Below are 47,074 nucleotides of genomic sequence, written 5' to 3' on the forward strand. Positions count from 1 at the left end.
CAGTGCATCCTCGCCATACTGCGTGAAAGCCGATGTATCCACCGAATCCGCAATCACGCGCACGCTGTCCGCTACGATCGATTCCGCCACGTGACGGCTCTTCTCAAAGCGCGTCACCATTTCGCGGTGAACCTCGTCCACGCTGCAGCCGCAGATGCTGTCATGCGGATGATTCTGCATCAGCGTCTTCCAGGCATACGTGAACAGGTGGTGCGGGTACTCCAGGCCGAGCAGGCTTGCATGGGATGCAAGCGGCTCCGCAACCTTCTCAAGCAAAGTCTGCCCTCGCTGGTTCATCTGCTTCAGGTAGACGCGCGCCGAGGCAGTGTTGACCAGGGTGCCCCAGCCGTCCGTCCGCTGGCTGCGCAGCTCGCCCTTCACGGAGGACAAATCCTCAGGCAGCTTGTCCCGCAATGCCTTCAAATAATCGTCGAAGTTCGAATGGATGAACTCCGTGTCCGGATACAGCTTTCTTGCCGTGCGGATCGCTTCCGCAAGATCGCGCTGGATCGGCTGATGGTCGCACCCGTTCATGTATAGCAGCTCCGGCGTCGATGCATATTTCTCGGCATCTGCCAGCTTGCGGTCCCAGAATTTGCGGGCTTCCTCTTCATCCACGGGAACCTCGTTTCCGTTGCTGTACCAGTTCGCGAACAGAATGCCCAGCACCTTGGAGCCGTCCGGGCTCTCCCACATTAATTCGGAGAACGACGACTCATAGCCGCCGTCGGAGACGGTGTTATTGAAGCCCGTCGGCTTCACGCCGCGTCCGAAAAAGGCATTGTCGATCCCGGATTGACGCATCAGCTGCGGGATTTGTCCCGTCAGCCCGAACGTATCCGGGAAGTAACCGATTTTCGCCACGGAGCCGTAGCGTGCCGCATCCTGGTGCCCGATCTGCATGTTCCGCACGTTGGCTTCGCTGCTTGTCAGGAACGCATCCTGCAGAATATACCACGGGCCGATGATGATGCGGCCGTCCGCGATCAGCTTCAGCAGCTGCTCCTTCTTCTCGGGTCTAACCTGCAGATAGTCCTCGATGATGATGGTCTGGCCGTCAAGGAAGAAGCTGCGGTACTCGGAATCCTTCTCCATCGTCTCCAGCAGGCTGTCCATCAGCTGAATCAGCCGGACGTGATGCTTCTCATACGGCAGATACCACTCTCGATCCCAGTGCGTATGTGAAATGATATGTGCTTTTCTCGATTGTTCCATCTCTCGCGTCCCCCTTGTTACCGCTAGGATACGGTAATTTCAACTTCACGTTCCCGATAGACTGCCAGCAGCGCGCCGGCTGCATCGACCGCGAACAATACCGAACGATCCGCCTCAAGCGTAAACGAATAGCTGCGTCCCGTCGCCGGATCCATCACTTCAACCGGAGCGTCCCACGACTGCTCCGACCCGAATACGAAGAGCGCACCTTTATCAAACGATAGCTTCCGGCCATAAACGCCGGACCACTCGCCGCCCTGCTTCCATACCAGTCCCGTATCCGGACCGGACAGCTCCAGCGCATATCGGTACAGCGCAACGAGCGTATCGGTTCGGTCATTCAGTTCTACCGGCAGCGGACACCAGAGGAGTTGTCCCTGTCCGAGCTTCACTTCCTGCACCGGATATCCGGCAGCCGAACCTGAAGCGCTGCCCGCAATGCCTGCGGCCGGCACTTCCTTCGCCAGCTCGGCAATCTTTCGGTGGCCGTAGGATACGGCCATCAGCCGATCGCCGATGCGGACGCTTTCCTCGCGGCGGACGTTAGCCAGCTCACGTACACCGAGCTCGTCGGCTAGACGGTTCACGGGATGCCAATATGCGTCCAGCCCGATCGGACCGGTTACCAGAAGCGTTGCACCCGTACTTTTAACGATGTCGATCAGCTCGTCGAAAGCCTGGTCCTCCACATTATGGGCGCTTGGCAGAATGATCAGCTTCACCGGCTGATCCCGCAGGGAGCTAAGATCGTATTCGCCGACGGCGCGGAACGGCGCGTTCAGCTCATAAGCCAGTGCCCGCGTCGCCTTGGTCGTTGCCTCGAAGGCCAGCTTGCGGTTCGAGAAATCGTTCGAGTACGGGAATACCACGGCGGTCTCCTCCAGCTTCCGGCCGGTAAACAGATCCCGGATTCCGGCCATGAACGCTCCGAAGTCATAGGAGACGTCCGCCTCCGGCTTCTCCGTGCCGTCAGCGCGCAGCGCCCCGATATGGGATTCATTCGCATTATCCATATAGAAGTTCGTATTCCAGATCCAGTGGATCGCCCCCGCACCTCCCGTGGAGAATGCGTATGCGTATTTACGCTCAAGCAGGTTCCGCAGCTCGGCTTCGCTCCGCTTCGCCCGGCCGTCAGGGGTTTCCACATACATAATGCCCGTTTCCTGAATCAGATTGGGCTTATCCGGCGTTTTGGCAAAAATGCCGTCCCAAATCAAATAATCGTTCAGCCACCAGGAATGCACCGTGGTGTAATCCACCGCTTCCGCATAGAAGAACGGGGACGGCCGCTGCGCGCCGAGGGCCTCGTCCTGCCCCACGGTCACCATATGGTTCGGGCATACATCCTTGATCGTCAAATACAGCTCCTTGGCCCAGCGATTGTGCATCTCCATGGAGAACAGCACATAATCGAGCCAGCGCGTGCCCTTCTTGCCTTGGTGCATATCCTGCACATCGAAGTTGATCTCCTCGGGCTCCGGCACAGCCGCCGCTTCGAATGAAGGAAGCTGCTCAGGCGTCATATTCCAACGCTCCTGAAGCCGATTGATCGAGCCGTGACGCGCCTTCAACCATTCGGCAAAGGCCTGCCGCTCATAGGAATCCCGCGCGGAACGCGGCCCATCCGAGAAGATGCGCGGAGGATCGAACATGGACGGCTCGTTGATCAAGTCCCAATCCACGTTCTTCGTATTCTTGTGTCTTGACACAATCGAGCGGATAAACCGTTTCTGCGCTTCAACGCTGCGCGGATCCAAATAAGGATTCTTGCCTTCCCATGTCTCCGGCGTAAAGGAGAAGAAGGTGAAGGTCACCTGCAAATCATGCTTTTTCGCCGTCATCAAAAATGCGTCGATCGAGCGCAGCACCTCTTCGGATGCATGTCCGTCGACCTGCATCACGTTCCGGTAGGCCGTCCAGATGCCCGTGCGAATCCAGTTAATGCCGGCCTTGCTCATCTGCGCCATATCCCGGTCCCAGACGTCGGTATTCGGTAGGAACAGGAATTTCCGCGCCACATCGGAGGTCATGTAGGTCATGCCCACCACAGGCAGCGGACGTCCGTCCTTGATAAAATAATCCCGGTTGCAGCTGACCGGCGTTCCTGCCTGAAGCAGCTCCGCATCCGCTCCCCAGAAGCCCTGTTTCAGCCTGCGAACCTCACCGTCCGGACCTTGGGCTTCACATACGACGCGATAAGCGCCCGGCTTGATATCAAGCGGAACCGAAATCCGCTCCACATGGAACTGACCGTTAACGCCTGCTTGATGATCCCGGGTCCAGCGCAATGCTTCATCCTGCTCATGGGTCACCGTAATGCGGAATGTCCAATCCTGCGGCTCGGCGATAGGCAGAGCGCGTCCCAGTCTCTGCGTCTGCAGTGTAAGGACGGCGCGCTCGCCGGCTTCATACGAAGCGTAGTTCGGTTTGATCCACAGCTCCGTCACGCCGGCAGCCGTGAATGCAGCCCACCGACGTACCTCCTCTCCCCCGCCCTCTTCCCAGAAGCGAGGGGAGAGGGGCTGGTTCACCAGAAGCCAGCGGCCGCCGGCGTACGGGCCGCCTACATGCTCCCACAGCACCGCAGGAGCGGCGACATCGCGGCCCTCGGCCGTCATTCCCTTAAGCAGCGCATAAATGCGGGTGTCCATCGGGCCTGCCGAACCCATTTGATGCGGAAGGTCGCTGCTCTTGGTTACGTGCGGAACCAGGTTCCATGTATCCGCTACCTGCAGCAGCTCCCGGCTGTTCTCCATCAAGGGAATCTCGTCGCTGGCTTCCAAACGGTCCACGCGCCCGCAATCGACCGGCAGCGCTTCATGGATATGCAGCTGCTGATGATAGGCCGTCTGCTCATGCTCGATTATCCAGCGGCCGTCCTCGAAACGTACCGGGCGCTTGAAAGGCGCGCCCCCGATGCTTACGAGACCGTCTCCGTTCCGAAGGAAATCCAGGATGGAGCGCCATGCGGATTTCGGAAAATACGGAGCGTGCAGGTTGACCAGGCTTGCCCCCGGTCCCGCTGCAGACAACGCTTCCGCAAGCTCATCGGCACGGCACACGAGGCCGAACGATTCCAGAACTGCGGCAGAAGCCGGCAGCCCGGCGGCTTCCGCCGCCGGAAATGCCGGATCATACAATACGATCAGACGCCCGCTCATAGAATCCCCGCCTTCATCGCCTGATAGACCAACTGCGAGAAGAGGCTGTTGGACCAGGCGAACCATGATCTGGTGAATTCGGACGGATTATCGGCATGGAAGCCTTCGTGCATGAAGCCCGTATCGGCATCCGTCGCTTCAAGAAGCGCGATCATCTCCAGCTTCTCTTCGGCGGTCTGTGCCGTCAGCCCCTGCATCGATAATGCCATATGCCAGATGTAGCCCGGCGGCGTATGCGGACTGCCGATGCCTTTGGCCGCGGTGCCCTCGTAATAGAACGGGTTTTCTTTGCTAAGCGCGAACCGGCGGGTGTTCTGATAGATCGGATCATCCGCCGTAACGTATCCAAGATACGGAATCGACATCAAGCCCGGCGTTCCCGCATCGTCCATGAGGCAGTAATTGCCGAATCCGTCGGTTTCGTAGGCGTAGATCGGCCCAAACTCCGGATGACGGTAAATCCCGTACAGCTGAATACCGTGGTCAACGTCGGCTTCAAGGCGCTTCAGCTCGTCCAGGAGCGCCATATCCCGGAACACCCACTCGGCGAACTCCTGCATTTGGCGCAGGGCAACGACCGCGAACATATTGCCCGGAATATTGTAGTGGAAATCGCATGCGTCATCGCTGGAGCGGAAGCCGGACCAGATCATGCCCGTATAATTGACCGGCATGCCGAGGCCATCATTGCGAAGAGAATCCGTCGGGATGCCGTTGTTGCGGGTAAACCGGTACGGCGACTTTTCGAAATGGCGCTGCTCGGTTTTGAACAGCTCCACGATTTTCAGCATTGCGGATTTAAAGTTCGCGTCGAACACGTCCGTAAGTCCCGTTTCTTTCCAATACAGATAGGCCAGGCGGACGGAGAAGCAAAGCGAGTCGATCTCGAATTTCCGTTCCCACACCCATGGCGACATGTCGGTTACGTCCGTCGTGTTCCAATGCCAGTCGTTGGCCGACTCATTAAAAGCATTCGCGTAAGGATCGATATGAATATATTGAAAATGACGTTTGATCAACCCGCTCAATATACGCTGGAGCTGCGGATCTTCCTTCGCAAACGGGATATAGTGGACGACCTGCTCCACCGAATCGCGCAGCCACATCGCAGGGATATCGCCAGTGATGACGAAGGTCGTGCCGTCGTCCATCAGCTTCGTGGTCGTCTCCAGCGTGTTCGGAAAGCAGTTCTTGAAGAGACGCAGCAGCTTCGGACGGTGCGCCAGCTTCTCCTCGGCTTCCTCTAGCACGGCCTGGATTGATGCCGGCAGCTCGAGTGCAGGCATCGGGATTTTGGGGAGTCTGAATTGTTCCATGTTGTTCTGGCTCCTTCTTGTTCAGTAATGTGTCGTTCCTAGTTCATAGTTCTAAATTTGATCGTTCGGATCTCGTACGGCTTAAATTCAAGCTTCAAGCTGCCGGCTTCGCAAACGATCGGTTCAAGCTCCTCTTCAAGCGCATTGGAAAGGTACGCCGCTTCATAAGCGTGAGGCCATTCAAGCCTCACTTCCTCCCGGCCTCCGGCTGATTCGTAGAGACGCAGAATATAACCGCTGCCGTCCTCTGCCGGCTTAACCGTATCCAGCACGACATGCACGCTTTCCAGCTCGATCCATGAATGAACCGGCGCAAGGGTGCCTTTCTTCGGACTCGTCTTCAAGCAAGGGAGCTCGTGATTCAGTTCGGCAGCCTTGCGTACAACTCCTGCTTGTCTCCAGTCTCCTTCATGCGGATAGAGCGAATAAGTGAATACATGCTCGCCCAGATCGGCCGTCTGATCCGGCCATTTCGGTGCTCTTAGGAGCGACAGCCGAATGGTGCTGTCCTGGATGTCATAGCCGTACTTGCAGTCATTGATCAAGCTGACGCCGTATCCATGCTCGGATACGTCCGCAAACCGGTGGCCGCACACCTCATATTGAGCCTGTTCCCAGCTCGTATTCCGGTGGGTCGGGCGTTCGATCGTGCCGAACGGGATTTCATAGGTCGCCTTGTCGGCCACGACGTCGATCGGAAAGCCGACCTTCAGCAGCTTGTGCGATTCGTTCCAGCTGACATGCGTCTGAAAATCGATTCGCTTGTCATGGTGATACAGGATCATGTCCTGCGTGATGACAGATTCATGGATGCGCCAGCTAAAGCGCAGCACGTCCTGAACGTCACCTTGATGTGCCAGCTGCTTTCCGATCAGTTCGGCGTCGCCGGCCGGCTGATCTTCATAGCGGGTATCGATATCCCACGCATCCCACAGCGTCGGACGGTCATGGAAGAAATGGAAGCGGTTCGCCGACTCGCCCGGCTTCACGATTTCACGCTGCGCTTCCTTGTCCCACAGACTCGTAATTTCGCCGCGGTGATTGAACCGGATCCGGTAATATTTCGTCTCCCAAACGTCGCCAAGCTGAATCTGCGCTATTGCAAGCGCCGAACCCGCATCTCCACCATCCGGTCCATCGTTCGGCTTGTCGTTCCGATCATCGTTCCGTCCATTGATCAAGTCATCATTCGAGCCTTCGCCGGATCCGCTAGCGCCGGTAGCCTTGAGCCAAATCGTTGTGTATCCAAAGCCCGGAATGGCGGGAACGTAAACATGCATGCTCTTCGGTTCTGCATCCGACTCCCCGGGGATCATATCGTACAGAAGCGGCGTTCCGTCCGCATCATGCGGCGCAAATCCGGCAAGCCCCTGATCCTCCGTCAAGGATATGACGGCATTCCGGGTCCATCCGAGTCCGTTAAATACAACGTAAGGGATTCCTTCCCCTTCGGTATTGATCTGTTCCGCTACCGCCTTCACAGCTGTATGAAGGCTTGTCTGTCCGAGCTTGAATACCTCTTTGTATTCCTTCTCCGACGTGACATATGATTCCGTTATCGCCGACCCCGGAATAATATCGTGGAACTGGTTAAGCAGAATCAGCTTCCAGCCTTCATGCAGCGCGCGGATCATGCCCTTGCGCTCGCCTGAATTCAGTGCAGGGAATGCCATGGTGCCCCACAGCTCCGCCTCCCGGTACAGGATTTCGGCTTTGCGGTTATGCCGCTTGTTGCGGGCATGCGTCGTGTACGTACCGCGATGGAGCTCAAGATACAGATCTCCCCGCCATTTCGGGAGCTTCGGCTGCCGCTCTTCGATACCATTGAAAAATTCCGCTGCCGTGCTGTACTTGCTGGCAGGCTGCCCGACCATCAGGTCGGCTCGCTGAATGTTCTCCAGCATCTCGCGGGTTACGCCGCCTCCGCCGTCGCCATGCCCGTAGAGCAGCATCTGCTCGGGATGAACGGCCTTCTGCCGGTAGGACTGCCAATGATCGTGCACGTCCTTCGGCAGCGTGTTCTCGTTCACGCCGTGATTCAGATAGGACAGCATCGGCGTTCCGTCAATGCCGACCCAGTGGAACAGGTCATACGGGAAAACGTTCGTATCATTCCAGCCGAGCTTCGTTGTCATGAAGTAACGGATGCCGCCATGCTTCAAAATCTGAGGCAAGGAGGCGCAGTAACCGAACGTGTCCGGGAGCCATTCGATATGCGAGCGTCTGCCGAACTCCTCCTGGTAAAAGAGCTGGCCGTACAGCATCTGCCGCATCAGCGACTCCCCGCTCGGAATGTTGAGATCGGGCTCGACCCACATTCCGCCGACAAGCTCCCAGCGTCCTTCCTTAATTCTGGCCTTCACCCGCTCGTACAGCTCGGGATCATGATCCTTCAGGAACTGATAGAGCAGCGGCTGGCTCTGGGCGTAACGATACTCCGGATATTCGTTCATAAGCGCATCGACCGTCGAGAAGGTCCGGCTCGTCTTACGCACCGTTTCGCGGACCGGCCACAGCCAGGCTATGTCGATGTGCGACTGTCCGACCATATGCTCGGTGCCCTCACTGTTCCCTCCGATGAGCTTGACCCTCCGGACAAGCTCCTGCTCCAGCTCGGTTACCGCGGCACCTTCCCGGATTGAGCCTTCATCCATGCTGACGAAGGCGTCCATGGACGCATGCAGCGCTTCCATAAGCCGGATGCGCCGCATATCGGACTCCGGCAGCAGCCTGAGCGAATCTCTCACGATGGTAACGGTGTACATCAAGCTTTGGACCGGCCGGTTCACCTTCACGAGCTGGCTTGAAACGCGCGTAATCGGCGGCTGAATAACCGCCTGCTGATTCAGCGGGTCAACCGGCTCCGGAATCGGATCGTACAGCTCGATTTCGAGCTCCATCCGGGTGCCCGTCCGCTGGGGATCAAGGGTGACAAAGGTATGGTTGCGATCCAGGCCTTGATAAGACGCTCCATTTACGCGCAGCAGGCCCTCACCGCCGGACTCGAATATAAGCCCTACCGTTCCCGCTTCCTCCAGCCACTCCTTCGGCAGCTCCAGTCTGCGGCGGAAGAAATACGTCGTTCCCTGCTTGCTCGGAAACCGATCGAAGTCCTCACCTTCCGTGTAAGGCGCCGAATTCTCGTACACCCCCGGCACCACGTAGGTGGACCGGGTGATGCTCCATTCTCTCAACGAAACGGATTCCAGCCATTGCCGCTCCGACAATTCGCGAATAAACCGTCTGATTCTTTCCATGGGCATCAGTCCTCCTGCACGGTCAAATCCGCGCTGAGCGTGTCGTTCACATGCTTTCCGACCATGACCCGGAACAAGCCGGGCTCAACGACGGGTTGATAGTTTTGCCCGATATACTGAAGCTGCTCGGGGCCGACAGTGAATTCGATTCGCTGTTTCTCACCGGGTTCAAGGTATATTTTACGGAAGCCCTTGAGCTCCTTGGCCGGTCTTGTAAATCGGCTTGCCGCATCATTAATGTATAGCTGCACGACTTCGGCTCCGGCTACGCTGCCGCTGTTCTCCACATTCACCGTGACGACCGCGGTTTCGCCCGTTCTAATCGTTTGCGGGGTCACCTGAAGATCGGAATACCGGAACTCCGTATAGCTGAGTCCGTAACCGAACGGGTATTGCGGCTGTGAATCCTCCTCAAGGTATCGCTTGCCGCGGGACCGCTTGCCGTTATAGTACACGGGAAGCTGCCCGACATGCTTCGGAATCGAAATCGTGAGCTTTCCGGACGGATTCACGTCCCCGAACAGAATGTCCGCGACCGCGTGGCCGCCTTCCTGTCCCGGATACCAAGCCTCCAGAATGGCATCTGCATGCCGGTCGATCCACGGCTCGGCAATCGGCCGCCCGTTGATGTAAACGACAACCAGACGCTTCCCAAGCTTGTGGATCTCCCGGGCCAGCTCCAGCTGGACGCCGGACAGCTGGAGCGTCATCCGGTCGATGCCTTCCCCGCAGTCCATATCGCTCCAGTCATTGCCGGTAACCTTGGAGGCACCTGTCCGCAGATCGATGGTGCCTTCGCCGAAATCGCGGGCGCTTGAGCCCCCGAGCACCAATACAACCGTATCGGCCTGCCCGGCGCAGGAAAGCGCCAGCTCGAAGCCTTCGCGGGAATCCCCGTTGATCCGGCAGCCGGGCGCATACAGCACGCGCCCTTTGTCCCCTCCAAGCTTCGCGCGGATGCCCTCCAGCACCGTTACGACGCGGGACGGAGGCTGAGGCGAGGTGTAATCCCCGAGCTGATTATAGCCCTGGTCGGCATTCGGTCCGATGACGGCAATAACGCCGTCTTCTTTGGAGAGCGGCAGCGTGCTGCCTTCATTCTTAAGCAGCACGATTCCTTCGGCCGCGAGCTGTCTGGCCATCTCCCGGTGACGGGAGCAGCCGATCACCTGCTCCGCCCGCGCCGGGTCAGCATAAGGATTTTCGAACAAGCCAAGCTTGAACTTCAGCGTCAATACCCGTCGCACAGCCTCATCCAGCACCGAAACGTCCAGCCGCTTCTCTTGGACCGCACGCTCAAGATACATGCCGAACATCTCGCCGGACATCTCCATATCGATGCCGGCCGATATCGCCGAAACGGCCGCGTCCATGCCATCCTCGGCCGTATCATGTCCCGCAGCCAGCATATTGATCGCGCCGCAGTCCGTAATGACCATGCCGTCGAAGCCCCACTCCTTGCGGAGCACGCCATCCAGCAGCTCCTCGTTCACGGTGCAAGGAACGCCGTCAATTTCGTTATAAGCCGGCATGATGGAGGCAGCGCCAGCTTCAACGGCCTTCTTGAACGGATACATGTCCACTTCCATCAGCTCGCGCGTTCCCATATGGACAGGGCCGGCATTTCTGCCGCCTTCCGAGCTTCCGTAGCCGACGAAATGTTTCAGGGTGGCTGCCACGCTGGCCTCTCCGTCAAGAGATTCGCCCTGCAGCCCTTCAACCGATGCGGCAGCGAATTCCCCGATCAGATACGGATCTTCGCCGAAGCACTCCTCCGTACGTCCCCATCTCGGATCACGCACGACGTCAAGCACCGGCGAGTACGTCACCGCCCCACCCTGGCTGCGCGTTTCAAGCGCTACGGCGCGGCACATCTCGCGATACAGCTCGGTGTTCCACGTGCTGCCGAGCGACAGCGGAACAGGGAATACCGTCGCCCCGATCGCCATATGCCCATGCGAGCATTCCTCCCCGATCAGGATCGGAATGCCGAGCCGGGAATGCTCGACCGCATAGCGCTGGATTTCGTTCACAGCCTCTGCTCCTTCACGCGGGGACAGGCCCGTATCCAGCGTGACGCCGGTCCATGGGTCGGCACGCAGCGTGCCGTATAAGGAACCGACGCCCCCTTCCTTCACCTGCTCCTTGAACGACTCGGCCAGCGTGATCTTGCCATCCTTCGACTCATACGTTTTCCAGCCGAAGGGCTGGACCAGCTGACCGACCTTTTCCTTCACCGTCATAAGGCTTAGTAGATGCTCTACCCGCTGGGCAATAGGCTTGCTGGGATCTTTATAACTCATCTTATCTCCTCCGCTCGCGTCCAGTAGTTTACTCTTTCACCGCGCCGATCGTCAGACCTTGAATGAAGTAACGCTGGAAGAAAGGATAGGCGAGAATGATCGGGCCCGTGGCCAGTACGACCATCGCCATCCGCGACGTATCCTGCGGCATGCTCTGAAGTGCAGCCATGCTCAGCGATGAATTTTGGGAATTTTGCAAAATGAACTGCATGCTGGTTTCGATCCGCATCAGCATCGATTGCAGCGGAACCAGATTCGGGTCATCGATATACAGAAGCGCATTGAACCAGTCGTTCCAATAGCCCAGTGTGCTGAACAGGCCGATGGTGGCCAAGCCCGGCAAGGACAACGGCAGCACCAGTTTATAGAATATTTTAAACTCGCTTGCACCGTCAATTTTTCCGGATTCAATGATGGCGTCCGGAACGCTCGTGCTGTAGAACGTACGGAGAATCATAATATAGAAGGCGTTCAGCGCCAGCGGCAGAATCAGCGCCCAGATCGTGTCCTTCAGGTTCAGCAGCTGGGTCGCCACGATATAGGTCGGCACCAGGCCGCCGTTAAACAGCATCGTGAAAAATGCGAAGAACGAGAAGAAATTACGGTATCTGAAGCTCTTGCGGGAAATGGCATAGGCATAGAGCGAAATAATGAACAAGCTGATCAGCGTGCCCACAACGGTTACGAAGATCGTTACGCCGTAGGAACGGAGCAGCGTATCCCCTGTTTGGAATACGTACTTGTAGGCTTCCAGGCTCCATTTTTCCGGCCAAATCTGATAACCGTTCCGCGCCAGCGACGCCTCGTCCGTGAACGAAATGATCATGACGAACAGGAACGGGAACACGCACAGGAACGAGAAGATGCCGGCGATCAAGTTGAACACAACGTTCCATCCGGTGGACAGGTGGTGGAAATCCTTCATCTTGCTTCTTGCTTTAAACACATTACATACCTCCTTCTTTGAAAGCTGCGAGTCTTAGAACAATGCGTTATCCCGGTCATATTTCCGTACGATATAGTTGGATACGAGGACGAGGATGAATCCGACAACCGATTGGTACAGGCCTGCAGCCGTACTCATTCCGATCTCTCCGGTCGTCTTCAGACCGCGGTATACATACGTATCGATTACGTTCGTTACCGAATACAAGGTTCCGGAATCTCTCGGCACCTGGTAGAACAGACCGAAGTCGGCGTAGAATATTTTGCCGATCGCAAGAAGCGTCAGAATGGTCATCAGCGGCTTCAGCATCGGGATCGTGATCGCCTTGATCTGCTGCCACTTGTTCGCGCCGTCAATCATGGCTGCTTCGTACAGAGACTTGTCAATCCCCATGATCGCAGCGAGATACACGACGCTGTTATATCCTACCGATTTCCACAAGCTGATCAGCGTCAGGAAGATCGGCCAATACTTGGCCTCGGAGTACCATTGCACCGGTTCCATGCCGAACCAGCCGAGAATTTGGTTGAGCATCCCTTTGTCCATGCTCAGGAAGCTGAACGCAAAGTATCCTACGATAACCCAGGACAGGAAGTATGGCAGGAACATGCCGGTCTGGTACACCTTCGCCAGACGCTTGTTGACGATTTCGGACAACACGATGGCCAGCGCCACCGAGAAGAGCAGCCCAAGAATGATAAAGACAAAGTTATACAGCACCGTGTTCCGTGTAATAATGTACGCATCGTTTGTGCTGAACAAAAATTTAAAGTTCTGGAATCCGACCCATTCGCTGTTTACGATACTGGCCCAAAAGCCGTCCCGGCTGAAGCGGTATTCCTTAAACGCAATAATCGTCCCGAACATGGGCAAATATGAGAATAAGAGGAACCACAGCGTCCCCGGCAAAACCATGAACAGCATGGCTTTGTTTGTCATAAGATTTTTGAAAAACTGTCCGATTGCTCTCACGCTTACCCCTCCTCGTGAAGTATGAAATGACAAAAGAAGGGCGGTCATATTCCGCCGCCCCGTCCAGTGTTTCGGCCCTTAAGGCCGGCCTGCCGCCCATCAAGGGGCGAACAGCAGGCCGGAAGGCCGAGGGAATTCTATTACTTGTTGTTTGCTTTCCATGCATCGATTTGGCTTTGCGCCTCGGCGATGATTTTATCCAGACCCGCAGCTTTCAGCTTCTCGTTCGCTTTAGGCAGGTACTCTTCAGGGTTAACCGTGCCTGTCATCAGCGGCGCCCAGAACTCTTCTTTTACGTTGTTGACCGCAGCGAGCTCTGTGGACACTTTGGTTGGGTCGAAGTTGAAACCAAGCAGCGGTGCAGGCTTACCGGACTCGTTGAACTTCTTGAACTCTTCCCATTTGTTCTCAGGATCTTCAGGGTTCAGGTACGTCAGCATGACGTTACCGAGGGAGAAGGTCGGCATGTCGTAGTTTTTCGACTCTGGCAGGTTCTCCATTACGTTCTCGCTAAGCTTCTTGTAGTGAACGCCTTCAATACCGGAATCCACCAGGTTGCGAAGATATACGTCGGTGTTGAGCAGGTTCAGGAACTCCATCGCTTTCTCAGGATGCTCGGAGTTGGCCGAGATCGCCTGCATGGAGCCCATAACGGACCAGTTGAAGATCGTGGCATCGCCGGCAGGCGTCGATACGACCGGATAGCCGTAGCTTTGGCTCCACAGGTTGTCCGCGAACGGCTGTGTAGCGGCACGGTCGGCGAACCAGTTGCCCGATGTCATCAGATCCTGCGTAGAAGTCGTTGTTGCTGCTTCAGGGGAGATGTATCCCGCTTTGTAGTACTTGTTCATCAATTTGAGCGTTTCCAACGTTTCCGGCATTTCAAGGAAGTTTACAACCTTCAGCTCTTCCTTGTCATCCAGGTAAACGGCCATCGGCATTTTCTCGATGATGTAGTCGAATGGAAGCAGTGGTCCGAAGTCTTTGCTGATCGCCAGCGGAACGACGTTCGGCTCGTTCTCCTTGATCGTTTTGAGCAGCGGCTCAAGGCTTTCCATCGATCTTACGTTGGAGATATCGAGATTGTATTTATCAAGCAGCGTTTTGTTGAAGCGCCATGCCTCTTGTGCTGGAAGCTCTTTGTTGGCAGGGATCGCGTAGTTGTGGCCATCGACCTTGGAGCCTTCCAGGAACGCAGGGTCAATCGTTTCTTTGATGCCTTTTCCATGGGTTTCCAGAAGCTCGTCGAGCTCAAGGAATGCGCCTTTACGCGCGTTTTGCACGTAATCGAATGCCCAGGAGCTTGTGAACAGGATGTCCATCGGTTCGCCGGATGCTGCCATAACCTGCATCTTCTGGTTGTAGTCACCGAAATCGATCATTTTCATGTCGATCGTAACGCCGATTTTTTCAGCTGTATATTTGTTGATCTCAGCTTCAACCTTGTCGACGTCCTTCTGCGGCGTTCCGATCGTGTACCAGATCAGCTCAACCGGCTTTTCGGCCGTTCCTTCAGTGCTGCCAGCGCTTCCTTCTTTCTTGCCTCCGCATGCCGACAACAGCATTGAAGCGGATAACAAAAGCGTCAGCGGCAAGAGCCATTTTTTCTTCGATTTACTCATGTGAATCCTCCCTTTTGAATCTCAGTATCTCTACACCATTAAGATTATCTGATGAAAGCAGTTTCATATAGGCGAAAAATTAAAGGATTACTGGTGAAAATAAAGAAAAAGCTCTGATTCGATCAATCAGAGCATTCCTCTAAAATCTCTTGGCGATACGCCAACGAATTTTTTGAATTGTTTATAGAAGTAACCGGTTTCCCAATAGCCCACCTGCTTCGCAATATCCTGGACTTTCATCGGGGTTGTCCGCAGCAGCTCCTTCGCTCTGTCGATCCGGTACCGGTTAATATACTCGGTAAAGCTGTCACCCGTCTCCTTATGGAATAGGTGGCCCAAATAAACGGGATGAATGTGGTACTGGGCACCGAGCACCTTGAGGGACAGATCCTCATTGTACCGCAGCTGGATATGATGAAGAATCTGCTGGATGACCGGACTCTTCACATCATTCGTAAGCGAATCGACGAGACCGCCGACTCCGCCCTTGACGGCCGCGATCAGATCATCGATCGAGATGGACTCCATAATTTCATGGACCGTATTCTTCACAAAATCGGGTGCAGCGGTATATTGAATATCGTTCAGCTCCAGCTTGAGCCGAATGACCATCTCGACAGCAATGCTCTTCAAAATTGCCGGATTCATTCCCTGCGTGTGACGGAGCCCTTCAAAATCCGTGTCGATCAGACGGAACAGCGTATCCTTATCCCTTGCCGCGATGCCCTTGGCATACTCCGGCCACTGCACGTTATAAGATTCGGAGGCCTCTCCTTTCTTCAGCTGAACATCCACGTAGTCCACATAAGCCGGCTGCTCCAGCAGCAAATAGTATTCCTGCGCCTCCTTGGCATGGAGATAGCTGTCCGGGTAATTTGCGCCGAGGCTTTGCACGCTCCCGAGCGAGATGCAGATTTCCTCGTCGTAGCATTGCTCCCGCACCTGCTGAAGCAGCCGGACCGCCCTTGCCTTTTCCGTATCCGGGTCTCTCATCATGAAGATCAAGACATGGTCCCCGTCATTGTCGCGGAAGTACATCACGCCCTGTTCCCGTTCCATCAAATCGCGAAGCATCGTCTCCAGCGGAGGGAAATCCGCCCTTAGGATGGATACCATCAGGTAAGGCATATTCAGGTTCAAACCGAGCAGGGTTGCCCGCTCGTTTAGCTCCTCCGGCTCGATGCGATCCGTAATCCAGCGATACAATATATTGCTTCGCAGGATGTTCATATCATATTCGTCAAGCCGCATCTCCCTGCGGGCGTTGTTCATCTTGTCGATCGTGCTGGCAATCGTCTCCTCCAGCTCCTTCAGATTGATCGGCTTCAGCAAGTAGTTTTCGATGCCGAGCCGCATCCCTTCCTTCAAGTAAGCGAAATCGTCAAAGCCGCTTAGGATGATGACTTTCAGATTGCGATTGAGCTTTCTGGCCTCCTCGATGAGCTGAAGTCCGGTCATGACGGGCATGGATATGTCCGTGATCAGGATGTCGACCGGGATAATCATCATTTTGTCCAGCGCTTGGCGCCCGTTCTCCGCATGCCCTACAATCTCAATTCCATACTTCGACCAATCCACGACATCATATAATCCTTCAATAATAAACGGCTCATCATCGACGATAAAAACTTTATACAACTCGGTTCAGCTCCTCTTCTGTAACCGGAATACGGATCGTTACGACCGTACCTTCGTCCGGCTCGCTTTGGATGTCCACTTCGTAGGCTTGTCCATACGTCAGCTTCAAACGATCGTTCACGCTCCGCAGACCGAATGACTCCCCGCTCGATTCGGCCAGCGCAAGCCGGGATCTGATCTCCTCGAGCTGCTCCGGCTCTATTCCTTTACCGTTATCCCGAATCTCGATCCAAATCTCCTGATCCTTCAGCTCCGCGGATATTGAGAGGACATTGTCGTCCCGCTCGCTCCGGAGGCCGTGGACAATATAATTTTCGATCAGCGGCTGCAGCGACATTTTGATCATCGGCACATCCTTGATCTGCTCGTCACAGTACATTTTATAAATGTATTTGTCCTTGTACCGTATGCGGAACAGCTCCAGATAGAGCCGGCATGCCTCCAATTCATCCTTGAGCGTGTATCTGGTTTTATGCTGAACGATATTCTTGAACAGCATAGATAGGCTGTAGATCATGTCCCCGACATCCTGAGCCCCTTGCGACAAGGCCCTCATCCGGATCACTTCAAGCGTATTGTATAGAAAATGCGGATTGATTCTCGCCTGCAGCGCCGACAGCTCGGCGTTCTTCTGGTTGATCTCGGCTTTATAGACCTGGTCGATATACCTCGTCAGCTTGTCTAGCATTTCGTTGAAGCTGCTGGAAATCTGTCCGAGCTGATCCTCCTTCGCATCCTGGATCCGGGCCACAAAATCGCCCTTCTCGACCTTGCGCATGAACCGGATGATGTTATTGGTGCGCTTCGAGTAGTTGACGATCATGAGCGACGGAATGGACACGGCAACCACAATGCACAGCAGCGCCGTCGCAATGATCGTGTTCCGCAGTCCTTCGAAGGCACCGGCAATTTCGCGTTTGGGCGTAATGCCGACGACCGTGTATCCCGCTTGACTGTGCACGGCTGTGGTCACATACGATTCCTCTTCCAGCGCAGCGGTATCTTTCACTTTCCCCAATTGGTCCGTGTAAGGATATTTCTGTCCGTAATATTTTCCCGAAGAGTCGAACATGACCTGGCCGTCCCCCGACAGGATCATGACATAGCCCTTCATCTCGGTTTCATTGCTTCGCAGGACCTTATCCAGCGCCTCTGTCCGATACAGCACAAGCAGCTGGCCCAGATTCTTGTACGTCGTCATGTCATTGATCGGACTGCGAATGGATATCAAAGGCACGCTGGCATCTCCGGTCAGCTTCCGCAGCCACAGATTCGGCAGCGTGACGCTCTGGGTCTCCATCGCCATCACATCAGGAATATAGGATCGCGTAGCGTTGGCTTGATATAGCCGGGTCATGCTACCCTGCTTGTAGACGTATACATACTGCTCCTCGGCACTGTACAGCATGATGTTCTGGATATCCGGATCATCGTCGAGCCTCTGCTTGAAGTATGCCAGCACGCTGTCCGTATTGGACTGGGTGCTGTCGACGATCCGGTCCATCCGCTTCGCCATATACTCGTTAAACGAACTCATGAGGAAATAGGAAGCGTCCAGACCGAGCGAGCTGTTCCGGTACAGCTCATTAACATAGGACTGCACGTTCTCGTACTTTTGATCGACATACCGCTCGACCCGCTCCACAGCTCCACGCTGAACGTCCAGCTCGCTGCGGACAGCAGACTGAAACAAGAAATAGTACATTAAATAAGATAAGGCCACGATCGTAATGACCGCAATCACGGCGATCAGCAGCAATATTTTGGTGAACATATTGTTTTTAATATATTTCCGGTACAATCCTGCAGGAGACATGAGGTGATCCCCTTCCTGTGAAATTAGCGCCTTTGCATGGTCTATCTGTACTTACTATAACATCGGCAGGGAAAGCGCAATAATTGAAATATTCGCCAATTCGGTGAAGTCAGCATTTGCCTATTTTGGGGCTTCGAGGGGCGGATGCACCCTTGCTCTCATAGCATGATCAGAAGAAAGGAGAATGCTGATGCCGAAATATCGCATTATCGTGGATATATCCGATTACCGGCTGCATCTGCTGGACGGAGATATCGTCGTGCATACGTACCCGGTGGCTCTCGGAAAGCTGGCAACCCAGACGCCCCCGGGCAATTATACGATCGTGAACAAGCAGCCCAATCCCGGCGGGCCCTATGGCGCCTACTGGCTCGGACTGTCCAAGCCGCATTACGGCATCCACGGGACGAACGATCCCTCATCCATCGGCAGATCGGTTTCCCACGGCTGTGTGCGTATGTATAACAAGGATGTGCTTGAGCTCGCTTCCCTCGTGCCTGTCCATACCCGTGTCACCATTCGAAAATAGCTTACGAATAACAAGCGGCAATCCTCCGATGATTTCAAATCCCGCCAAATGGGTTAAATACAACTGTTAAACGGTACTTTACCTTAACTATTATTCGCCGTTATGGAGGGATTGCCATGATGCAGAGCAAATATTTTCGTACATGCCTCGGTATAATCGCCCTGCTCTTGATCATTTACTTGGGCTCCAAAGTCAGCTTCCTGTTCCGCCCGATCGTTTCCATGTTCAATATGCTGATCTTTCCGGTGGCAATCGCCGGCTTCTTCTACTACCTGCTTAGGCCGATTGTGGACTACCTGGAACGGCGCAAAATCAAACGATCGATCGGCGTGCTCATGCTGTACTTCGTATTCGCCGGCCTGATGGCCATCTTCGGCATCGTCGTATGGCCGACATTGCGGGAGCAGATCGAGAATTTCATCAGCCATATGCCGTTTCTGGTCGAGGACATGCAGGATCAGCTTGACCAGCTGCAGCAGGCGCCGTACTGGTCCCGCTTTATCCCGACCGAATCGGAGCTCGCGACATCCTTGACCGAATACATGAACCGAATCATTAATTGGGTCAGCAATTCTGTCAATCATCTGGTTACCGTTGTGTCCAGCGTGCTTGTCATCATTGCAACGATCCCGATTATTCTGTATTACATGCTGAAGGAAGGCGGGAAGCTCCCCCCTAAACTGCTCAGCGTGCTGCCAAGACGCTACCGGCGCGACGGGCAGGAGGTTCTCGTCGAGATCGACGGCGCGCTCAGCAGCTTTATTATCGGTAAAGTGATTTTGAATCTTATTCTGAGCCTGCTCATGTATATCGGATTTTTGATCATCGGTCTTCCTTATTCGCTGCTCTTGACGGTCGTTTCGTTCTTCCTGAATTTCATTCCATACATCGGCGCGGTGCTTGCAAGCATCCCCGTCGTCATTATCGGGTTTATCGAATCGCCCTCCATTGCCATCTGGTCCCTTGTCGTCATTATTATTGCTCAACAGATTCAGGATAATATTTTGACGCCGGTGATCTATGGCAAGCAGCTCGATATCCATCCGCTGACAACCATTGTTCTTATACTCGTCGGCGGCGACTTCTTCGGCATCCTCGGCATTCTGCTCGCCATCCCAGCCTATATGATCATCAAGATCATTGTGGTGCGGATTTATGAAATGTTCTTGGCCGAGAAAGTGGATGAATTATAGAGCCCCGCGCACGCAAAAAAAGATGTCCTCAGGTCTTATTCCACTTAGGAAATCAGGGCCTGGGGGACATCTTTTCGTTTCATTTCGTAATCTGCGTACCGCTTACGCGTTGCCCCGGAGAGAGCGGACAACGAAGTGATGCTCGTCCTTGCGGAGCCGCTGTCCGCTTGTGAGCGTCACGGTTTCCTCGTCATGGGATGCGAGAACGGCCTTCGGATGGATCAGCCGGTTCCCTCTCCACACCATGACGCATGATCCGAAGTATACGGCATTATCGAATTGAATGGTATGATGCACCGAATACCCGATGGAATTCAACACCGGATAAGCTGTTTTGGGCATGATACGGTGAATGGCGCGAAACGGAATCGCGAGCTCGTCCGGTCCAAGGATCGCCTTCTCCTGCACCGGATCCCACCCCTTCAGAATGCCTTCCACCGTCGTTCTGCCCCCATCTAAACGCTCAATGACTACATGACGGCCAATCCAATGCTTCATGAAGGTCACCTCTTCATCTCTTACGGATTATTCATCCCCAATGTCCGTGGTGCTAGGAATGACCCAATCGACCGGGGCCATCCCGTGCTGGATTAAATATGCGTTTGAAGCTGAGAATGGACGGCTACCGAAAAAACCTTTACGTGCAGCAAAGGGGCTCGGATGGGCGCTCTCCAGAACGAGGTGCCGGCTTCGGTCGATAAACGCCCCTTTCTTCTGCGCATAGCTTCCCCAAAGAATGAAAACCGTTGGCTGCTCCCGTTCATTCAATTTCGAAATGACCGCGTCCGTGAACTGTTCCCAACCTAGCCCTTTATGGGAGTTGGGCTCTCCTTCCTTGACTGTGAGCACGGCGTTCAACAATAGAACGCCCTGCTTGGCCCAAGCGATCAGGGATCCATGATCCGGAATCGGGGCATCCAGATCGGCTGCCAGCTCTTTGTAAATGTTGCGCAGTGATGGGGGGATTGTAACTCCTGGCCGGACCGAAAAGCTAAGTCCTTGCGCCTGTCCCCGTCCGTGATATGGATCTTGTCCGAGAATGACCACTTTGGTGGACTGATATGGCGTCTCCTGAAGAGCACGAAAAATTTCATCCCTCGGCGGATAGACCGTATGCAGCCGATACTCCTCGTCGATCCGTTCAAGCAGTTCTTTGAAATACGGCTTGTCCGTCTCTTCCTGCAGGATCAGGTCCCAATCATTATTAAACAACCGCATGCTCCTACTCTCCCTACATCCCTGGGCTGGACTTCGAAATATGTGTATGGGTATCTTAAAAAATAAGCCGGCACCCTGCAGGGGGCCGACTTATTCTCATAAATACTCGGGCGTTGAGTCATAATGCCGAGGACGGGGGTCGAACCCGTACGGTAGTCACCTACCGCAGGATTTTAAGTCCTGTGCGTCTGCCAATTCCGCCACCCCGGCAAATATTGCTGCGCTGTCAAGCGATTTAACTTCGCTTAATGCCGAATCACCGCATGGGATTCATGCCGAACAACGGAAGTTTCATACATTATTCGTGCGAGTTTTTCGTCTCAGCGACAAAAATGATAATACCATGCCTAACCATATGATGTCAATATATGAACTCTATTATTTTACGCATCACCTGCTTTTCAACGATGTTTTCCTTATAATATGTCTGTTCCCCGTTTAAGCGACTCGATGCGTCTCTCCTGTGCCTCAATCCGCTGCCGCAGCTCGCGCAGCAGCCGGTTCACCAGAACGGCTGCCTCTTCACGCGTCATCGGGTCACCGGGACGGGCATCGTCGAAAAAGCCGTTCTCCACCGCTTCCCGCCAGCTCGCTTCAGCCCAAGGACTGACTTCACGAATCCCTCCAAACGAGCCTGCCGCGCCATTTCCAGTGTTCCCCTGGGAGGCGTACGCTTTCAGATCTGACAAGGTGCCGGCATAAACATTGAGGTCGACCTTTCCCGTTATGCCGTTAATCCGTCCGGAATCGGTGTATTGCCAGAAGGTCCACTTGTTCCAAGCGGGACGGTCATCCGGGACTCGGGTTTCACTGTACCTTGCAATCCACAGGTCATACCTGCCCAAAGACTCATCGAAATTGGCCGCAAACGCGTTGCCGGTATATAGAATGGGCTGCCTTCCTGTCAATCGTTCCACTTCTTCAAGGAAGGCAGCGGCAGCTTGATTGATGGCTGCGCGGCTGATCCCTGCCGGATTATTCTCATAATCAAGCACCGGCGGGAGATCGAACCAGGCTAGCGGGCCTGCTTTTTTCATCGTTTCCACAAAATGCTTCGCCTCCTGCCTTGCCGCCGCAGCGCTCGCCGCCCCTAGAAAATGATAGGCACCGACCAGCAAGCCCGCGGCCTTAGCTCCCTGCACATTTTCTGCAAATTTCGGGTCCTCCAGCGAGCTCCCTTGAGAGGCCTTGATGAAAACAAATGATATCCCAGCTTCCCGAACCTGCTTCCAATCAATGCTTCCCTGCCACCGGCTTACATCGATTCCTCGCGCATGCGAAACGCTTCTGGATTGCATCGGTCATCACTCCTTCTCTCCTATTACCATATGCTGAAGCACCGGATAGGGCGAGCACCATTCGGGATTTTTTGCCGCCGGGTTATGACGGGTGCCGGAATATTTTGAGCAGATTCTCCAAAGGATAAGGAGGAATTGCAGCCCGCTGCCAGATGCCAAGAATACATGCATAGAAAAGGAAACGGGACATCATGAACAGACAAGCCATTGCTTTACTTCTAACCTTGATCGCAGCATTCGGCGTTATTCACGGTCATGCCGATGCCAATCAAATGCCTTCCTCGGCCAAGAAGAGGGATTACTACGAGGAGCGCGGCGATATTGTATGGGAGGTGCCGACCAGCAATAAAGTAATCGCCCTTACCTTTGACGACGGCCCTGATAAGGAGCATACGGAACAAATTCTCAACCTGCTCAAGCAGTACGATGCCAGAGCGACATTTTTCGTGGTGGGCAGCCGCGTCGAGAAGCATCCCGAAATCGTTGCCCGTGCGCTGGATGAAGGTCATGAGATCGGCAACCATTCCTACTCCCATCCTCCGTTCTATAATATTGGGGCAGATGCCTTGAGGAAGGAATTGACCAAGACACAGGATGCCATTTATCAAGCGACGGGGATCCGCTCTGTCTTGTTTCGCCCGCCCGGAGGACGATATAACGATGCAATCGTCAGCGCGAGCAAGGAGGTCGGAATGCTTACCGTCCTGTGGTCCTGGCATCAGGATACGCTGGATTGGCGCAAACCTGGCGCGAATGCCATCGTGCGGACAGTCTTGAAGAACGCCCGCAACGGCGACATCGTACTCATGCATGATTTCGTACCGGGCAGCGACCAGACGGTCGAAGCGCTCAAAAAGATTCTGCCGGAGCTTAAGGAACGGGGCTTTTCGTTTGTTACTGTAACCGAGCTGTTGTCCTACCACGAAAAATCGCATAAGCATATTGAGGTAAACCATTAAGTCCAAGGACGATATGCCGCAATCCGTGACGCTGCCATCCATGATGGCGGTTTTTTACATTCGGGACGCTGGCCGCACACTTTTCTCTTGAATGTCCCCGTACCTCGTGATAAGATACAGAACGAACGTTCAGTATAATAAAATAATCGTTGAATTCATACAGGGAGGCGCCAATGAACAAAAAGCAGCAGCAAAGCGAAGATACCAAGCGACGGATTGCGGAAGCCGCAAAAGCCCTGTTTATGCAAAAAGGATATAAATCCACGTCCATCGAGGATATTGTTGACGCGACCGGAAGCAGCAAAGGAAATATCTATTATCATTTCAAGAGCAAGGAAGGCCTCTTTCTTCATCTTATAGAGGAATGGGACTTGGAATGGTTTCAGAAATGGATGAGCACGGAAGAGCAGTACACGACCACCATGGATAAACTGTTCCGCATGGCGGAGCAGCTGGTGAAGGATGACCTTAACCATCCCTTCACCAAGGCGCTCGATGAATTTATAACGAATAATGAAGCTGCGACCGAAGACGTTGAACAGAAGATTTCCGATATTTTCAATAAGCGGCTGGAATTCAATCAACAATTGCTGCTGCAGGGAATTGAGTCGGGCGAGTTCGAGAAACATAATGTCGAGCATCTGTCCATCATTTTCGAAAGCCTGCTCGCCGGCTTGTGCCAGTTAACCCGCATCACCAAGCTGTCCGACGCGCTTCCGGTATATCACTCGGCCATGCATGTATTTCTGCACGGAATTGCCAAAAAATAGCTCTGCCGCTGCGGCGATCCGTCAAACAGGCGGGCTGCTTCCCCTGTCTCTTACAAGCACAGTCGGTTTATTTCAGGCACCCGGTTACACATTCATACAAACCGAACAGTCAGTATATAAAAAGGAACCATTTTATGCACACTGGAATTTTCAACTTTTGGAGGAAATGTCATCATGTCATTGTTACTACGTCATAATGGAGCCATTCTGCTCCTCATGTTTAATATCTTTCTTGTTTTTACCGGCATCGGGCTTGTCATCCCGATCATGCCGACCTACATGTCGGAGCTGCATATCAGCGGAGGCACGGTAGGCATGCTCGTTGCCGCCTTCTCACTCACACAGCTGCTGTTCTCTCCGCTCGCCGGAAGGCTGTCCGACAATATGGGCCGCAAAAGAATCATTATTGCCGGAATGCTCGTGTTCGCCCTTTCGGAATGGCTGTTCGGGGTCGCAAATTCGCCTGTATTGCTGTTTGCTTCGAGAATGCTGGGGGGGATTGGCGCAGCGCTGATTATGCCTGCCGTTATGGCTTATACGGCCGATGTTACATCGAAAGAAGAACGGGCTAAAGGCATGGGCTTCATCAACGCTGCCATTACGACCGGATTCATCATCGGTCCCGGCATCGGCGGCTTTATCGCCGAATTCGGCATTCGCGTACCATTCTATGCCGCTGCCGTTGCAGGCGCGGTTGCCGCCTTGATCACGTTGCTGATGCTGCCGGAATCGGCCGCTCAGAAGCAGGTACAAGCCTCGCCTGGGCAAAAGCAGCCTAGCCTTGCGGTCCAGTTGGCGCGTTCCTACCGGGAGCCGTATTTCCTGAGTCTTATCATCGTATTCGTACTGTCTTTTGGTCTTGCCAACTACGAAACGGTATTCGGATTGTTCGTCGACCATAAGTTCGGCTTCACGCCGACGGATATCGCCATGATCATTACATTCGGATCGATCTCAGGGGCTGTTGTCCAGGCGACCATCTTCGGCTGGATTCTGAACCGGTTCGGCGAGAAGAGAGTTATTACGATCAGTCTGATTACAGCCGGCATCTGCATCCTGCTCACGCTGTTTGTGCACAAGTACTGGCTCATTTTCCTGGTGACGTTCCTTGTATTCCTGTCCATCGATATTTTGCGTCCGGCCATCGGAACGCAGATGTCGAAGCTGGCCGGCGACCAGCAAGGCTATGTGGCCGGTCTGAACTCGGCCTACACCAGTCTCGGCAATATTGCAGGGCCTCTGGTCGCAGGTTATTTATTCGACCTTGATATCAATTATCCGTATATTTCGGCATCGATTGTCCTGATCCTATGCTTCATTCTTGCTATGAGAGCCGGAAGAGCCTGGACGGCGACAGAAACCGCAGTTCAGGAACGCGGATGACTCAGGCTAGGCTTCCTGTCGGGAGCTTTGGGGTACCCGAAGCGAAATAACATCAAACCTAAGCAAGCTGCCGAGGACAAATCCTCAGGCAGCTTGCTTTTTTTTGCAACGATATGATCTTGATCGGACAACCGAACAACCTAGAAATAAAATAAAACAAATAAGGCCAAGCCTGCGACTACCGCAAACACTACCGCCATCCCGAGCTCAAATCGTTTCTTCTCCTTAAAGGCCTTGATGGCCTTCCTTATCTCGAACACCAGCACAACCGCCAGGAAAGCCGCCAATACCGGCAGCCCCCACGATTGATTAAGCAGCCATTCTGACACGCTTGATCCCCCGTCCCGTTCATTGAATGATTTTCCATTTTCCCTTTTAAAATGTAACGTAAGCTGTCCACAATTTCAAATTTTTGGGGGTATCGGCGAGCGGATGAAACACCCGTTATTCCTTACCCATGATAACAATAAGAAAAGTTGCGACAGGTCCCAGGAATAAGGATAAAAGAAACCAGTTCAGGCCGCTTCGGTTTTTCCCTTGGGCCAGTCCGGCGTTGATCAAGGCGAGCGTGCCCCAGCCTACATAAAACTCATTGCCCATCAAAGTCTCCTCCCTCAGGCTTCTTTATGGTTTATACGCAGTATTGGGATCAACCGTTGCATCGGGCGGCAGGATTTCGATTCATAGACGACCCGCTTGTCACGAAAGCTCCGCGGGGCTTCCAGATCATGGTATAATTTCAGATAAGAAATGCGCTTGGGTTTTGTATTGCCGTTATGTAGGCTAAAGCTGCATTTTATATAGAGAGGTGAACCATGTCTGTTATCGCGATGATTCTGTTTGCCATCTTTTTTATCGCTCGCGGTTGGTTGGGAATATGGCGCCCCGCCTGGAGCACGAGGTATAAAGCATGGAAGCTGAAGCAGGGGGACACGTCGCCAGACCCGGAATATATCCTAATGATTAGAAGGATCGGCTGGCTGTATCTTATCGTGGGATGCGGTATTTTGGCTTACGGATTACTTAATATTTGTTCAAATACAAACTAACCCATCATATACAGAATAAAATCTTGGCTTCAAAAAGTAGGTCTTCTCGATCCCTTTCGCCCATTGCCTTCCTTGCTTGTATCCTGCAAAGGCCAACACGTCAGTCCATGAATGTTATCTGTGTAAATAGAAAAAAACCCTTGCTGCGCAAGGGTTTTGTGTGAGTGGGCCCTACAGGACTCGAACCTGTGACCAATCGGTTATGAGCCGACCGCTCTAACCAACTGAGCTAAGGGCCCTGAGTAATCATGTACACGTATTCATAAGGACGTCATACATCGAATGAAATAAATTGGTTGCGGGGGCAGGATTTGAACCTGCGGCCTTCGGGTTATGAGCCCGACGAGCTACCGGACTGCTCCACCCCGCGACAATGCTGTCATAAACAGCGACAAGAATAAATATACACTATTTCACTGGTGCTCGTCAAGTATGTTTTGGTGGAATTTTCATTAAGGGAGGAAGCGAACCCCATAGCGGCCTTTTTTGGATCGATACACTTCAACGATACGGGGATCATTATAGCCGAACAGCCATGCATCCTGCTCCAGCCGTTTGGCAAAGCAGCCGGCCTGAAATTTGCTCGTATAGAGCTTTCCATAATATACCCAGTTCATCTCCGCTTGCTCCTTTTCCCAAGATCATCTAGACAAAGTATATTATGTCCAGTATTCCTGTAAAAAACCGCTTTACCGCCAAAAGCGAGTGCATGGACAAAACCATCATCACATCAACCGCTGCACATGCCTTACTGCGCGATTATTGGATGACGGCTGCAATTCAGGACTTTTCCATTAGTTTACGCTATCGCTGACCGTCAGCCTCGGCAAAACCAGGCTTCTATGCTCATCAGCTCCTGTTCCACGGACGCAACATGCTATCAAATTCATCGGCTCCGCCTTCGCCTTCCTTCAAAATGACGATAGAGCCGTTCGGAAGCAGCGATTGCTCCTTCATCTCGATCCCCTCCTTTTTTTGCGTGTACGATGAGCCGGCTGCTGACCGCTCCCGCCGTTCATCTTCGTCAAATGCGCCGCCGTGCGCTGCTCTTTCGGCATTCCCAGAACGGGGTAGTGGGCTTTCAGCTTATCCATATGCTGCCGGATAAAGAGATAGCGGTGAATAAAGACGACCGCCATATAGATGCCAAGGACCAGCAGCACCGTGAAGGCGGCCATCCCCATCACAAAGCTGCCGATATCCCCGATGACAGCGACTGCGATATAGTAAGCCGCATAGCCGATGCCCGCACACAGCAGAGCCACTCTCCCCGCCTTGCCGACTCCGCCCTTTCGTTCCATCGATTGGTAAGCACCTTTCTGTAGAGCCCTGAAGTGCAGCGTATAGAACACGCCGAACAGCAGCACCATACCGCCAAGCGAACTTGCGCCATAACCGATGCCGGTCAATCCGGCCAGATCGTACATCATTTTAAGAACAGCAATTTGACAGGTAAACGCCAGCGCCAGGCTGAATACGCCCATGAAAAGCACAAACGCGACCTCCGATCGGTAAGGATTGCTCCCGATCCCGATTCCCCATATGAGCATCACAGCCCAGATCGCACAAGCCGCATAGAAGTAAGGCGACATTATCGGCGACGCCAGCGTTACGAGAGCCGGAATAAGCAGAATGAACAGAAAGCATACGATGCCTCCACGGATCTGCTCTGCCGGAATGAGCCGAAAATGAAACCGTTCCTCCTCTGAAATGTTCATCTCCTCATCCACTCCCCATAGTTATTTGAACCAGCCGGCCATCGTTGAACCGATCTTCTCCGCCCCCCTCTTCAAGCCTTCGGTCACGGTATCTTCTTCCCGTCTCCGCCCCTTGCCGGCTTAATATTTCAGGCCCTACACGTATTTTCGCCATCTCGGACAATCCTCCAAGGAAACTAGCATTTCACTCGGTCGATTAACGAGCCCAGCGCGAGACGCCGCGAAACAACATCCCGTGAAGAGTACCTACCCGGAATATGTTTGCTCGTTCAATGTTCTTGCGGCCCGTCTCTCTGAATGATTCCGTAATACAGAATCGTCATCAGCTGCTCGCTGATCGCGTTCAAGCTGCCCAGACCGGCGTACCACTCCGTACGGGCGGAGAACTCCTTAATGAAGGCCAGAAAAGCAACAAGCACCTGCGGCGAGATATCCTTCCGAATCTGTCCCAGCTGCTGGCCTTTAAAGATCAGCATTTCAAACTCCGGCACAACATGCTTCTCATTGAATTTCCTCAGCTTCTCCATTTGATCCGGAAACTTGGCCAGGTCGGTCACAAACTTCTGCGAGGCAATCTTCCGGAATGCCTCCTGATCCTGATACAAGCTTGTCAACGCCTCTAGTGGATTCTCCGCCTGGTCCATCACGCCGCGGTATAATGTCATCATCTCCTCAATCAGCCGGTCTACGACTTGATCCAGAAGCCCCTCTTTGCTGTGGTAATAGTTATAGAGGGTCATTTTGGACACCGGAACGGCTTCGGCAATTTGCTCCATGCTCGTCTGCAAGATCCCCTGTTCTAAAAATAACCGCTTCCCCGCTTCAAGCACAGCTTCTTTCTTCGCCTTCATAAAGTGGCTTGTCCTCCTCTTTCGTAATGCGCTTTAAAATACTCCCCGTAGTTAACGCCTTCAGTGACCTCTAGGTACCCAGATATCATCTGGCTGTGCTTATCGCGGATTCGCCCGGATGGAGTCTACATCTGAAGAGACGGCCCCCGTGCCGAGCCAGCCGTCAACGACATGGTTAAACAGCTCGGGATTGGCGAGCGGTATGCCGTGCCCGATGCCGGGAAACACGACGCCGACAGCACGGTCGGAGTGCCCTACCAGATCCTCCGCCGATTTTCTCATGATGCCCCGCTCCTTCTCCCCGACGGTAACCAGCAGCCTCGCATTCGACTCCGCGATCTGCGGCGAGAGCGAATAGGACATATTCTCCGTCAGCACGGAAACGAGCAGCTTCTGGTTCATCTGAAGCGATTCGGCGTAGTAGTGCTCGAAATCATCCTCGCCAACGTAGAGCGTACCGGCCTGCAGCTTGGAAAACCATCTTCTTCTCATCAACGGGAAACTGAGCCGGACGGACGGTACGATCATCCGAAGGGCTGCCGGCATCGGACGCAGCAATGCGCTGTTTACGACGGCATAATGGATAAGCTCAGGGTTCTGGCACATCATATCCACAAGGATCTGCGCACCTAATGAAAAGCCGACAACAACAACCTCTCTGCCGTCCGCCTTTGCCGAAATGAGATCACAGATCTGTTCCGCGGTTTCTTTTATGGAAAAAGAGACATGATCTCCGCTGCTCCGGCCATGGCCGGGCAAATCAGGGACCAAGCACCAGCTGTCCTTAAAAAAAGATACCTGCTTGTTCCACATCCACCCGCTTACGCCGCCCCCATGTAAGAACACCATCATCCGCGAAGCGTCTTGGTTGCCGCTTTCCTTAACGTACAGGTTCAGACTCCCCACCCCCATATCCAACTCCAAAAATGTACTTATAACTCAATTATAGTACAATTATTTCGAATAATCATCGAGTGATTACAATTATTTTATACTTCTTTAAATAGGATAGTCTATTTTTTGCTAGCTATAAAATACTCCAACAAGGGTAGATCAACGTTGAAACAGAGGAGCTCAATATCGTGAAAGCAAAAGAAAGGGCTGCCCCCAAGTCTACTGACCCGGAACAGCCCCTGAAGGCATTAACGATTGCATTTATACTCCGAAGGACGACGGATTCGCTCTCCAAGACTTGAGCAGCTCCACATCTTCCTTTTGAATCCGATTCTCGCTAAGCGCTACATCGATCAGCGCCGTGTAGTTCGATAAGCTCTGCATCGGAATGTCTGCCTCGGCGAAGGCTTGTACCGCTTTATCCAGCTGATAGCTGAAGATAGCCAGTACAGCCAGCGGCTGTGCGCCTGCATCTTTCACCGCTTGCGCAGCTTTCAGCGAGCTGCCGCCGGTGGAGATGAGGTCTTCGATGACAACGATCTTTTGGCCGGGCTTGATCAGGCCTTCGATCAGATTCTCCTTGCCATGGCCTTTCGCTTTGTCGCGAATATAGGACATGGGGAGATTCAGCTTCTGGGACACCCATGCTGCGTGAGGAATGCCTGCCGTTGCGGTTCCCGCGATCGCTTCCGCCTCCGGATACTGCTCCCGGATGACCGCCGCGAATGACTCAGCAATGGTTTCGCGAATCTCTGGATAGGACATCGTCAGCCGGTTGTCGCAGTAGATCGGGGATTTGATGCCCGATGTCCATGTGAACGGCTGATGCGGACGAAGCGATACCGCCTCGATCTTCAGCAAATAGGATGCGATCTGTTGTGGAATATTCGCGAGTGTACTCATGCTTGAATCATCTCCTCTATAATTTGTTCGGCGGCTTGCCGCGGATCTGAAGCAGCCGTAATCGGACGGCCGACAACCAGATAGTGGCTGCCCTTGCGGATCGCCTCTCCCGGTGTCAGCACCCGCTTCTGATCGCCCACATCCGAGCCTGCGGGCCGGATGCCCGGAATCACGGTCTTAAACGCCTTCCCGCAGGCTGCGGCGATGGCCTCTACTTCGAGCGAAGAAGCCACAACGCCGTGAAGTCCGGCTTGGCGGGCAAGCTCTGCGTATCGGACGACGGTGTCTTCCACCGAACCTGCGATACCGATCTCTTCGTTCATCACCTGACGGCTCGTGCTCGTTAATTGCGTAACCGCGATGACCGTAGGCATGGCAAGGCCCGGGGTGTCCGCCACTGCGGCCTCCGCCCCGGCTATTGCCGCCTGCATCATCGCCAGCCCGCCGCCGGCATGGACGTTAAACATATCCACGCCAAGCCGGGTAACGCTGTGCGAGCCGCCTTTTACGGTATTCGGAATATCATGCATCTTGACATCCAGGAACACGGAGTATCCTGCTGCCTTCAGCTCTCTTATGAAGTCCGGACCTGCAGCGTAGAAGAGCTGCATGCCCACCTTCATGTAACATGGAATTCCCTCTAACCGCCGCACCAGTTCCATCGCGCGGGCGGCATCCGGAAAATCCAGGGCCACCATCAGGCGGCCCGCCATTTCTTGATAGCTGGCGTTCATCTAGTTCCTCCTCCCGACTTAAACCGGCATCGCTTCAGAGGAGAAGTTGATCGTCTCCAGCATCGTCAGAAGCTCGCGAACCGTATCAAGCGAGGTCATGCATACTACGCCGTTCTCAACGGCTTCCCGACGGATCCGGAATCCGTCACGTTCCGGTGTCTTACCCTTTGTCAGTGTGTTGAAGACGAAGTTCGCTTCGCCCGTCCGGATCATGTCAAGGATATTCGGATTGCCTTCGGACAGCTTATTGATGGTCGTCACATCAAGTCCGGCTTCCTTCAGTGCGGCTGCCGTGCCTCCGGTAGCCACAATCTTGTAACCTAGCTTATGGAAGCCCTTCAGAAGATCTACCGCTTCGGCTTTGTCCTTGTCTGCAATCGTTGCGATGATCGCGCCGGTGGACGGAATCTTCATTCCGGCTCCGATCAAGCCTTTGTACAGCGCTTTGGCATACTTCACGTCCCGGCCCATCACCTCGCCGGTCGACTTCATCTCCGGACCGAGCGTAGGTTCAACCCGGCGCAGCTTCGCGAAGGAGAAGACCGGTACCTTAACGGATACATGCTCGCTCTCCGGCCACATGCCTTCCTCGTAGCCGAGATCCTTCAGCTTGCCGCCCAAGATGGCCTGAGTTGCAAGGTTGGCCATCGGGATGCCGGTTACCTTGCTCAGGAAAGGCACCGTTCTTGAAGAGCGCGGATTCACTTCGATGACGTACACATCGTTTTTATAGATAACGAACTGGATGTTTACCAATCCGCGGGTATTCAATTCTTTCGCGATCTTGATCGTAATTTCCGCAATCTTATCCTTCAGTTCCTGCGTCAAATATTGCGGCGGGTAAACCGCGATCGAGTCGCCGGAGTGAACGCCTGCGCGCTCCACATGCTCCATGATTCCCGGAATCAGTACCGTGTCGCCGTCGCAGATCGCGTCCACTTCGACTTCCTTGCCGAGCATGTAGCGGTCGATCAGAACCGGATGCTCCGGATTGATCTTCACGGCCTGCTCCATGTAGCTCAGCAGCTCGCTGTCGGAGTAAACGATCTCCATCGCGCGTCCGCCTAGTACATACGATGGTCGAACAAGAACCGGATATCCAAGGGATTGGGCAGTTCCTACAGCTTCATCCACCGACGTTACCGTGCTGCCTTTCGGCTGGGCAATGTTCAGTCTGGACAGCAGCGCCTCGAATTTCTTGCGGTCCTCGGCCTCATCGATGCTCTCGAGGCTTGTGCCGAGAATTTTGACGCCGGCTTTCGCGAGCGGAGCAGCCAGGTTAATCGCCGTTTGTCCGCCGAACTGCACGATAACGCCGACCGGCTTCTCCTGCTCGATGACATTCATGACATCCTCGAAGAAGAGCGGCTCGAAGTAGAGACGGTCGGACGTGTTGAAGTCCGTGGATACCGTTTCCGGGTTGTTGTTGATAATGACGGCTTCGTAACCGGCCTTTTGGATCGCCCATACGGCGTGCACCGTGGAGTAGTCAAACTCGATGCCTTGACCGATACGGATCGGGCCGGAGCCCAGAACGACTACCTTCTCTTTGGAGGATTCGATCACTTCGTTCTCCGTCTCGTACGTCGAGTAATAGTAAGGTGTCGATGCTTCGAACTCGGCTGCGCAGGTGTCAACCATCTTGTATACCGGACGCAGTCCGTGCTCACGGCGCAGGAAGCGGATCGATTCCTCGGTCGTATGCGTGCTCGCCTTGCCTTCGGCGCGAAGCTCTGCAATCGCGCGGTCCGTGAAGCCGAGACGCTTCGCTTCAAACAAGGTTTCGTAGGTCAGCGCAGCCTCCTGGCGGATATGGTCTTCGTATTTGATCAAGCGCTCGATTTTGTCCAGGAACCACCAGTCGACATGGGTCAGATCCTGAATTTCCTGCAGCCCGTAGCCGCGGCGGAACGCTTCCGCGATCAGGAATATACGTTCATCATCGGCCTTGACGAGGCGCTGCTTCAGGACATCCTCGCTCAGCTCGTCCGCACCCTTCAGGTAGAGGCGGTGAACGCCGATCTCAAGCGAGCGGACCGCTTTATGAATCGACTCCTCGAAGGTACGGCCGATCGCCATGACCTCACCCGTTGCTTTCATCTGCGTTCCAAGCTTCCGGTTCGCTTGCGTGAATTTATCGAAAGGCCAGCGCGGAATTTTGCTGACGATGTAGTCAAGCGTCGGCTCGAAGCAGGCATAGGTTTGTCCTGTTACCGGATTGACGATCTCATCCAGCGTATAACCCATGGCAATTTTGGCCGCCATCTTCGCGATCGGATAGCCCGTCGCTTTCGAAGCCAGCGCCGAGGAGCGGCTGACCCGCGGGTTAACCTCGATGACATAGTATTGGTAGCTGTTCGGGTCAAGCGCGAACTGTACGTTACATCCGCCTTCAATGTTCAAGGCGCGGATGATTTTAAGCGAAGCGGATCTGAGCATTTGATACTCGCGGTCTGACAATGTCTGGCTCGGCGCAACTACGATGCTGTCTCCCGTATGAACGCCGACCGGGTCGAAGTTCTCCATGTTGCAGACGACGATGCAGTTATCGTTCGCATCGCGCATAACCTCATACTCCACTTCCTTCATGCCGGCGATGCTCTTCTCGATCAGGCACTGGCTGATCGGGCTGTAGCGAAGACCGGAGCTCACCGTTTCCCGCAGCTCCTCCTCATTCGCGCAGATCCCGCCGCCCGTGCCGCCCAGCGTATAAGCCGGACGTACGATGACCGGGTATCCGATCTCGTCGGCAAATGCCAGCGCTTCTTCAAGCGTCGTGACGATCGTGCTTTCCGGCACCGGCTGCTCCAGCTCGCGCATCAGCTCGCGGAACAGGTCGCGGTCCTCCGCTTTCTCGATCGATTCCAGCTGCGTTCCAAGCAGCTTCACGTTCTCCTGTTCCAAAATACCGGCGCGTGCAAGCTCCACTGCCATGTTAAGGCCGGTCTGGCCGCCCAGCGTTGGCAGCAGGCCGTCCGGACGCTCCTGGCGGATGATTTGGGTTACAAAATCCAGCGTGATCGGCTCGATGTATACTTTATCCGCCATGTTGGTATCCGTCATGATCGTGGCCGGGTTGCTGTTAATCAGCACAACCTCGATGCCCTCTTCCTTTAACGCCTGGCAAGCTTGTGTGCCGGCATAGTCGAATTCTGCGGCCTGACCGATTACGATCGGACCGGAGCCGATGACGAGTATTTTTTTCAAGGATTCATTTTTTGGCATATTAGCGAGCTCCTTTCACGGCTGCGGCCAGAACCGCCTGGCGCGGTTTCCGGACTTCGTTCTGCTTGTGCTCTCGAATCATCTCAAGAAACTGATCGAATAAGTAGCTGCTGTCGTGCGGTCCAGGTGCAGCTTCCGGGTGATATTGTACGGAGAAAGCCGGGAATTTCTTATGCTTCAAGCCTTCAATCGTCTTGTCGTTATTGTTGATGTGAGTCACTTCGAGCTCCGTGCTCTTGACGGATTCTTCATTCACCGTGTAGCCATGGTTCTGCGATGTGATGTAGCAGCGGCCGCTGGCGAGATCTTTTACCGGGTGGTTGCCGCCGCGATGCCCGAACTTCAGCTTCTCGGTATCGGCGCCGGCTGCCAGCGCGAACAGCTGATGACCCAGGCAGATGCCGAAGATCGGATATTCGCCGAGCAGCTCCTTCACCATGTTCACGGCATAAGGAACGTCTTTCGGGTCCCCAGGACCGTTGGACAGCTGAATTCCGTCCGGGTGCAGTCTGCGGATCTCCTCGGCGGTCGTGTCATGAGGGACCACGATCACATCGCAGCCGCGGGAGGTCAGCTCGCGCAGGATCCCGCTTTTTGCCCCAAAGTCGACCAGGACGATCCGCTCCTTGGAGCCCGGGCTCGAGAACATTTGCGGCGTGGATGTTCTGGCTACCTGATTCCGCAGTTCATCGATCGTGGTGAGTCCGAGCATTTCCTTCAGCTCTTCCACCGATTTGCTGGACGTGGTCAGAATCCCTTTCATCGTACCGTGGTGGCGGATAATCCGGGTCAGCATCCGGGTGTCGATATCGCTGATCCCTGGGATGCCGTATTCCTTCAGCAGATTATCGACGCTGTACTCTGCACGCCAGTTGCTGGGAACAGGCTCATGTCGGCGAACGACGAATCCGTGCACGAACGGCCGAATGGATTCAAAGTCATCCCGCGTTATGCCGTAGTTTCCGATCAGTGGGTACGTCATCGTAACGATCTGTCCGCAGTACGAAGGATCGCTCAGCACCTCCTGATATCCTGTAATTCCTGTATTGAATACGACCTCTCCGGTCATCTCAGCATCCGCGCCGAAGGACTTCCCGACGAACAGCGTTCCATCCTCCAGTAACAATCTTGCCTGCATCCCGATCACTCCTGTCATCTATGTGTAATATATTTTATAGGTCAATTGCCTAAGTGTTACTAAAACCCGCCTTGTTCGGACCACTTCACTTCGCCGTCGACCCAAGTCATAACCGGCCAGCCCTTCAGCTTCCATCCGGTAAACGGGGTGTTGCGGCCTTTCGTCGCAAACGTTTCAGGGTTCACTTCCTTCTCCGCATTCAGATCAATCATGGTCAGGTCCGCAGCGGCGCCGGCTTTCAGCACGCCGCTGTCCAGTCCGAACACGCGAGCCGGGTCGCTGGTCATCCGGCGTACCAGGAGCGACAGATCCCATTTCCCCGTGGCGACGAACTTCGTGTAGAGCAGCGGGAAGGCTGTTTCGAATCCGACGATGCCGAACGGTGCCAACTCCATCCCCTTCGCTTTCTCCTCGGCGCTGTGCGGCGCATGATCGGTTACGATCATGTCCAGCGTTCCATCCAGAAGCCCTTCGATGCAAGCCTCTACATCGCGCGGCGAGCGCAGCGGGGGATTCATTTTCCAGTTCGCGTCAAGGCCCGGAATATCTTCATCCGACAGCACCAGATGGTGCGGGCAGACCTCGGCCGTTACCGAAATGCCGATCGCTTTCGCCTGGCGGATCAATCTGACCGATTGCTCCGTGCTCACGTGGCACACATGGTAGTGCACGCCCGTAGCTTCCGTCAGCAAAATGTCGCGCCCGACGTGAATCGCCTCCGATTCGTTCGGGATTCCCTTCAACCCGTGGCGCTCAGCGAACTCCCCTTCGGTTACGCAAGCGCCTTTCACCAGCGAGTCATCCTCGCAGTGGGCGATGACCGGCATGCCGAGCGCCTTGGCCTTTCTCATCGCATCCTTCATCATTTGCGCATTCTGAACGCCGACGCCGTCATCCGTAAATCCGATGGCCCCGGCTTCCTTCAAGGCTTCGAAATCCGTCAGCTCGCGTCCAAGCTCGTTCTTCGTGATGGCCGCGTATGGCAGCACCTTCGCCAGATTCGCTTCGCGCGCTTTATCGAGGATCAGCTTCACCGTCTCCGGCGTATCGGTTACCGGTCTTGTATTCGGCATGCAGGCGATCGTCGTGAATCCGCCCTTAACCGCCGAGCGGCTGCCGGTTTCGATCGTTTCCTTATGCTCATAGCCCGGCTCTCTTAAGTGCACATGCATATCGATGAATCCCGGCGTGACCAGCTTGCCCTCCGCATCGATGATTTGTGCGCGGGAATCTTGCGGCAGATCCGCCAGTTCACTGACCACCGCTTCAATCAACCCGCCTGCAATTACGATATGTTTAAGTTCCAGCTGCCCCTGCTCATTGATCACATTTGCATTTTTAATGACTTGCATCTGCATCTTAAGATTCCCCTCCGAAAGCGAAGCTTCGATTCGCTTCTTTGTATATTGTATAATAAAAATTCATATTTGTGTATATTTATTAATCCCGATTTCATTTCTTACCGTTTTATGCCGCTTCAATTACCCTTTCATCGCCCGTTCCATAACCGCCATCCGGATCGGAACCCCGTTGGACATCTGCTTGAAAATCATCGATCTCGGGCTTTCCACCACCGCATCGTCGATCTCCACATTCCGGTTGACCGGTGCCGGGTGCATGATAATGGTGTGGCCGGCCAGCTGCGCGGCCCGCTCTTCCGTCAGCCCGTATTGCTCCCGGTATTCGCTGCTCGACTTGAACAGCCCTTCATTGTGGCGCTCCAGCTGAACCCGCAGCATCATGACCACGTCGGCCTTCAGCGCCGTTTCCATCGAAACGTAAGGCGCATATTGCGCAAGCTCCGGAGCCTGCATCGACTCGGGTGCGCAGAACTGTACGCTCGCGCCGAATTTTTGCAGGGCCCATAGGTCGGAGCGGGCCACCCGGCTGTGCTTGATGTCGCCGATGATCGATACGGTCAGCCCTCTCAGCTCGCCGAAGCACTTTCGCATCGTATACAGATCCAGCAGAGCCTGCGTCGGATGCTCATTGTTTCCGTCGCCGGCATTGACGAGCGGGATCGATACCCGCTCGGCCAGCTCCTGCAGAACGCCTGCAGGCTTCAGCCGGATCACCCCCGCGTCGACGCCCATCGACTCCAGCGTGCGTACCGTATCGTAGATGGATTCTCCCTTCTCGACGCTCGAAGCGGCCGCCGCGAAGTTCATCACCTCGGCCCCAAGACGCTTCTCGGCCATTTCGAAGGAAAATCTCGTTCTCGTGCTGTTTTCGAAGAACATGTTCACTGCAAATTTCGATTGGAGAACCGGAATCACTTTGTCCGTTTGCGCTTCCCAGTAAGCTGCACGGTCCAGGATCGATGCGATCTCATCCCGGCTGATATCCTTTAATCCCAGCAGGCTGCGTTCTTTCAAAGAAATGGCCGTTGTCGTCATATTATCGTTCCTCTCTGTGGCTGATGGTCACTTCGTCCTTGCCGTCGATTTCGCTCAGCGACACCGTAATTTCCTCCTGCTTGGAGGTCGGAACATTCTTCCCGATATAATCCGGTCTAATCGGCAGCTCGCGATGACCGCGGTCTGCCAGCACCGCCAGCTGGATCATTCTCGGACGGCCGCAATCCATCAAGGCGTCCATCGCCGCCCGGATCGTCCGTCCGGTGTACAGCACATCGTCAAACAGAATCACTTTCTTGTCGTGAATGTCCAGATGCGCCAAACTTTGCTTGGCCCCTTCGCCTGCGCCGGCAGCCGCTCCTTTGCTGTCACGGTCATCCCGGTAAGAGGTTACGTCGATCTCCCCCCAAGGGATCGGGGTGCCTTCAATGTCGTTCATCCGCTCAGCAATTCGCTGGGCCAGGAAAACGCCGCGCGTACGGATACCGACCAGCACGCAATCCTCAATCCCCTTGTTCTTTTCCAATATTTCATGGGCAATTCTTGTCAGCGCACGGCGGATCGCCGTCTCGTCCATAATGACATGCTGTTCACTGCTCATCCTTGTTTCCTCCTTATTCACTTCTTGGATTAGCCCTTAACCAGTCTGTTGAAATCAACCAGTTTCATACACACAAAAAAACTCCTTGCCCGCTGGGCAAGGAGTTGATCTCACAGAGATAGGCAGGCAGCAGCAACCGTCCGCAGACAGAGCTATGCCTCCACAAAAATGAACCTCGGTTCACGTTACCTTGCCAGCCTCACGGGACTGATTTAAAGGTGCTATTCGATTGATCTCATTATGACAGACCCCATAAGAGTTGTCAACTGCGATCATGTCGAATAAAGTCATGAACCAAACCCAAAATTTTACCAATCAGAATTCAAACTCGACGTCGCTGAGCCTTCTGCGGATTTCAGAGATGACGCGCCGTTCCTCCTCTTCCCCGTTCGCGATAAAGGTTACGGAAAACCGTACGAAATGGCCGGCATCATCCCAAGGTACCGTCGAGATCAGCTTTTCGCGGATCAAGTATTGTGAGAAGTCTTCGCCGGATTCAAAGCGGCGTCCGCCTTTAATGCCTTTAGGGGCTTCAACATATAGGAAGAAGGAGCACTTCGGCTTCTCGGCCGTAAAGCCAAGCTCGTTCAGCATCTCCACCAGCATATCGTGACGGCGGGAATACTTCTCTGCGATCTTCTCCGTAATTTGCGGATTGTCCAGGCCGTAAGCGGCAGCCTTCTGAATCGCGATGAACTGGCCGGAGTCGTTGTTGTCCTTTACATCGCCGAACGCTTTGACGACAAGCGGGTTACCGGCAACAAAGCCGATGCGCCAGCCGGTCATGTTATAGGATTTGGACAAGGAATGCAGCTCCACACCGACATCCTTCGCCCCGGGCACCGACAAGAAGCTGAGCGGCTTCAGGCCATCAAAGGTCAGCGCAGCATATGGAGCGTCATGCACCACGACAACGCCGTATTTGCGGGCCCACTCAACGACCTCGGCGAAAAATTCGTAGGTTGCGCTTGCCCCCGTCGGATTATTCGGGTAATTCAGATAAAGCAGCTTCGCCCGGCGTGCGATATCTTCCGGAATGGAGCTGAGGTCCGGCAAGAAATCATTCTCCTTCTTCAGCTCCACATTATATACTTCGCCGCCCAAATATTTAGTATGCGTACCGAGCACAGGGTATCCCGGAACGGTCATAATCGTGACGTCGCCGGGATTGATAAAGCATGACGGCAGCATGGCAAGCGCCGGCTTGGAGCCGATGGAATGGAGCACCTCCGTGGCCGGATTGATCCCTTCCACACCGAATACGTTTTTCAAATAGCGGACAGCGGCTTCCTTGAACTCGGCAATTCCGTTATCGGCGTAACCGCGGTTTTCCGGCTTAGCCGCTTCTTCGGCCAGCTTCGCTACGATCCCGGCGTCAGCCATCTCGTCCGGTTCGCCGACGCCCATATCGATCAGCTCCGTATCGGGATGCTCCAGCTTCGCGGCAGCTTTGGCTCTTTTGATCTTCTCGAATTTATAAATGGCTGTGTCTTTACCGTAGTTAGCACCGCCGATTCGATCGGCAAAGTTCTGTTGAATATACGTTTCCTGATATTTATCGATGCTCATCGTTTGTACTCATCTCCTGCTTATACAATCCAATTTTTAATTTAAATATGCCGTAAATGGACTGCTGGAGCCATGTATTTTGTATCAGATGATTTGTACTTTTTCTAATTGGGAAAATGCGTCAGCATCACGAGAGCTCAAGCCATTCTGCCAGCAGACGGTCATGCATCGCCGATAAAGACTCCCGCTCCTTCCAGCGTTCCTCCAATGTTGCGAAGTCCTCCTCGCTCTCCGGATTAGCTTCTCCTTCAATCGCTTCATCCAGACGCTGGATTCGCGTTTCGAGCTCCGCGATTTCCTTCTCCAACCGCTTCATTCGGTCCATAGCAGACGGCTCTATAATTGAATCAGCCGTTGAAGCTTTCTTTCTGCGCCGATCCTCGGCGGACAGCTGCTGCGCCAGCTGCTTCACCGGATCGCTTGCCTCTGTCTTTGAGGTTCCTTCCGCTTTTACCAAAGCAAGCTGCTCCTTCTTGGCACGGAAATCATCGTAGCTCCCTAAGTAGGCAGTCAAACGGCCTTTTTCCAGCTCCCATATCTTCTCGCCGATCCGATTGACGAAATACCGGTCGTGGGAGATGACAAGAATGGTGCCCGTGAATTCCTGCAGAGCATCCTCCAGCGCCTCCCGGGATTCGATATCGAGGTGATTGGTCGGCTCATCCAAGAGCAGCAGATTCGGCTTTCGATGGATCAGCACAGCCAGCCTCAGCCTCGTCCATTCCCCGCCGGATAACTGGCCCACCGCCTTGAAAACCGCCGGACCGTAGAACAGGAAACGGGCCAGCTTGCCGCGTGCCTCCCCTTCACCGATCCCGGCATGCTGCCGGAAGAATTCGAGGACGCTTTCCTGCGGATTCTCCGGCTTCTCTTCCTGGGCAAGATAACCTGCGTCCACGCGGGCGCCCAACTCAACGGAGCCCTGAGCAGGCGTGAGTTTGCCGAGCAGCACCTGGAACAGTGTCGTTTTTCCGCTGCCGTTCGCCCCCATGAGCACGATTTTCTCCCCAAATTCCAACAGCCCCGATACGCCATGCAGTACAGGCTCATCACCATAAGCGTGAACAACCTGCTCAAAGCTCACCACCCGGCGTCCCGTCCGTTCCTCAGGATTCAGGTCAAAATCGGCCGATCTGCGCTGCAGTACCGGCCGTTTGACCGGCTCCATCCGCTCCAGTGCCTTGCGCATCGAGGCAGCCCGCTTGAAGAACTTCTCGTTTCCGCCGATCCGTCCCCACTCTTCCAGCTGCCGAATCGATTCCCTCATCTTCTTGACGATCTTTTGCTGCTCTTGGTACTGCTCAAACTGCTGGAGCAGCCTTGCCTCCTTCGCTTCCATATAAGCCGTATAGCCGCCAGCGGCCGTAAAGGCCTCCCCGTCTTCCAGCTCTATGGTTCGCGTCGCCACGCGGTCCAAAAAGTACCGATCATGCGAGATGACGACACAGGTGCCGGAATAATCACGCAAAAATGATTCAAGCCATTCGGTGCGCCGCAAATCCAGGTGATTGGTCGGCTCGTCAAGCAGGAGCAAATCAGGCTTCACGATAAGCTGGGAAGCCAGCATCACCCGGGTCTTCTCCCCGCCCGATAAGGCACTGAATGGAAGATCATAAATCGACTGGGAAATATCGAGCCCCGATGCGATTCTGTCGATGCTCGCCTCCATCTCATAGCCTCCCCCGCGTTCAAACTGCTCCTGGAGCACCGCATACCGCCGGAGCAGCCGCTCCAGCTCTTGGGCATCCCCGGCAGCCGCCGGATCGCTCATCCGAGACTCCAGCTCGGCCATCGCCGACTTGCATTCCTTCAAAGACCGCAAGCCGTAGGACAGGACATCCCACACCGTCCAATCCTTCGTATCCTTTGGAATCTGCTCCAGGTATCCTACCTTTGCATCCTTCTTGATCGCTAAACGCCCTTCACTCGGCTGCTCGATTCCGGCCAGAAGACGCATCAGGGTTGTCTTCCCGCTGCCGTTTCGTCCGATCAGCGCTAATTTCTCGCCTTCGCGGACTTCAAACGATATATGGTCCAGCACCAGATTGGCGCCGTGGTAATAAGTTAACTGTTGTGCATCAATCATATTCATTCTAGGCTTCCTCCTGTACCGGCATGACCTGTAATGATAAAGCCATGCCGAATCCGTATTTTGGAGAAGACCTCGCCCGGAATGCAAAAAGGTCCCGCAGAGCAAGCTCCGCGAGACCTAAGGATACTAAACAGCCCGATTAATCAGGCTTCATCCGTACAGGCAGGCAGGTGACTTCTCGATGGTGAATTCCGTATGCTTAAAAATGGACAGACCTCTCCCGTTGTCGGAAAAAGCATGAACAATGCCAGCCATTGCCATAGGTAGCTGGCTAATACGGTTGTTCACCATCTCGATATTCATCCTGCCTCACCTCCTTCATTCAAGTTATCGACAATATACCATATTGCCAAATGATAGCGCAAGTCTGTGTATGAACGGCTGCCCGAATAGGGTAAAAAGCCTGGACACTGACCCCGGCAGCGTCTGTACTGTCATTGACCTTTTGATCTTTTTTTGGGAGCACCGCAGGAACCAACAAAAAAAGAACCGCTAACGGCTCTTTAAAATCGTCAGCAGTTCTTCCATGTCCTCCGGCATAGGTGCCGAGAACTCCAAATATTGTCCGCTTGCAGGGTGGACGAAGCCGAGCACGGCCGCATGCAGCGCTTGTCCGTTCAGCTTGATTCCCTTGCTCTTGCCATATACCGGATCTCCAACAAGGGGATGGCCGATATATTTCATATGCACCCGGATTTGGTGCGTTCTCCCCGTCTCCAGCTTCAGCTCGAGCAGGCTGTAATCGCCGAATCGCTCAACAACGGTAAAGTGCGTCACCGCATGCTTGCTGTTCCGGTCCGTGACTGTATACATTTTGCGATCCTGCGGATCCCGGCCGATCGGCGCATCGATCGTTCCCTGATCGTGGCTGATGTTGCCATGCACCAGTGCCAGATAGCGCCGGTTCACGCTATGCTCCTTCAGCTGTGCGGCCAGAGACGCGTGCGCCTTATCATTCTTGGCGGCCATGATCAGCCCTGTGGTGTCCTTATCGATCCGATGGACGATCCCCGGACGGAGCTCGCCGTTAATGCCGGATAGATCCTTGCAGTGATGCATCAGTGCGTTCACCAAGGTCCCTGATACATGGCCGGGGGCCGGATGAACCACCATCCCTCTTGGCTTGTTGACCACGATAACGTCACGGTCTTCATATGCAATGTCGAGCGGAATATCCTCCGGAACAATCTCGACGACCGATGGGGCCGGTATGGTCAGCGCAATCCGGTCTCCTTGGCTTACCTTGTAATTGGCTTTCACCGGCGAATCATTGACTAGGACATGCCCATCGGCAATCCACAACTGGACCTGAGATCGCGACACATCTTCAGCCAGTCCATCGGTGATGTATTTATCGATCCGGGTCTTGGCGGACTCGGCGTCGACGATCCATTCCTGAACGTCCTGCTCCTGCTCGTCCGAATCTACCACATGATCTGTACGCTGCCCGTCCTGCAACATTACTCATTCCCTTCCGTGCCAGAAACTTCTCTTGATGTATTGAGCTTATTGAGCTTCTCCCGTCTTCCATCCAGAATGGTATCCAGAATAATCAGGCCAACGCCAATCACGATACAGGAATCGGCAATGTTGAATATCGGGAAGGTGTAGCTGCCGAAATTGAATTGCAGAAAATCGACAACCTCGCCCATCAGCAGACGGTCGATAAAATTCCCCAAGGCACCGCCGAGCACAAGCGCAAGCGCTGTCGGCAGCAATTTGCGGCCTTCCTTCGTCATTTTGCGCAGATACCATACAATACCGGCCACGACAGCTATCGTTACGACGATAAAAAACCACAGCTGGTCCTGTAGAATACCGAATGCGGCTCCACGGTTCCGGCTGGATGTAATCAAGAAGAAATTGCCGATAACCGGGATCTGCTCATACATTTCCAGCCTCGAGGCGATCAGATATTTAGTGCCCTGATCGATAAGAAACATTACCAATGCAATCAAATAATATACCACTCGTTTATGTCACTCCGATCTTTACATCTGCCGGTTCGTCCCCGAGTCAACAAGCTCCCCGCAGGACCGGACAGTAACTCGTCTTATTGTAGCACAGGGGCTCGGACAACGTCCATTCCTCTCCAATGGGGTGAACATTTTCCGTCAGTAAAACGAACCCACACAGCGCACTATATAGGTAAGAACAAGAAGGTCAACTTCGGACCGGAGAGGAGCCTAACATGTCGCATCTTACTCAGGAACAACTAAGGACCCTGCAGCAGAAACTGATGGAACGGAAGGCTGAGCTCGAATCACGGATGGTACACAACGACCAGCATGGGCTCGGCGAATCGGAGCGGGATAATACGGGCGAGTTATCCCATATCGACAACCATCCCGGAGACTTGGGCACCGAGGTCTACGAAAGGGGGAAGGACCTTGCGCTTCAGGACAGGGTGGATCTTGAGCTGCAGCGCGTCATTTTCGCGCTAGAAGCCATCCATCACGGGCGATACGGTACTTGCGAGACCTGCGGTCAGCCGATTCCGTATGAACGGCTTGAAGTGCTTCCCGATACCAAATATTGCGTTGAGCATACACCGAAAACGGAAATTTCCAGAGACCGCCCGGTTGAAGAAGAGGTGCTGGCTCCCGCCTTCGGCAAGTCCAGCATGGACGAGCATGAGTATGCGGCCTTCGACGGCGAGGACGCCTGGCAGATTGTTGAGAGCTGGGGGAACTCAAACTCGCCGGCTTTAGCGGAAGGGAATAATATTGACAGTTATAACGAAATGGATATTGAGCATGAGGATGATTTGGGCGGTTTTGTTGAAGTGTATGAAAACTTTGTGGCCACCAACATCGACGGGTCGGAAGTGTTCATCGTCCGCAGTCCGCAGTACATCGACTACCTGAATCGGGGCGAAGGAAGCTACCTGCTGGATCCTCATGCGGAGTCCGACGACGATTCGCTTATCTAATTGCTCGTGAGCGGGACCGGCAGCAAGCTTACGGAATACCTCTGGCTGCCGGTCTGTACATACGCCCAAGCCTCCTAATGCCCGGCCGCCTTACCGAAGCTCCAGCTGCCGCTGCACAATGCGCACAATATCCGCTATATAGTCCCCGATAATCGGGAGATTTAGCGCGCCAAGGGCTTGAAGCACATAAATGATCGTAGCGGCGAAAAATGTAAACCCAAGCGCAATTCCCACCCCGCGTGCCGTCCCCGCCAGCAAGTTGGTTCCGATCAGCCGCCATGGCCGATTCAGAAGCTGCGTATAATCCGCGATCCTCGACTTTTCAAGCTGCTGTGCGATATCCGTAAGCATCCGGTGGATGGCGTTCAAGCGCTCCTCCTCGTTCATTTCCGCATGCTCCGCTGGATCCTTCGTATCCTTGCGTTCCGCCATGACACCGCTACCTCCTTATACACTGGACAGCCTCGGCTATTGCGGGCTTAGTCGTTTCCCTTGTTCCCAAAATAGTGCATAACATGCTCGTCGTATTCGTCGCATCCCACAAAAAATACATGGATAGTATACGTCCGCTGCAACCGTATCATTCTTCAAAGATTGCCGGCAGCGAACCAAAACAAGAGGTTACTTCTGGAGGGAAAAACCGCCTTCATTGTTCGAGCAAGTCCCTTTTAGGTACTTCTGGTGCAAAAACATCCCACTTTGGACCGAACAAGTCCCTTTTAGGTACTTCCGGTGCGGAAACCGCCCTCTCTGACCGGAACAAGTCCCTTTTAGGTACTTCTGGTGCGGAAACCGCCCTCTCTGACCGGAACAAGTCCCTTTTAGGTACTTCTGGTGCGAAAACCGCCCTCTTTGGACCGAGCAAGTCCCTTTTAGGTACTTCTGGTGCGAAAACTGCCCTCTCTGGACCGAGCAAGTCCCTTTTAGGTACTTCTGGTGCGAAAACTGCCCTCTCTGACCGGAACAAGTCCCTTTTAGGTACTTCTGGTGCGGAAACCGCCCTCTCTGACCGGTACAAGTCCCTTTTAGGTACTTCTGGTGCGGAAACCGCCCTCTCTGACCGGAGCAAGTCCCTTTTAGGTACTTCTGGTGCGGAAACCGCCCTCTCTGACCGGAACAAGTCCCTTTTAGGTACTTCTGGTACGGAAACCGCCCTCTCTGACCGGAACAAGTCCCTTTTAGGTACTTCTGGTGCGGAAACCGCCCTCTCTGACCGGAACAAGTCCCTTTTAGGTACTTCTGGTGCGAAAACCGCCCTCTCTGACCGGAACAAGTCCCTTTTAGGTACTTCTGGTGCGAAAACCGCCCTCTCTGACCGGAACAAGTCCCTTTTTGCAGCTAGAATAAAAAGTGGACACCCCTTAGTGATAAAACGATAATGAAACAAAGCAGACGAGAGGGTGTCAAAAAAAATG

40 protein-coding genes and 3 tRNA genes (1 of these 43 cut by a window edge) are annotated in these 47,074 nt (G+C 54.1%); 7 read left to right on the top strand and 36 right to left on the bottom strand.

The window, feature by feature from the left end; translation table 11 throughout:
• The 10 genes from J2Z18_RS25085 to J2Z18_RS25130 form a co-directional block, all read right to left on the bottom strand.
• A protein-coding gene (locus J2Z18_RS25085) for an alpha-mannosidase (protein WP_210095539.1) crosses the window boundary here: on the bottom strand, window positions 1-1,215 show its start. 1,524 nt of this gene lie to the left of the window's left edge; only the first 1,215 of its 2,739 coding nucleotides appear in the window; its start codon is at window positions 1,213-1,215; its stop codon lies off the left edge, out of view.
• A gap of 23 nt (window positions 1,216-1,238) precedes the next feature.
• Window positions 1,239-4,376: an alpha-amylase family protein gene (locus J2Z18_RS25090; RefSeq protein ID WP_210095540.1), complete on the bottom strand. Its 3,138-nt coding sequence runs from the start codon at window positions 4,374-4,376 to the stop codon at window positions 1,239-1,241.
• Window positions 4,373-5,692 (bottom strand): glycoside hydrolase family 125 protein, encoded by a 1,320-nt coding sequence (locus tag J2Z18_RS25095; RefSeq protein ID WP_007129522.1) that lies wholly within the window; start codon window positions 5,690-5,692, stop codon window positions 4,373-4,375. The genes J2Z18_RS25090 and J2Z18_RS25095 overlap by 4 nt, the downstream gene beginning before the upstream one ends.
• A 38-nt stretch (window positions 5,693-5,730) precedes the next feature.
• Window positions 5,731-8,949 carry an alpha-mannosidase gene (locus J2Z18_RS25100; protein ID WP_210095541.1) on the bottom strand — a complete coding sequence of 1,073 codons (3,219 nt, stop codon included), beginning with the start codon at window positions 8,947-8,949 and terminating at the stop codon, window positions 5,731-5,733.
• Window positions 8,950-8,954: 5 nt separating this feature from the next.
• Window positions 8,955-11,252 carry a glycoside hydrolase family 3 N-terminal domain-containing protein gene (locus tag J2Z18_RS25105; protein WP_007129520.1) on the bottom strand — a complete coding sequence of 766 codons (2,298 nt, stop codon included), beginning with the start codon at window positions 11,250-11,252 and terminating at the stop codon, window positions 8,955-8,957.
• A gap of 28 nt (window positions 11,253-11,280) precedes the next feature.
• Window positions 11,281-12,177, bottom strand: coding sequence for a carbohydrate ABC transporter permease (locus J2Z18_RS25110; RefSeq protein ID WP_034273797.1), 897 nt, complete (start codon window positions 12,175-12,177; stop codon window positions 11,281-11,283).
• Between the two features lie 54 nt (window positions 12,178-12,231).
• Entirely contained in the window at window positions 12,232-13,161 is a 930-nt protein-coding gene (locus J2Z18_RS25115) for an ABC transporter permease (RefSeq protein WP_167324103.1), read from the bottom strand.
• A 149-nt stretch (window positions 13,162-13,310) separates the two neighbouring features.
• Complete coding sequence (locus J2Z18_RS25120; protein ID WP_007129517.1) at window positions 13,311-14,792, bottom strand: ABC transporter substrate-binding protein; 1,482 nt, start codon at window positions 14,790-14,792, stop codon at window positions 13,311-13,313.
• A 126-nt stretch (window positions 14,793-14,918) separates the two neighbouring features.
• Window positions 14,919-16,430: a response regulator transcription factor gene (locus tag J2Z18_RS25125; RefSeq protein WP_007129516.1), complete on the bottom strand. Its 1,512-nt coding sequence runs from the start codon at window positions 16,428-16,430 to the stop codon at window positions 14,919-14,921.
• Window positions 16,423-18,246, bottom strand: a complete 1,824-nt coding sequence (locus J2Z18_RS25130; protein ID WP_210095542.1) for a cache domain-containing sensor histidine kinase — start codon at window positions 18,244-18,246, stop codon at window positions 16,423-16,425. Before J2Z18_RS25130 ends, J2Z18_RS25125 begins: the two co-directional genes overlap by 8 nt.
• Before the next feature lie 190 nt (window positions 18,247-18,436).
• On the opposite strand from J2Z18_RS25130, the gene J2Z18_RS25135 reads away from it, so the two are divergent.
• Complete coding sequence (locus J2Z18_RS25135) at window positions 18,437-18,775, top strand: L,D-transpeptidase (protein WP_007129514.1); 339 nt, start codon at window positions 18,437-18,439, stop codon at window positions 18,773-18,775.
• A gap of 116 nt (window positions 18,776-18,891) precedes the next feature.
• Window positions 18,892-19,968, top strand: a complete 1,077-nt coding sequence (locus tag J2Z18_RS25140; protein ID WP_007129513.1) for an AI-2E family transporter — start codon at window positions 18,892-18,894, stop codon at window positions 19,966-19,968.
• A gap of 102 nt (window positions 19,969-20,070) precedes the next feature.
• Here the strand turns inward: J2Z18_RS25140 and J2Z18_RS25145 are convergent, their stop codons facing one another.
• From J2Z18_RS25145 to J2Z18_RS25160, 4 genes are all read right to left on the bottom strand, one after another.
• Window positions 20,071-20,466 (bottom strand): hypothetical protein, encoded by a 396-nt coding sequence (locus J2Z18_RS25145; protein ID WP_007129512.1) that lies wholly within the window; start codon window positions 20,464-20,466, stop codon window positions 20,071-20,073.
• 27 nt (window positions 20,467-20,493) lie between these two features.
• Window positions 20,494-21,180: a uracil-DNA glycosylase gene (locus J2Z18_RS25150; protein WP_028406163.1), complete on the bottom strand. Its 687-nt coding sequence runs from the start codon at window positions 21,178-21,180 to the stop codon at window positions 20,494-20,496.
• Between the two features lie 130 nt (window positions 21,181-21,310).
• Window positions 21,311-21,396, bottom strand: a tRNA-Leu gene (locus tag J2Z18_RS25155).
• Window positions 21,397-21,602: 206 nt separating this feature from the next.
• Window positions 21,603-22,484 carry a glycoside hydrolase family 25 protein gene (locus J2Z18_RS25160; RefSeq protein ID WP_210095543.1) on the bottom strand — a complete coding sequence of 294 codons (882 nt, stop codon included), beginning with the start codon at window positions 22,482-22,484 and terminating at the stop codon, window positions 21,603-21,605.
• Window positions 22,485-22,675: 191 nt separating this feature from the next.
• On the opposite strand from J2Z18_RS25160, the gene J2Z18_RS25165 reads away from it, so the two are divergent.
• The 3 genes from J2Z18_RS25165 (at window position 22,676) to J2Z18_RS25175 (ending at window position 25,596) form a co-directional block, all read left to right on the top strand.
• Window positions 22,676-23,443, top strand: a complete 768-nt coding sequence (locus J2Z18_RS25165) for a polysaccharide deacetylase family protein (RefSeq protein ID WP_028406164.1) — start codon at window positions 22,676-22,678, stop codon at window positions 23,441-23,443.
• Between the two features lie 173 nt (window positions 23,444-23,616).
• Window positions 23,617-24,213, top strand: a complete 597-nt coding sequence (locus tag J2Z18_RS25170) for a TetR/AcrR family transcriptional regulator (RefSeq protein ID WP_007129508.1) — start codon at window positions 23,617-23,619, stop codon at window positions 24,211-24,213.
• Between the two features lie 174 nt (window positions 24,214-24,387).
• Window positions 24,388-25,596, top strand: a complete 1,209-nt coding sequence (locus tag J2Z18_RS25175; protein WP_007129507.1) for an MFS transporter — start codon at window positions 24,388-24,390, stop codon at window positions 25,594-25,596.
• Between the two features lie 140 nt (window positions 25,597-25,736).
• Here the strand turns inward: J2Z18_RS25175 and J2Z18_RS25180 are convergent, their stop codons facing one another.
• The 21 genes from J2Z18_RS25180 to lspA all read right to left on the bottom strand — a co-directional run bounded on the left by J2Z18_RS25180 (window position 25,737) and on the right by lspA (window position 44,697).
• Entirely contained in the window at window positions 25,737-25,925 is a 189-nt protein-coding gene (locus J2Z18_RS25180) for a hypothetical protein (RefSeq protein WP_028406165.1), read from the bottom strand.
• A 115-nt stretch (window positions 25,926-26,040) separates the two neighbouring features.
• Window positions 26,041-26,196, bottom strand: coding sequence for a hypothetical protein (locus tag J2Z18_RS25185; RefSeq protein ID WP_007129505.1), 156 nt, complete (start codon window positions 26,194-26,196; stop codon window positions 26,041-26,043).
• A 614-nt stretch (window positions 26,197-26,810) separates the two neighbouring features.
• Window positions 26,811-26,884 (bottom strand) — tRNA-Ile (locus tag J2Z18_RS25190).
• A 54-nt stretch (window positions 26,885-26,938) separates the two neighbouring features.
• Window positions 26,939-27,015 (bottom strand) — tRNA-Met (locus J2Z18_RS25195).
• Between the two features lie 82 nt (window positions 27,016-27,097).
• The gene (locus J2Z18_RS25200; protein WP_007129503.1) at window positions 27,098-27,262 is read right to left on the bottom strand and encodes a hypothetical protein; all 165 of its coding nucleotides are present in this window, start codon (window positions 27,260-27,262) and stop codon (window positions 27,098-27,100) included.
• 336 nt (window positions 27,263-27,598) lie between these two features.
• Complete coding sequence (locus J2Z18_RS25205) at window positions 27,599-28,363, bottom strand: hypothetical protein (RefSeq protein ID WP_210095544.1); 765 nt, start codon at window positions 28,361-28,363, stop codon at window positions 27,599-27,601.
• A 4-nt stretch (window positions 28,364-28,367) separates the two neighbouring features.
• On the bottom strand, window positions 28,368-28,517 hold the full coding sequence (locus J2Z18_RS25210; protein ID WP_210095545.1) for a hypothetical protein: 150 nt from the start codon (window positions 28,515-28,517) through the stop codon (window positions 28,368-28,370).
• A gap of 115 nt (window positions 28,518-28,632) precedes the next feature.
• Window positions 28,633-29,214, bottom strand: a complete 582-nt coding sequence (locus J2Z18_RS25215; protein WP_028406168.1) for a TetR/AcrR family transcriptional regulator — start codon at window positions 29,212-29,214, stop codon at window positions 28,633-28,635.
• Between the two features lie 99 nt (window positions 29,215-29,313).
• Entirely contained in the window at window positions 29,314-30,126 is an 813-nt protein-coding gene (locus tag J2Z18_RS25220; protein WP_210095546.1) for an alpha/beta fold hydrolase, read from the bottom strand.
• 243 nt (window positions 30,127-30,369) lie between these two features.
• Window positions 30,370-31,011 (bottom strand): orotate phosphoribosyltransferase, encoded by a 642-nt coding sequence (gene pyrE / locus J2Z18_RS25225; protein WP_007129498.1) that lies wholly within the window; start codon window positions 31,009-31,011, stop codon window positions 30,370-30,372.
• A complete protein-coding gene (pyrF, locus tag J2Z18_RS25230; protein ID WP_210095547.1) occupies window positions 31,008-31,745 on the bottom strand; it encodes an orotidine-5'-phosphate decarboxylase in 738 nt (245 codons plus the stop codon). Before pyrF ends, pyrE begins: the two co-directional genes overlap by 4 nt.
• An 18-nt stretch (window positions 31,746-31,763) precedes the next feature.
• Window positions 31,764-34,970, bottom strand: a complete 3,207-nt coding sequence (carB, locus tag J2Z18_RS25235) for a carbamoyl-phosphate synthase large subunit (RefSeq protein WP_210095548.1) — start codon at window positions 34,968-34,970, stop codon at window positions 31,764-31,766.
• 1 nt (window position 34,971) lies between these two features.
• The gene (locus J2Z18_RS25240; RefSeq protein ID WP_007129495.1) at window positions 34,972-36,108 is read right to left on the bottom strand and encodes a carbamoyl phosphate synthase small subunit; all 1,137 of its coding nucleotides are present in this window, start codon (window positions 36,106-36,108) and stop codon (window positions 34,972-34,974) included.
• Window positions 36,109-36,167: 59 nt separating this feature from the next.
• Window positions 36,168-37,466 (bottom strand): dihydroorotase, encoded by a 1,299-nt coding sequence (gene pyrC / locus J2Z18_RS25245; protein WP_210095549.1) that lies wholly within the window; start codon window positions 37,464-37,466, stop codon window positions 36,168-36,170.
• A 123-nt stretch (window positions 37,467-37,589) separates the two neighbouring features.
• Entirely contained in the window at window positions 37,590-38,504 is a 915-nt protein-coding gene (locus J2Z18_RS25250; RefSeq protein ID WP_007129493.1) for an aspartate carbamoyltransferase catalytic subunit, read from the bottom strand.
• 1 nt (window position 38,505) lies between these two features.
• Window positions 38,506-39,066 carry a bifunctional pyr operon transcriptional regulator/uracil phosphoribosyltransferase PyrR gene (gene pyrR, locus J2Z18_RS25255; protein ID WP_007129492.1) on the bottom strand — a complete coding sequence of 187 codons (561 nt, stop codon included), beginning with the start codon at window positions 39,064-39,066 and terminating at the stop codon, window positions 38,506-38,508.
• A 315-nt stretch (window positions 39,067-39,381) separates the two neighbouring features.
• Complete coding sequence (locus tag J2Z18_RS25260; protein ID WP_210095550.1) at window positions 39,382-40,635, bottom strand: LL-diaminopimelate aminotransferase; 1,254 nt, start codon at window positions 40,633-40,635, stop codon at window positions 39,382-39,384.
• A gap of 127 nt (window positions 40,636-40,762) precedes the next feature.
• The gene (abc-f, locus tag J2Z18_RS25265) at window positions 40,763-42,727 is read right to left on the bottom strand and encodes a ribosomal protection-like ABC-F family protein (protein WP_007129490.1); all 1,965 of its coding nucleotides are present in this window, start codon (window positions 42,725-42,727) and stop codon (window positions 40,763-40,765) included.
• Between the two features lie 150 nt (window positions 42,728-42,877).
• The gene (locus J2Z18_RS25270) at window positions 42,878-43,030 is read right to left on the bottom strand and encodes an RAxF-45 family protein (protein ID WP_007129489.1); all 153 of its coding nucleotides are present in this window, start codon (window positions 43,028-43,030) and stop codon (window positions 42,878-42,880) included.
• Between the two features lie 189 nt (window positions 43,031-43,219).
• A complete protein-coding gene (locus tag J2Z18_RS25275) occupies window positions 43,220-44,188 on the bottom strand; it encodes an RluA family pseudouridine synthase (RefSeq protein WP_007129488.1) in 969 nt (322 codons plus the stop codon).
• Window positions 44,188-44,697 (bottom strand): signal peptidase II, encoded by a 510-nt coding sequence (gene lspA, locus J2Z18_RS25280; RefSeq protein WP_007129487.1) that lies wholly within the window; start codon window positions 44,695-44,697, stop codon window positions 44,188-44,190. Before lspA ends, J2Z18_RS25275 begins: the two co-directional genes overlap by 1 nt.
• A 221-nt stretch (window positions 44,698-44,918) precedes the next feature.
• On the opposite strand from lspA, the gene J2Z18_RS25285 reads away from it, so the two are divergent.
• Window positions 44,919-45,659 carry a TraR/DksA C4-type zinc finger protein gene (locus J2Z18_RS25285; RefSeq protein ID WP_007129486.1) on the top strand — a complete coding sequence of 247 codons (741 nt, stop codon included), beginning with the start codon at window positions 44,919-44,921 and terminating at the stop codon, window positions 45,657-45,659.
• 90 nt (window positions 45,660-45,749) lie between these two features.
• On the opposite strand, the gene J2Z18_RS25290 is transcribed toward J2Z18_RS25285, so the two are convergent.
• Window positions 45,750-46,091 carry a DUF5665 domain-containing protein gene (locus tag J2Z18_RS25290; protein WP_007129485.1) on the bottom strand — a complete coding sequence of 114 codons (342 nt, stop codon included), beginning with the start codon at window positions 46,089-46,091 and terminating at the stop codon, window positions 45,750-45,752.
• A gap of 83 nt (window positions 46,092-46,174) precedes the next feature.
• Here J2Z18_RS25290 and J2Z18_RS25295 point away from each other — a divergent pair, with 83 nt between their 5' ends.
• Window positions 46,175-47,038 (top strand): hypothetical protein, encoded by an 864-nt coding sequence (locus J2Z18_RS25295; RefSeq protein WP_210095551.1) that lies wholly within the window; start codon window positions 46,175-46,177, stop codon window positions 47,036-47,038.
• Window positions 47,039-47,074 lie beyond the last annotated feature (36 nt).

It is taken from the genome of Paenibacillus lactis (assembly GCF_017873605.1).
GTDB lineage: Bacteria > Bacillota > Bacilli > Paenibacillales > Paenibacillaceae > Paenibacillus_AQ > Paenibacillus_AQ lactis.

Coding starts and splice junctions, on each gene's coding strand:
- J2Z18_RS25175 (WP_007129507.1), top strand. CDS start 24,388: ATGTCATTGTTACTACGTCATAATGGAGCCATTCTGCTCCTCATGTTT.
- J2Z18_RS25095 (WP_007129522.1), bottom strand. CDS start 5,692: ATGGAACAATTCAGACTCCCCAAAATCCCGATGCCTGCACTCGAGCTG.
- J2Z18_RS25135 (WP_007129514.1), top strand. CDS start 18,437: ATGCCGAAATATCGCATTATCGTGGATATATCCGATTACCGGCTGCAT.
- pyrF (WP_210095547.1), bottom strand. CDS start 31,745: ATGAACGCCAGCTATCAAGAAATGGCGGGCCGCCTGATGGTGGCCCTG.
- J2Z18_RS25210 (WP_210095545.1), bottom strand. CDS start 28,517: ATGGCGAAAATACGTGTAGGGCCTGAAATATTAAGCCGGCAAGGGGCG.
- J2Z18_RS25110 (WP_034273797.1), bottom strand. CDS start 12,177: ATGAAGGATTTCCACCACCTGTCCACCGGATGGAACGTTGTGTTCAAC.
- J2Z18_RS25145 (WP_007129512.1), bottom strand. CDS start 20,466: ATGAAGCATTGGATTGGCCGTCATGTAGTCATTGAGCGTTTAGATGGG.
- J2Z18_RS25200 (WP_007129503.1), bottom strand. CDS start 27,262: ATGAACTGGGTATATTATGGAAAGCTCTATACGAGCAAATTTCAGGCC.
- pyrE (WP_007129498.1), bottom strand. CDS start 31,011: ATGAGTACACTCGCGAATATTCCACAACAGATCGCATCCTATTTGCTG.
- J2Z18_RS25250 (WP_007129493.1), bottom strand. CDS start 38,504: ATGACGACAACGGCCATTTCTTTGAAAGAACGCAGCCTGCTGGGATTA.
- J2Z18_RS25220 (WP_210095546.1), bottom strand. CDS start 30,126: ATGGGGGTGGGGAGTCTGAACCTGTACGTTAAGGAAAGCGGCAACCAA.
- J2Z18_RS25260 (WP_210095550.1), bottom strand. CDS start 40,635: ATGAGCATCGATAAATATCAGGAAACGTATATTCAACAGAACTTTGCC.
- J2Z18_RS25185 (WP_007129505.1), bottom strand. CDS start 26,196: ATGGGCAATGAGTTTTATGTAGGCTGGGGCACGCTCGCCTTGATCAAC.
- J2Z18_RS25215 (WP_028406168.1), bottom strand. CDS start 29,214: ATGAAGGCGAAGAAAGAAGCTGTGCTTGAAGCGGGGAAGCGGTTATTT.
- J2Z18_RS25205 (WP_210095544.1), bottom strand. CDS start 28,363: ATGAACATTTCAGAGGAGGAACGGTTTCATTTTCGGCTCATTCCGGCA.
- J2Z18_RS25290 (WP_007129485.1), bottom strand. CDS start 46,091: ATGGCGGAACGCAAGGATACGAAGGATCCAGCGGAGCATGCGGAAATG.
- J2Z18_RS25120 (WP_007129517.1), bottom strand. CDS start 14,792: ATGAGTAAATCGAAGAAAAAATGGCTCTTGCCGCTGACGCTTTTGTTA.
- J2Z18_RS25130 (WP_210095542.1), bottom strand. CDS start 18,246: ATGTCTCCTGCAGGATTGTACCGGAAATATATTAAAAACAATATGTTC.
- pyrC (WP_210095549.1), bottom strand. CDS start 37,466: ATGCAGATGCAAGTCATTAAAAATGCAAATGTGATCAATGAGCAGGGG.
- J2Z18_RS25285 (WP_007129486.1), top strand. CDS start 44,919: ATGTCGCATCTTACTCAGGAACAACTAAGGACCCTGCAGCAGAAACTG.
- J2Z18_RS25170 (WP_007129508.1), top strand. CDS start 23,617: ATGAACAAAAAGCAGCAGCAAAGCGAAGATACCAAGCGACGGATTGCG.
- J2Z18_RS25295 (WP_210095551.1), top strand. CDS start 46,175: ATGCTCGTCGTATTCGTCGCATCCCACAAAAAATACATGGATAGTATA.
- carB (WP_210095548.1), bottom strand. CDS start 34,970: ATGCCAAAAAATGAATCCTTGAAAAAAATACTCGTCATCGGCTCCGGT.
- pyrR (WP_007129492.1), bottom strand. CDS start 39,066: ATGAGCAGTGAACAGCATGTCATTATGGACGAGACGGCGATCCGCCGT.
- J2Z18_RS25165 (WP_028406164.1), top strand. CDS start 22,676: ATGAACAGACAAGCCATTGCTTTACTTCTAACCTTGATCGCAGCATTC.
- J2Z18_RS25160 (WP_210095543.1), bottom strand. CDS start 22,484: ATGCAATCCAGAAGCGTTTCGCATGCGCGAGGAATCGATGTAAGCCGG.
- J2Z18_RS25105 (WP_007129520.1), bottom strand. CDS start 11,252: ATGAGTTATAAAGATCCCAGCAAGCCTATTGCCCAGCGGGTAGAGCAT.
- J2Z18_RS25240 (WP_007129495.1), bottom strand. CDS start 36,108: ATGCAGGCAAGATTGTTACTGGAGGATGGAACGCTGTTCGTCGGGAAG.
- J2Z18_RS25100 (WP_210095541.1), bottom strand. CDS start 8,949: ATGGAAAGAATCAGACGGTTTATTCGCGAATTGTCGGAGCGGCAATGG.
- J2Z18_RS25140 (WP_007129513.1), top strand. CDS start 18,892: ATGATGCAGAGCAAATATTTTCGTACATGCCTCGGTATAATCGCCCTG.
- J2Z18_RS25275 (WP_007129488.1), bottom strand. CDS start 44,188: ATGTTGCAGGACGGGCAGCGTACAGATCATGTGGTAGATTCGGACGAG.
- abc-f (WP_007129490.1), bottom strand. CDS start 42,727: ATGAATATGATTGATGCACAACAGTTAACTTATTACCACGGCGCCAAT.
- J2Z18_RS25090 (WP_210095540.1), bottom strand. CDS start 4,376: ATGAGCGGGCGTCTGATCGTATTGTATGATCCGGCATTTCCGGCGGCG.
- J2Z18_RS25270 (WP_007129489.1), bottom strand. CDS start 43,030: ATGAATATCGAGATGGTGAACAACCGTATTAGCCAGCTACCTATGGCA.